This window comes from Aliiroseovarius subalbicans, from assembly GCF_022678625.1.
Classification (GTDB): domain Bacteria; phylum Pseudomonadota; class Alphaproteobacteria; order Rhodobacterales; family Rhodobacteraceae; genus Aliiroseovarius_A; species Aliiroseovarius_A subalbicans.
In genome coordinates this window covers 393356-450332 of the sequence record NZ_JALBYQ010000002.1, presented here as the reverse complement: position 1 = coordinate 450332, position 56977 = coordinate 393356, and the positions used below count along the sequence as shown (strand labels likewise).

55 protein-coding genes and 1 tRNA gene (2 of these 56 cut by a window edge) are annotated in these 56977 nt (G+C 61.5%); 40 read left to right on the top strand and 16 right to left on the bottom strand.

What is annotated here, in order from left to right:
- The 6 genes in view from MN188_RS09970 to MN188_RS09945 are tightly spaced (at most 22 nt apart) and all read left to right on the top strand, a layout consistent with a single transcriptional unit that may run on beyond the window.
- Positions 1-812, top strand: the 3' end of a protein-coding gene (locus tag MN188_RS09970) for a sensor histidine kinase (protein ID WP_242108762.1). The gene continues 874 nt to the left of window position 1, outside the view; the window shows 812 of its 1686 coding nt (coding positions 875-1686); its start codon lies beyond the left edge, outside the window; its stop codon occupies positions 810-812.
- Positions 809-1240: an HPr kinase/phosphorylase gene (locus MN188_RS09965; protein ID WP_242108760.1), complete on the top strand. Its 432-nt coding sequence runs from the start codon at positions 809-811 to the stop codon at positions 1238-1240. Before MN188_RS09970 ends, MN188_RS09965 begins: the two co-directional genes overlap by 4 nt.
- Positions 1237-2151, top strand: coding sequence for an RNase adapter RapZ (rapZ, locus tag MN188_RS09960; RefSeq protein WP_242108759.1), 915 nt, complete (start codon positions 1237-1239; stop codon positions 2149-2151). Before MN188_RS09965 ends, rapZ begins: the two co-directional genes overlap by 4 nt.
- Before the next feature lie 6 nt (positions 2152-2157).
- Positions 2158-2550: a PTS sugar transporter subunit IIA gene (locus MN188_RS09955; RefSeq protein WP_242108757.1), complete on the top strand. Its 393-nt coding sequence runs from the start codon at positions 2158-2160 to the stop codon at positions 2548-2550.
- A gap of 6 nt (positions 2551-2556) precedes the next feature.
- The gene (locus MN188_RS09950) at positions 2557-2835 is read left to right on the top strand and encodes an HPr family phosphocarrier protein (protein ID WP_242108755.1); all 279 of its coding nucleotides are present in this window, start codon (positions 2557-2559) and stop codon (positions 2833-2835) included.
- Positions 2836-2857: 22 nt separating this feature from the next.
- On the top strand, positions 2858-3739 hold the full coding sequence (locus tag MN188_RS09945; protein WP_242108753.1) for a lysophospholipid acyltransferase family protein: 882 nt from the start codon (positions 2858-2860) through the stop codon (positions 3737-3739).
- Positions 3740-3805: 66 nt separating this feature from the next.
- Here MN188_RS09945 and MN188_RS09940 read toward each other — a convergent pair whose 3' ends face one another.
- Positions 3806-4681: a 3-hydroxybutyryl-CoA dehydrogenase gene (locus MN188_RS09940; RefSeq protein WP_242108751.1), complete on the bottom strand. Its 876-nt coding sequence runs from the start codon at positions 4679-4681 to the stop codon at positions 3806-3808.
- Positions 4682-4828: 147 nt separating this feature from the next.
- Between MN188_RS09940 and MN188_RS09935 the strand changes: the two genes are divergently transcribed.
- Positions 4829-5671 (top strand): DUF6473 family protein, encoded by an 843-nt coding sequence (locus MN188_RS09935; RefSeq protein WP_242108749.1) that lies wholly within the window; start codon positions 4829-4831, stop codon positions 5669-5671.
- Positions 5672-5756: 85 nt separating this feature from the next.
- Here the strand turns inward: MN188_RS09935 and MN188_RS09930 are convergent, their stop codons facing one another.
- Positions 5757-6683 carry an electron transfer flavoprotein subunit alpha/FixB family protein gene (locus MN188_RS09930; protein WP_242108747.1) on the bottom strand — a complete coding sequence of 309 codons (927 nt, stop codon included), beginning with the start codon at positions 6681-6683 and terminating at the stop codon, positions 5757-5759.
- Complete coding sequence (locus MN188_RS09925; RefSeq protein WP_242108951.1) at positions 6683-7441, bottom strand: electron transfer flavoprotein subunit beta/FixA family protein; 759 nt, start codon at positions 7439-7441, stop codon at positions 6683-6685. Before MN188_RS09925 ends, MN188_RS09930 begins: the two co-directional genes overlap by 1 nt.
- Before the next feature lie 163 nt (positions 7442-7604).
- On the opposite strand from MN188_RS09925, the gene MN188_RS09920 reads away from it, so the two are divergent.
- Positions 7605-7970, top strand: coding sequence for a VOC family protein (locus tag MN188_RS09920; protein ID WP_242108745.1), 366 nt, complete (start codon positions 7605-7607; stop codon positions 7968-7970).
- 10 nt (positions 7971-7980) lie between these two features.
- Positions 7981-8448: a GyrI-like domain-containing protein gene (locus MN188_RS09915; RefSeq protein WP_242108743.1), complete on the top strand. Its 468-nt coding sequence runs from the start codon at positions 7981-7983 to the stop codon at positions 8446-8448.
- A gap of 3 nt (positions 8449-8451) precedes the next feature.
- On the opposite strand, the gene MN188_RS09910 is transcribed toward MN188_RS09915, so the two are convergent.
- From MN188_RS09910 to MN188_RS09895, 4 genes are all read right to left on the bottom strand, one after another.
- Positions 8452-9036, bottom strand: a complete 585-nt coding sequence (locus MN188_RS09910) for a cob(I)yrinic acid a,c-diamide adenosyltransferase (RefSeq protein ID WP_242108741.1) — start codon at positions 9034-9036, stop codon at positions 8452-8454.
- Positions 9036-9239: a twin transmembrane helix small protein gene (locus MN188_RS09905; RefSeq protein WP_242108739.1), complete on the bottom strand. Its 204-nt coding sequence runs from the start codon at positions 9237-9239 to the stop codon at positions 9036-9038. The genes MN188_RS09910 and MN188_RS09905 overlap by 1 nt, the downstream gene beginning before the upstream one ends.
- Positions 9240-9308: 69 nt before the next feature.
- Positions 9309-10142 (bottom strand): SDR family NAD(P)-dependent oxidoreductase, encoded by an 834-nt coding sequence (locus MN188_RS09900; RefSeq protein ID WP_242108737.1) that lies wholly within the window; start codon positions 10140-10142, stop codon positions 9309-9311.
- Positions 10143-10179: 37 nt separating this feature from the next.
- On the bottom strand, positions 10180-10689 hold the full coding sequence (locus MN188_RS09895) for an SH3 domain-containing protein (RefSeq protein WP_242108735.1): 510 nt from the start codon (positions 10687-10689) through the stop codon (positions 10180-10182).
- Between the two features lie 131 nt (positions 10690-10820).
- Here MN188_RS09895 and MN188_RS09890 point away from each other — a divergent pair, with 131 nt between their 5' ends.
- Genes MN188_RS09890 through MN188_RS09880 form a run of 3 tightly spaced genes read left to right on the top strand, consistent with a single transcriptional unit; the run spans position 10821 to position 15553 of the window.
- Positions 10821-13148, top strand: coding sequence for a DNA topoisomerase IV subunit A (locus MN188_RS09890; RefSeq protein ID WP_242108733.1), 2328 nt, complete (start codon positions 10821-10823; stop codon positions 13146-13148).
- Positions 13149-13151: 3 nt separating this feature from the next.
- Complete coding sequence (locus MN188_RS09885) at positions 13152-14339, top strand: DUF898 family protein (protein WP_242108731.1); 1188 nt, start codon at positions 13152-13154, stop codon at positions 14337-14339.
- Positions 14340-14347: 8 nt separating this feature from the next.
- A complete protein-coding gene (locus MN188_RS09880; RefSeq protein ID WP_242108729.1) occupies positions 14348-15553 on the top strand; it encodes a M48 family metallopeptidase in 1206 nt (401 codons plus the stop codon).
- Here MN188_RS09880 and MN188_RS09875 read toward each other — a convergent pair.
- The gene (locus MN188_RS09875; protein WP_242108728.1) at positions 15550-16905 is read right to left on the bottom strand and encodes a cytochrome P450; all 1356 of its coding nucleotides are present in this window, start codon (positions 16903-16905) and stop codon (positions 15550-15552) included. The genes MN188_RS09880 and MN188_RS09875 overlap by 4 nt on opposite strands.
- A gap of 113 nt (positions 16906-17018) precedes the next feature.
- Between MN188_RS09875 and MN188_RS09870 the strand changes: the two genes are divergently transcribed.
- Together MN188_RS09870 and tuf (MN188_RS09865) are read left to right on the top strand one after the other, a co-directional pair.
- A complete protein-coding gene (locus MN188_RS09870) occupies positions 17019-17612 on the top strand; it encodes a hypothetical protein (protein WP_242108725.1) in 594 nt (197 codons plus the stop codon).
- 89 nt (positions 17613-17701) lie between these two features.
- Complete coding sequence (gene tuf / locus MN188_RS09865; RefSeq protein ID WP_242108694.1) at positions 17702-18877, top strand: elongation factor Tu; 1176 nt, start codon at positions 17702-17704, stop codon at positions 18875-18877.
- Positions 18878-18984: 107 nt separating this feature from the next.
- Here the strand turns inward: tuf (MN188_RS09865) and MN188_RS09860 are convergent, their stop codons facing one another.
- Both MN188_RS09860 and MN188_RS09855 read right to left on the bottom strand, forming a co-directional pair.
- Entirely contained in the window at positions 18985-19548 is a 564-nt protein-coding gene (locus tag MN188_RS09860; RefSeq protein WP_242108724.1) for a GIY-YIG nuclease family protein, read from the bottom strand.
- Positions 19549-19660: 112 nt separating this feature from the next.
- Entirely contained in the window at positions 19661-20491 is an 831-nt protein-coding gene (locus MN188_RS09855; protein ID WP_242108721.1) for a class I SAM-dependent methyltransferase, read from the bottom strand.
- A gap of 100 nt (positions 20492-20591) precedes the next feature.
- On the opposite strand from MN188_RS09855, the gene MN188_RS09850 reads away from it, so the two are divergent.
- The 10 genes from MN188_RS09850 to rpoC all read left to right on the top strand — a co-directional run bounded on the left by MN188_RS09850 (position 20592) and on the right by rpoC (position 34439).
- A tRNA-Trp gene (locus tag MN188_RS09850) sits at positions 20592-20667 on the top strand.
- Between the two features lie 107 nt (positions 20668-20774).
- Positions 20775-22088 carry a hypothetical protein gene (locus MN188_RS09845; protein WP_242108719.1) on the top strand — a complete coding sequence of 438 codons (1314 nt, stop codon included), beginning with the start codon at positions 20775-20777 and terminating at the stop codon, positions 22086-22088.
- 99 nt (positions 22089-22187) lie between these two features.
- Positions 22188-22385, top strand: a complete 198-nt coding sequence (secE, locus tag MN188_RS09840; RefSeq protein ID WP_242108717.1) for a preprotein translocase subunit SecE — start codon at positions 22188-22190, stop codon at positions 22383-22385.
- A 181-nt stretch (positions 22386-22566) separates the two neighbouring features.
- Positions 22567-23100 (top strand): transcription termination/antitermination protein NusG, encoded by a 534-nt coding sequence (nusG, locus tag MN188_RS09835; RefSeq protein ID WP_242108715.1) that lies wholly within the window; start codon positions 22567-22569, stop codon positions 23098-23100.
- Positions 23101-23264: 164 nt separating this feature from the next.
- On the top strand, positions 23265-23690 hold the full coding sequence (rplK, locus tag MN188_RS09830; protein ID WP_242108714.1) for a 50S ribosomal protein L11: 426 nt from the start codon (positions 23265-23267) through the stop codon (positions 23688-23690).
- A 1-nt stretch (position 23691) separates the two neighbouring features.
- On the top strand, positions 23692-24390 hold the full coding sequence (gene rplA, locus MN188_RS09825; RefSeq protein ID WP_242108712.1) for a 50S ribosomal protein L1: 699 nt from the start codon (positions 23692-23694) through the stop codon (positions 24388-24390).
- A gap of 389 nt (positions 24391-24779) precedes the next feature.
- Positions 24780-25295: a 50S ribosomal protein L10 gene (gene rplJ / locus MN188_RS09820; RefSeq protein ID WP_242108710.1), complete on the top strand. Its 516-nt coding sequence runs from the start codon at positions 24780-24782 to the stop codon at positions 25293-25295.
- 71 nt (positions 25296-25366) lie between these two features.
- Positions 25367-25741: a 50S ribosomal protein L7/L12 gene (gene rplL / locus MN188_RS09815; protein WP_242108708.1), complete on the top strand. Its 375-nt coding sequence runs from the start codon at positions 25367-25369 to the stop codon at positions 25739-25741.
- A 244-nt stretch (positions 25742-25985) separates the two neighbouring features.
- Complete coding sequence (gene rpoB / locus MN188_RS09810) at positions 25986-30122, top strand: DNA-directed RNA polymerase subunit beta (protein ID WP_242108706.1); 4137 nt, start codon at positions 25986-25988, stop codon at positions 30120-30122.
- Positions 30123-30170: 48 nt separating this feature from the next.
- Positions 30171-34439 carry a DNA-directed RNA polymerase subunit beta' gene (gene rpoC, locus MN188_RS09805; RefSeq protein ID WP_242108704.1) on the top strand — a complete coding sequence of 1423 codons (4269 nt, stop codon included), beginning with the start codon at positions 30171-30173 and terminating at the stop codon, positions 34437-34439.
- A 39-nt stretch (positions 34440-34478) separates the two neighbouring features.
- On the opposite strand, the gene MN188_RS09800 is transcribed toward rpoC, so the two are convergent.
- Positions 34479-35564: a hypothetical protein gene (locus tag MN188_RS09800; RefSeq protein WP_242108702.1), complete on the bottom strand. Its 1086-nt coding sequence runs from the start codon at positions 35562-35564 to the stop codon at positions 34479-34481.
- Positions 35565-35650: 86 nt separating this feature from the next.
- On the opposite strand from MN188_RS09800, the gene MN188_RS09795 reads away from it, so the two are divergent.
- The 15 genes from MN188_RS09795 (at position 35651) to MN188_RS09725 (ending at position 50039) form a co-directional block, all read left to right on the top strand.
- The gene (locus MN188_RS09795) at positions 35651-36550 is read left to right on the top strand and encodes a DMT family transporter (protein ID WP_242108700.1); all 900 of its coding nucleotides are present in this window, start codon (positions 35651-35653) and stop codon (positions 36548-36550) included.
- A gap of 356 nt (positions 36551-36906) precedes the next feature.
- Positions 36907-37278 (top strand): 30S ribosomal protein S12, encoded by a 372-nt coding sequence (gene rpsL, locus MN188_RS09790; protein WP_049642094.1) that lies wholly within the window; start codon positions 36907-36909, stop codon positions 37276-37278.
- Positions 37279-37290: 12 nt separating this feature from the next.
- The gene (gene rpsG / locus MN188_RS09785) at positions 37291-37761 is read left to right on the top strand and encodes a 30S ribosomal protein S7 (RefSeq protein WP_242108698.1); all 471 of its coding nucleotides are present in this window, start codon (positions 37291-37293) and stop codon (positions 37759-37761) included.
- 20 nt (positions 37762-37781) lie between these two features.
- Positions 37782-39899, top strand: a complete 2118-nt coding sequence (gene fusA / locus MN188_RS09780; RefSeq protein WP_242108696.1) for an elongation factor G — start codon at positions 37782-37784, stop codon at positions 39897-39899.
- A 56-nt stretch (positions 39900-39955) separates the two neighbouring features.
- On the top strand, positions 39956-41131 hold the full coding sequence (tuf, locus tag MN188_RS09775) for an elongation factor Tu (protein ID WP_242108694.1): 1176 nt from the start codon (positions 39956-39958) through the stop codon (positions 41129-41131).
- 298 nt (positions 41132-41429) lie between these two features.
- Positions 41430-41738 carry a 30S ribosomal protein S10 gene (gene rpsJ, locus MN188_RS09770; protein ID WP_091428130.1) on the top strand — a complete coding sequence of 103 codons (309 nt, stop codon included), beginning with the start codon at positions 41430-41432 and terminating at the stop codon, positions 41736-41738.
- 13 nt (positions 41739-41751) lie between these two features.
- A complete protein-coding gene (gene rplC / locus MN188_RS09765) occupies positions 41752-42486 on the top strand; it encodes a 50S ribosomal protein L3 (protein ID WP_242108692.1) in 735 nt (244 codons plus the stop codon).
- Positions 42483-43100, top strand: a complete 618-nt coding sequence (gene rplD, locus MN188_RS09760; protein WP_242108690.1) for a 50S ribosomal protein L4 — start codon at positions 42483-42485, stop codon at positions 43098-43100. Before rplC ends, rplD begins: the two co-directional genes overlap by 4 nt.
- Entirely contained in the window at positions 43097-43393 is a 297-nt protein-coding gene (locus MN188_RS09755; protein WP_242108688.1) for a 50S ribosomal protein L23, read from the top strand. Before rplD ends, MN188_RS09755 begins: the two co-directional genes overlap by 4 nt.
- Positions 43394-43498: 105 nt before the next feature.
- Entirely contained in the window at positions 43499-45715 is a 2217-nt protein-coding gene (gene hypF / locus MN188_RS09750; protein ID WP_242108686.1) for a carbamoyltransferase HypF, read from the top strand.
- Between the two features lie 42 nt (positions 45716-45757).
- The gene (locus MN188_RS09745; RefSeq protein WP_242108683.1) at positions 45758-46129 is read left to right on the top strand and encodes a winged helix-turn-helix domain-containing protein; all 372 of its coding nucleotides are present in this window, start codon (positions 45758-45760) and stop codon (positions 46127-46129) included.
- 60 nt (positions 46130-46189) lie between these two features.
- Positions 46190-46966, top strand: a complete 777-nt coding sequence (gene modA / locus MN188_RS09740) for a molybdate ABC transporter substrate-binding protein (RefSeq protein WP_242108681.1) — start codon at positions 46190-46192, stop codon at positions 46964-46966.
- Positions 46959-47654, top strand: a complete 696-nt coding sequence (gene modB, locus MN188_RS09735; RefSeq protein ID WP_242108679.1) for a molybdate ABC transporter permease subunit — start codon at positions 46959-46961, stop codon at positions 47652-47654. The genes modA and modB overlap by 8 nt, the downstream gene beginning before the upstream one ends.
- Entirely contained in the window at positions 47651-48733 is a 1083-nt protein-coding gene (modC, locus tag MN188_RS09730; RefSeq protein ID WP_242108677.1) for a molybdenum ABC transporter ATP-binding protein, read from the top strand. The genes modB and modC overlap by 4 nt, the downstream gene beginning before the upstream one ends.
- Positions 48734-48815: 82 nt before the next feature.
- Entirely contained in the window at positions 48816-50039 is a 1224-nt protein-coding gene (locus MN188_RS09725) for an NAD(P)/FAD-dependent oxidoreductase (protein ID WP_242108664.1), read from the top strand.
- A gap of 5 nt (positions 50040-50044) precedes the next feature.
- Here MN188_RS09725 and MN188_RS09720 read toward each other — a convergent pair whose 3' ends face one another.
- The 5 genes from MN188_RS09720 to MN188_RS09700 are packed head-to-tail and all read right to left on the bottom strand — an operon-like array spanning position 50045 to position 55873.
- Positions 50045-51736, bottom strand: coding sequence for an FAD-dependent oxidoreductase (locus MN188_RS09720; protein WP_242108662.1), 1692 nt, complete (start codon positions 51734-51736; stop codon positions 50045-50047).
- 1 nt (position 51737) lies between these two features.
- Positions 51738-52799 (bottom strand): thiamine pyrophosphate-dependent enzyme, encoded by a 1062-nt coding sequence (locus tag MN188_RS09715; protein ID WP_242108660.1) that lies wholly within the window; start codon positions 52797-52799, stop codon positions 51738-51740.
- Positions 52799-53974 (bottom strand): transketolase C-terminal domain-containing protein, encoded by a 1176-nt coding sequence (locus MN188_RS09710; protein ID WP_242108658.1) that lies wholly within the window; start codon positions 53972-53974, stop codon positions 52799-52801. The genes MN188_RS09715 and MN188_RS09710 overlap by 1 nt, the downstream gene beginning before the upstream one ends.
- On the bottom strand, positions 53967-54533 hold the full coding sequence (locus MN188_RS09705) for a 2-oxoacid:acceptor oxidoreductase family protein (RefSeq protein ID WP_242108656.1): 567 nt from the start codon (positions 54531-54533) through the stop codon (positions 53967-53969). Before MN188_RS09705 ends, MN188_RS09710 begins: the two co-directional genes overlap by 8 nt.
- Before the next feature lie 44 nt (positions 54534-54577).
- Positions 54578-55873, bottom strand: a complete 1296-nt coding sequence (locus MN188_RS09700; RefSeq protein WP_242108654.1) for a flavin-dependent oxidoreductase — start codon at positions 55871-55873, stop codon at positions 54578-54580.
- A 245-nt stretch (positions 55874-56118) separates the two neighbouring features.
- On the opposite strand from MN188_RS09700, the gene MN188_RS09695 reads away from it, so the two are divergent.
- A protein-coding gene (locus MN188_RS09695) for a fatty acid desaturase (protein WP_242108652.1) crosses the window boundary here: on the top strand, positions 56119-56977 show its 5' portion. 230 nt of this gene lie beyond the right edge of the window; only the first 859 of its 1089 coding nucleotides appear in the window; the start codon lies at positions 56119-56121; its stop codon lies beyond the right edge, outside the window.

Sequence of the window (56977 nt, the reverse complement as noted above, 5' to 3'; positions counted from 1 at the left end):
CCAAGAACGTCAATCCGGGCCGGGTGCGCATTCCTGACCTGACCGGACGCCCGGACGAGATTGGCCGCTTGTCCACCGCCCTGCGCGGCATGGTTGCGGCCCTGTATGACCGGATTGATGCCAACGAACAATTTGCTGCCGACGTGGCGCATGAAATCAAGAACCCGCTGGCCAGTTTGCGATCTGCCATTGGCACGTTGCGCGTGGCCAAGAAAGATGAGCAGCGCAACAAGCTGTTGGATGTGATCGACCACGACGTGCGTCGCCTGGACCGCCTGGTCAGTGATATTTCCAACGCCTCGCGGTTGGACAGCGAGTTGGTGAAGGAAGAGGAAGAAGCCTTCGACATCCTGAAAATGCTTCGCAACCTGACCGAGTATCTGGGCAACGAAGCTTCGATGAAAGGTGTTGATTTCATCACCGACCTGCCGCCCAATCCGATCGTCATCCAGGGCCTTGAGGCGCGTCTTGCTCAGGTGTTTGTGAACCTGATCACCAACGCGTTGAGCTTCTGTGACGATGGCGATGCAATCCGTGTCTGGGCCCGATTCCGGGAAAATCGGGTGCTTGTGGTGGTCGAGGATACCGGCCCAGGCATCCCCGATCAGGCGCTGAACAAGATTTTCAACCGGTTCTATTCTGAACGCCCGGAAACCCAGTTTGGCAATAACTCCGGCCTTGGGCTGGCGATCTCAAAACAGATCGTCGAAGCGCACGGCGGCGTGATCTGGGCGGAAAACATTCGCCCGACCGACGCGGATGTGACCTCGGAACCACTGGGCGCCCGTTTCGTCGTGGGCCTGCCGGTTTGAGCGCTGCGGCGCGACCAGACATCCTTCATGCAACGACAGTAACCATCGGCGCGGTCGGGGTCGTCATCCTTGGCCCATCGGGCGCGGGAAAATCCGCGCTGGCGTTGCAACTGATCGGACTGGGCGCGAAGTTGATTGCCGATGATCGGACCCGGCTGAGCCACGAAGAAGGCGTCCTGACCGCCCATGCTCCCGACCGGTTGCAGGGCGTGATCGAAGCCCGGGGGGTCGGGTTGATCCGTGTGCCGTGGCAGGGGCGGGCATACGTGCACCTTGTGGTTGATCTGGAGCAGGAGGAGCCGGGTCGTCTGCCCTTCCCCACAAGCCGCCAGATAATGGGAACCGAAGTTGAGGTTTTGAAGCGGGTTGACGGTCCCCATTTTCCAAGTGCCATATGGCACCTCGTGACACATGGGCGACACGCATGACGAAGACAAACACAACCGAAAACGGTCAAAAGGTGATCTTGGTAACTGGGCCGTCCGGCGCCGGACGAACGACCGCGATTCGTGTGTTGGAGGATCTGGGGCACGAGGTGATCGACAACCTGCCGCTGTCGCTGATCGACCGACTTCTTGCCGGGCATCCAGTGGACCGGCCAATGGCGCTGGGCGTCGATGTTCGCAACCGGGACTTCTCGGTCGAGGGCTTACTGGAGGTGATCGATACATTGTCGCAAAGCGACTTGTATGATGTCGAGGTTCTGTATCTGGACTGCTCACGCGATGTGCTGATCCGGAGGTATTCAGAAACTCGCCGTCGCCACCCGCTGGCCCCGTCTGAAACGCCGGACAATGGCATTCTGCGTGAGATTGACCTGCTGACCCCGGTGCGGGCGCGGGCGGGGATCCTGATTGACACAAGCGACCTGTCACCGCACGACTTGAAGGACGAAATTACACGCTGGCTAGGGCGCACCGGGCGCGAGATGCTGGCAGTGTCCGTGCATTCCTTCAGCTATAAACGCGGGCTTGCGCGTGGGCTGGACATGGTGTTCGACGCGCGTTTCTTGCGCAACCCACATTGGGACCCGGCCCTGCGTGCGTTGGACGGACGATCCGACGCGGTGGCCGATTATGTCGCCGCCGACCCACGCTTTGACGGCTTTTTCGACCGGGTGCACGACTTGACTGAATTCCTGCTGCCTGCCTATGGCGACGAAGGGAAAAGCCACCTTGCGATCGGCTTTGGCTGCACCGGGGGGCAGCACCGGTCCGTCGCTTTGGCGGAAAAGCTGGCGAATGCGCTTGCGCAGGCGGGCTGGCAGGTGTCAATTAGGCATCGGGAACTGGAGCGCCGCGCTGCAACACAGGGTATGGCGCCAAAAGCATCGGGGTAGAATGGCGTGATCGGCATCGTGATTGTCGCGCATGGAGGACTGGCTGGGGAGTACCTGGCGGCGGTCGAACATGTGGTTGGCGAACAAAAAGGGATGCAAGCGATTTCGACCACGGCTGATTGCGACCGCACAGTCAAACGAGCCGAGATTGCCGCCGCCGCAGATGCAGTGGATACCGGGGATGGCGTTGTTGTCGTGGTGGATATGTTCGGCGGCAGCCCGTCGAACCTGTCCTTGCCCGCCTGCGCCGCCAGGGACCGCAAGATTCTGTATGGCGCGAACCTTCCGATGTTGGTGAAACTGGCAAAGTCCCGCCACCTGACCGTGCCGCGTGCCACCGAAGCGGCGCTGAAGGCGGGGCGCAAGTATATCGACTGCATTGATGGCCCCCCGGAGTGAGCGCGCATGAGTTCTGAAACAAAACGCACCCTGCACATCGTCAACCAAAAGGGGCTGCACGCCCGCGCATCAGCGAAATTCGTCGAGACGGTCGAAGCGCATGACGCCACGGCACGGGTCGAAAAGGATGGAATCGATGCAGAGGGCGACTCGATCATGGGGCTTTTGATGTTGGCAGCATCGAACGGAACCACTATTGACGTCGAGACGTCCGGACCCGAAGCCGCCAAGCTGATGGACGCGCTGGAGGCGTTGGTGGCGGACAAGTTCGGCGAAGGCATGTGACGCGAAAGGCAAGGCTGGGACCGTGGTAGAGAGTGCTGAGAATACCGGTGAAGTGATCGCCCCGGACCGCCAGGATCAGCATTATGATCGGCGCAGCCTGACCTATGCAAATTCGTTCGACAGCCCGCTTCAGGCCACATTCATCCGCGGGGTTGAATGGTTCACGGGCAAAATCAAGATCATTCGCATGGTGCGCAAGCTGGAGCGCCAGGGGGCACCGAAGGGGCAACCCTTCTGGCGCGCCTGTCTGGATGTGATGGGTATCCCACTTCTCACCCCAGATGAGCAGTTGCAGAACATTCCGGAAGACGGACCTGTGGTGGTGGTCGCAAACCATCCGCACGGCATGGTCGACGGCATGATTTTGGCCGATCTGATCGGCCGGCGTCGCGATGATTACCGCATCCTGACCCGCGCGGTCCTGACCGGGATCGACGAAGTCGCTTCAAGCTACATGATCCCAGTGCCATTTCCACACGACACGGATGTGCAGAAGAAGATGGTCGAAATGCGCGCACTCGCGATGGCGCATTTGAAACAGGGTGGGTTGATCACCCTGTTCCCGTCCGGGGTGGTTGCATCGTCAGAAACCCTGTTCGGCCCGGCTCAAGAAGCGGAGTGGAACGTGTTCACCGCGCAGATGATCCGCCGGTCAGGCGCGCGCGTCGTGCCGATCTATTTCCCTGGCTCCAACTCACGTTGGTATCAGATGGCGAACCGGATATCCGCAACCTTGCGCCAGGCTCTGCTGCTTCATGAGATCGTTCACAGCTGCAACAAGCCACAGGCGCCAGTTGTTGGGCCTGCGCTTAGCGATGACGAGATGACGCTTTTACAAACGGACCCCCGCGGGTTCATGGCCTGGCTACGCCAGCACACACTGGACCTTGGAAGCGCGACCTAAGGCAGCGTTGCCAAGCGGAGTGGCTTCGCCACGCATGATGCTATGATTTGGCGCCCGGTGCCGGCGTCAGCGCGTCGGAACCGGCGTTTCCCCCCGGTAATCGTAAAACCCGCGCCCAGTCTTGCGGCCCAGCCAGCCGGCCTCGACATACTTGGTGAGAAGCGGGCAAGGGCGGTATTTGGTATCCGCCAGCCCGTCATGCAGCACATTCATGATCGCCAGGCAGGTATCCAGCCCGATAAAATCGGCCAGTTCCAGCGGCCCCATCGGGTGGTTCGCACCCAGTTTCAGCGACTGGTCGATCGAGTTCACGTTGCCCACGCCTTCGTACAGCGTATAGACCGCTTCGTTAATCATCGGCATCAGGATGCGGTTCACAATGAAGGCGGGGAAATCCTCGGCCGAGGCGGCGGTTTTACCCAGGTTTTCGACAACGGCCAGCAGCGTGTCATAGGTTTCTGCATCGGTGGCGATCCCACGGATCAATTCAACCAGCTGCATCACCGGCACTGGGTTCATGAAATGGAACCCCATGAATTTTTCGGGCCGATCGGTCCGCGAGGCCAGCCGGGTGATCGAGATCGACGAGGTGTTCGAAGTCAGGATCGTGGTCGGTTTCAGGTGCGGCAGGAGGTCTTCAAAAATGGCCTGTTTGACCGTTTCGCGTTCGGTCGCGGCCTCGATGATCAGGTCGGTCGGGCCAAGGTCAGTCAGGGTCAAGGTCGTGCGAATGCGCGCCAGTGCGGCGTCGCGGTCTTCGGCCGAGATTGCCTCGCGGCTGACCTGTCGGTCCAGGTTCTTGGTGACCCGCGTCACGGCGGCGTCCAGCGCATCCTGGCTGATGTCGGTCATCAGCACCTGGTAGCCTGCCAAAGCAAACACATGCGCGATGCCGTTCCCCATCTGCCCCGCACCGACAATTCCGACCGTTTCGATAGCCATGAACAACCCTTTCCTGTTCCTCTCCCAGACTATGCGGCGCTGCGGCGTGGGTGCAAGGGTTAAGGCCGCCTTGAGAAAGCAAGGGGCATTTTAAACTTAGCGGTTTGGCAAGGAATCTCTGCGAATCTCCGTTGTGGGTGAAATGAAATGGAGTGGGTGGATATGGCCTATGAAAACCTGGGCGAGGGTGCCCTTGAATACTACCCGTGTCGGTACGGGAAATCCAAATTGCTGTTTCGGGGTCCAAAGCGCAAGCTTGACACACCTTATGTCGCTGTCCTTGGCGGGACCGAGACCTATGGTAAATTTGTCGAACATCCCTATGCGGAAACGCTTGGGGAAGCGTTGAACCACACTGTGGTAAACTTCGGCTGTATGAATGCCGGGACCGATGTGTTCGTGAACGACCAGACCGTGCTGGATGCCTGTTCCAACGCGGCCGTTACCGTGGTGCAGATGACCGGGGCGCAGAACATGTCGAACCGGTTCTATGCGGTGCATCCGCGGCGCAATGACCGGTTTCTCCGGGCCTCGAACCTGCTCAAAACCATTTACCGCGAGGTCGACTTTACCGAATTCAACTTCACGCGCCATCTGTTGACCACGTTGCGCGATGTGTCGCCGGACAAGTTCGCGATGGTGGAGCAGGAGTTGAAAGAAGCCTGGGTCGCGCGGATGAAGACGCTGATCTCGAAGATTGACGGCAAGATCGTGCTTTTGTGGATGTCCGACCATGCGCCCGGCGCCAGTGACGATGCCGGGATTGACGGCACCGACCCGCTGTTCGTGGGGGAAGAGATGATTGCGGAGTTGAAGCCCTTTGTCGCGGGCGTGGTCGAGGTTGCGGTTGGCGAGGACGAGATCGCGTCTGGCTATGACCAGATGGTATTCACGGACCTTGAGGAACCCGCTGCGCGTGGGATGCTGGGGGTCACCGCGCATGATTTTGTGGCCGAGCATTTGGCCGAGGTACTGTCACCGCACCTGTAAGGTCAGACGGCACAGCAAAAAGGCCCGCCAATTGGCGGGCCTTTTCGTGTCTTGGCTGAAGGTTCGGGCCGGAAGGCCCGTTGCCTTACAGTTTGTCGTTCAGTTCCGGGACAGCGTCGAACAGGTCGGCAACCAGGCCGAAATCCGCGACCTGGAAGATCGGGGCTTCTTCGTCCTTGTTGATCGCGACGATGATCTTCGAGTCCTTCATGCCAGCAAGGTGCTGGATGGCGCCCGAGATGCCGACCGCAACATACAGGTCCGGGGCAACCACCTTGCCGGTCTGGCCCACCTGCCAGTCGTTCGGGGCATAGCCCGAGTCGACAGCGGCACGCGATGCGCCAACAGCGGCACCCAGCTTGTCGGCCAGTTTCTCGATCAGGGCGAAGTCCTCTTCGGACCCGACGCCACGACCACCGGACACAACCACACCGGCCGAGGTCAGCTCGGGCCGGTCACTTTCGGCAACCTTGTCTTCGACCCAGGAGGACAGTGCCGGATCGGCAGCGGCCGACACGGTTTCAACGGCGGCCGAGCCGCCTTCGCCAGCGGCGTCGAAGGTCGAGGTGCGGAAGGTGATGACCTTGGTCGCATCCGACGATTTGACGGTCTGAACGGCGTTACCGGCGTAGATCGGGCGCTCGAACGTGTCGGCATCGACAACACCCGACGCGTCCGAGATCACCATCACGTCCAGCAGCGCTGCGACGCGCGGCATGACGTTCTTGGCGTCAGTCGTGGCGGGGGCGACGATGTGCGAATAATCCCCGGCCAGCGACACGATCAGTGCGGCGGTCGGTTCTGCCAGGCGGTGACCCAATGATGCGTCTTCGGCGACCAGAACCTTGGCCACACCGTCGATTTTCGCGGCGGCGTCGCCTGCGGCGGCGGCGGATGCGCCGGCGCACAGCACGGTCACGTCACCCAGCGATGCAGCAGCGGTGACAGCTTTGGCGGTGGCGTCCATCGCCAGTTCGCCGTCGGTGACTTCTGCGAGAAGAAGAACAGCCATTACACAGCCCCCGCTTCTTTGAGTTTTTCAACAAGCTCGTCGACCGAGCCCACGATGATGCCAGCAGCACGTGCTTCCGGCTCGGCGGTCGAAACGACGGCCAGTCGCGGCGTGGTGTCGACGCCGTAATCGGCGGCGGTTTTCTCGTCCAGCGGCTTTCTCTTCGCCTTCATGATGTTTGGCAGAGACGCATAGCGCGGCTCGTTCAAACGAAGGTCGACGGTGATGATGGCGGGCATCGTCACGTTGATGGTCTGCAGGCCACCGTCCACTTCGCGGGTCACAACGGCCTTGTCGCCGTCGATGTCCAGCTCAGAGGCGAAAGTGCCTTGCGACCAACCCAGCAGGGCCGACAGCATCTGCCCGGTGGCGTTCATGTCGTTGTCGATGGCTTGCTTGCCGGCCAGAACCAGGCCCGGCTGCTCTTCTTCCACGACTTTCGCCAGGATCTTGGCAACGGCCAGCGGTTCGATGTCCTCGTGTACATCATCAGCGGCAACCACCAGGATCGCGCGATCGGCGCCCATGGCCAGCGCGGTGCGCAGGGTTTCCTGGGCCTGCTTGACGCCGATGGACACGGCCACCACTTCGTCAGCCTTGCCGGCCTCTTTCAGGCGAATGGCCTCTTCGACGGCAATCTCGTCGAAAGGGTTCATCGACATTTTCACGTTCGCAAGATCGACACCGCTTCCGTCCGCTTTGACGCGCACTTTCACGTTATAGTCGATCACGCGCTTTACAGGCACGAGTACCTTCATTGCGTGGATCTCCCAGTTACTGCCCGAATGGGCGCTAAGCTCTCGTCCCATCGTTTATCGTTTCATGCGAACGGAAAACAGGGCAAAATCGACAAGAAATGGCCCTGCGACGCCGCGTTCCATACGTCGGTCCGAGGGTGATAGCGCGAACAAGGAGAGTGCGATGCAAAAGGTGCAGGGATTCGGCGGGTTTTTCTTTCGGACGGCAAATCCGGGGCTGTTGGCGGCGTGGTATGAAAAACACCTGGGCATCAACCCGGTGCCAACCGATGCCGATACGCTGCCGTGGATGTCCGAGGGCGGCGCGACAGTGTTCGCCCCTTTCCCGGCCGACACGGATTATTTCGGCGACCCGTCCAAACAATTCATGCTGAATTTCCGGGTGGCCGACCTGGACGGGATGGTCGCGCAGCTGGAGCAAGCCGGTGTCGAGGTCGAGGACCGCGTCGCGATGGAGGGCATCGGTGCCTTTGCCCGCATCCACGATCCCGAAGGCAATCCGATCGAACTGTGGCAACCCGAAAGCTGAAGGAAGTTCAATGACTAACCTCCCTGACCCGCAAATCGTCACCCGGCCTCAACGTCATTTCGTTGGCGCAGCTGATACCTTCACGATGGAAACACGCTACAAGATCCCGGCGCTGTATGAGAGGTTTTTTGGATCTGGATGGCAGATTGAAAACACCGTCACTGGTGCACTCTATGGCCTGTCGTTCGACACTACGCCGGACGGATTCCGTTATGCCGTAGCCGTCGAGGTCGATCCGCTGGGCACCGTGCCCGATGGCGCATGTTCGGTCGAGGCCGCGGCGGGCACATACGCCGTGTTCCGCAACCGCGGCCCGGTGGCGGACCTTCCGGCGATGTTCGATGCGATCTTCAGCACCTGGCTGCCGAATTCGGACCATGAGCAGGCCGAGGGCGTGGTGTTCGAGGCGTATCCAGATGATCCGGACGCCAAGGACGGGGTCATGACCTATGAAATCTGGGTGCCGCTGAAGGGCTGATCCCTAGCGATTCGCGCCCGGCACCCACAACACGTCTCGTTCGCCGTTCCCGTTGGCCACGCGTGAGGCGACGAAGGCCCAGTCGGACAGGCGGTTGAGGTATTTCACCGCCGCCGGGTTGGCGTCTTCGGAGGCCGCCAGTTTCACGGCCATCCGTTCCGCCCGGCGCGACACGGTGCGCACAAGGTGAAGGTGGGCGGCCAGGGGCGACCCGCCGGGCAGGGTGAAACTGCGCAGCGGGGACAGGTTCGCGTTCATCACGTCGATCTCGGCCTCAAGCCGTTCGACCTGTGCGTCGATGATGCGCAGCGGCGTGTATTCGGCCTGGTCGTCCTGGTCCATGTTGGGCCGGGCCAGGTCGGCGCCCAGATCGAACAGGTCGTTCTGGATGCGGCCAAGGGCTGCGTCCATGTCGGATTGGCCTTCGGGGCCGCAATGCAGCCGGGCCAGACCGATCGTCGCGTTGGTTTCATCGACCGAGCCATAGGCATCGACGCGCAGCGAATGCTTTTCCACGCGTGATCCGTCCGACAGGGCAGTCGTGCCCTTGTCACCGGTGCGGGTGTAGATCTTGTTCAGGACGACCATCAATTGCCTCCGCGCAAATAGACGAACAGAAGGATGAGGGCGATGGCGATGGCCTGGGAAATGATCCGGTATCGCATCATCCGGTTGGAGTGCTTGCGCGCCACTTCACCCCCGGCGCCGAAGGTGCCAATGCCCAAAAGCAGGATGATCAGAACCGCCGCAACGGCGACGACGACCAGAAGAAAGAGGGGGTCCTGGAACATGTCCCGGTCCTTTCACGCGTTTCACTGGCGGATCAGATACCCGCTTCGATCCGGTTTGGCGAGGGGGGATCAGCTGCGCGCGATGATCGCATCCATCAGCCGCGTCGGCAAAAGCCGCTTGCCGATGGCGGCGAACCAGGTCGCTTTGGTCACGAAATACCGCGCTTTGGGGCGGGGATGTTCCAACGCCGTGACCAGTTTTGCGGTGACGGCGGCGGGCGGCAGCTCAAACGGGTCCGGCCCGGTGCGGTCGCTGTAAAGCCGCTTCAGCAGGCTGTCTTCGTATTGCGCCCGGCGCGGAGAGGATTTCCAGTCGATCCAGCGTTCGAAATGCGGGATCGAGTTTTCCCGGATGCGGGTCGGGATCGGCCCCGGTTCGATCAGGACCACGTGGATCGGCGTGTCGCGCATTTCGATGCGCAAAGTGTCCGTCAGCGCCTCCAACGCGTATTTCGTCGCGGTATAGGCCGAGCGCCAGGGGTAGGTGGTGAAACCCAGAACGGACGAGTTCTGCACGATCCGCCCGTGTCCCTGCGCCCGCATGATCGGGATCACGCGGCGGGTCAGCTCATGGGTGCCAAAAACGTTGGTCTCGAATATCTCGCGCAAGGCGTCTGTCGGCAGGTCCTCACAAGCGCCGGGCAGGCCGAAAGCACCGTTGTTGAACAGCGCGTCCAGTGTGCCGCCGGTGCGTGCAAGAATGTCCTCAAGCGCACGGGTCATGCTGTCGGGGTCGGTCAGATCCAGCTTTAGCGATTCGAGGCCTTCGCCGGTCAGGCGGGCAACGTCCCTGTCCTGTCGGCAGGTCGCAAAGACTCGCCAGCCGCGGGCGGTAAGCCCAAGGGCGGCGTCGTATCCGATGCCCGAGGAACAGCCGGTGATAAGGATGGATTTCTGGCTCATGCCCAAGGCTTAGGGCAGGGGCGGCGCACGTGCAACGTCAGCGTTTCACCGAGTCCAGGAACCGCGAGGCCATGAAGCCTCGTTCACCGGTTTCGACCACACGGATCTGTGTCCAGCCATCGCCAGCCGCGCCAAGGTCGTCTACAGCAGTGCCGCGTACCAGCGCGGTGACAATACCCTGACCGGTCGACGGACCGGCGCGCATGTTGACTTTCGACCCGGTGACATAAAGCACCGGTATACTTGGCACGACCTCGGCGGTGGCGGGGATGATTTCAGCAGGCTGCAGCTCAGAGACAGGGGCAATAGGGGCCGAGGTGTGTGTGGCGACTTCCAAGATCGGCTTCAGTGCCGGTTCGGGTTCGATGTCTGCGGCGGCCTGAGCGATCAGTGCCGGGGCAGGCTCGGGTGACGGCAGAGCGCTGGTAGCAACTCGGTGGGGTTCGCGACCGATTCGATCCTCGGGCAGGCCGTCTTCGTGCCCGTAGACCACCATCAAAAGCGCCAATGCGCCAACGGTCAAACCAGAAAGCTTCAATACACCCATTGTACCCCCCGTACTCTGGGAAAAACACATACTCCCCGCCACTTTACCCTTTCAGGGGAAAAGGGCGCAAGTTTTCCCTCGTTTGCCGCTCGTCGCTTGTTTGCACCCGCGCGGCTGGGTAAACAGCGGATATGAGTGAGAGCAGCAACGACGATGAAACCCACGAAATCTCGGAGCCCCTTCGCAGGGCGATCGGGGACCGGTACCTGACATACGCCCTGTCGACGATCATGCACCGGGCGCTGCCCGATGCGCGCGACGGGCTGAAACCCGTGCATCGGCGCATCCTGTATGCGATGAACCGGCTGAAGCTGGCGTCAAACGGCAAGTTTTTGAAATCGGCAAAGATTTCCGGCGACACGATGGGGGATTTCCACCCTCACGGCGACGCCGCGATCTATGACGCGATGGCGCGTTTGGCGCAGGATTTCGCGGTGCGCTATCCGCTGGTGGATGGTCAGGGCAATTTCGGCAACATCGACGGGGACAACCCGGCGGCCAGCCGATACACCGAAGCGCGCATGACCTTCGTCGCCGAGGCGATGTTGCAGGGTCTGGACGAAAACGCGGTCGATTTTCGCGACAATTACGATGGTCGCCTGACCGAACCGGTCGTGCTGCCCGCCGAGTTTCCCAGCCTGCTGGCCAACGGCTCCAGCGGCATCGCGGTCGGCATGGCGACCAACATCCCGCCGCACAACATCACCGAGCTGGTCGACGCCTGCCTGCATCTGATCAAGGTGCCGGATGCGCGCGATGACACGCTGCTGAATTATGTGCCTGGTCCGGATTTCCCCACCGGCGGCGTGATCGTCGAACCGAAGGACAACATCGCCAACGCCTATCGCACCGGGCGCGGCAGCTTCCGCCTGCGCTCCAAATGGGAGATCGAGAAGCTTGATCGTGGTCAGTGGCAGATCGTGGTCACGGAAATCCCGTACCAGGTGCAGAAGAGCAAGCTGATCGAAAAGATCGCCGAGGTCATTCAGCTCAAAAAGATCCCGATTCTGGCTGATGTGCGCGACGAAAGCGCCGATGACATTCGTCTGGTGTTGGAGCCGAAGTCGAAGAACGTCGACCCCGAGCTTCTGATGAACATGATGTTCCGCAACTCGGACCTGGAAACGCGGTTCAGCCTGAACATGAACGTGTTGATCGACGGGGTGACGCCCAAGGTCTGTTCGATGAAGGAAGTGCTGCGCGCTTTCCTCGATCATCGACGCGACGTGCTGCAACGCCGCTCGCAGCACCGGTTGGAGAAGATCGACAAGCGGTTGGAAGTCCTTGAGGGCTTTATCATCGCGTTTCTCAATCTCGACCGGGTGATCGACATCATCCGATACGATGACGATCCCAAGGCCGCCCTGATGCGCGAAGATTGGGGCCGCGACCATGCGCGCGCCATGTCCGAGGCGGACTATGTCAGCCCGGCGCCGGGCGACGGCGAACTGACCGAGGCTCAGGTCGAAGCGATCCTGAACATGCGCCTGCGCAGCTTGCGACGCCTGGAAGAGATGGAGCTGAAGCGCGAGCAGGAAGAGCTGATGCGCGAACGCGCCGAGCTTGAAGACCTTCTGGAAGACGAGGGCCTGCAATGGGGTCGGATCAGCGATCAGTTGAAAGAGACCAAGAAGAAGTTCGGCAAAGACTTCGACGGCGGCGCGCGCCGCACTCAGTTCGCCGAGGCGGGCGAGGTCGAAGATGTGCCATTGGAGGCAATGATCGAGCGTGAACCGATCACGGTCGTTTGCTCTCAGATGGGCTGGATCCGTGCCATGTCGGGCCATATCGACCTGAGCCGGGAGCTGAAGTTCAAGGACGGCGACGCCCCGCGTTTCATCTTCCACGCCGAAACCACCGACAAGCTGTTGGTGTTCGGGGCGAACGGGCGGTTCTATACGCTGGGCGCGGCCAACCTGCCGGGCGGGCGTGGCATGGGCGAGCCGATTCGCCTGATCGTGGACCTGCCCAACGATGTGGAAATCGTGGACATGTTCATCCACACGCCGGACCAGAAGATGCTGGTCGCCTCGACCGGTGGCAACGGTTTTGTCGTGAACCAGACCGACGTTGTGGCCCAGACACGTGCGGGCAAACAGGTGCTGAACGTGGGCGACGATGTGGCCAAGATCTGCGTGCCGATCACCGGCGATCATGTTGCGATCATGTCGGAGAACCGCAAGATGCTGGTCTTCCCTGTGACCGACCTGCCCGAAATGGGGCGCGGTAAGGGCGTGCGGCTTCAGAAATACAACTCGGCGCGTGGCAAACAGGGGATTTTGGAGCTGGACGGCGGCCTGTCGGACGTGAAGACCTTCGACCTGGCCGATGGCCTGTCCTGGCCCGCAGCCGGGGATCGCACCCGGACCGAGGTGGACATGTCGCCCTGGATCGGCAAACGTGCTGGAGTGGGCAAGGCCCCGCCCTATGGGTTTCCGCGTAACAACAAGTTCGAGTAAGCCATGACTCTTTCGCCCCTGAAAACCGAATTTGTCGGCGACAAGGGTGCGGTGTTTCGGCTGGCGCTGAAGACAGGGCTCCTGACGGTCGTGACGCTGGGGTTTTACCGGTTCTGGATGAAAACCCGCCTGCGTCGGTATTATTGGAGCGCGGTGCGCCCCGGCGGCGCGCCGTTCGAATACCTGGGCCAGCCCTTGGAAAAGCTGCTGGGATTCCTGGTCGCCGTGGTCTTTATGGCTTTCTATATCGGCGTGGTGAACCTGCTTCTGATGTTTGTCAGCTTCAGCCTGTTTCAGGGCAATTTCGTGGCCTATGGCCTGTCCTTTGTGGGCATATTGCCGATCATCTTCTTCGCGCAATACCGCGCCCGTCGCTACGTGCTGGCGCGCACCCGCTGGCGCGGTATTCGTTTCGGATTGGAGCCCGGCGCCTGGGGCTATGCCTGGCGCGCGGCGCTGTATTGGACGCTCACGATCCTGACCGCGGGGCTGCTGTGGCCGCTCAAGGCTTTCGCGCTTGAAAAATATCGCACCGATCGGACCTATTTCGGCAGTTTGCGCCTGCATCAGGGTGGGCGCTGGACCATGCTTCTGCGCGCCATGCGCCCGCTGTACACTGCGGCGGGGTTGAGCATTTTAGGGGCCGTGATGCTGTATCTGTCCGAAAACCCGGCCTGGATGTTGGTGTTTCTGCTGTCGGTACCCTGGGGGATCTATGGTCTCGCCTTCTGGCGTGCGGACAGCTTCAGGCGTTTGTCTGAGACCAAAGAATTGGGTGGCGCCCGCCTGACCAGCGCACCACGCGCGGGGCGGGTCGTTGGCATCTATGCGGGCGGCTATGGCCTGATCTACCTGTGCATCTCCGGGGTCCTCATGGCCGCGCTCGCCTTGGTCGCCATCATTGCCGCGCTGGGCGTGTCGATGAACCCCGACGCGATTCTCAACGGTGATTTTTCGTCAATTCCCGGCTGGGTCGCGACGATGATCGGTGTCCTGACCTATTTCACCGTATTCGTTTTGTGGGACGTGTTTCACCATGCTTTTGTGAAAGTGCCGATGGTCGAGCATTTCGCGATTGAAACGGCGCTGGTCGATGCCCAGAACCTGAGCGATGTGCACCAGCGCGACCGTGACGAATTTGCCGAGGCCGAAGGTTTCGCCGATGCCTTGGATGTGGGGGCGGCGCTGTGACCGAAGAAATGACACCAGACGCACAAGAGCAGCACCTGTTCGCCCAATTCGTCAACGGCCGCGACGCACGCTGGCAACGGGTGGAGCTGCATGTGACGCCGACCGCCCTGCGCATCACGCGGCCTGATGGCGCGCGGATCGAATGGCCGTTCGATAGCCTGCGCAGGGCGCCGGACCAGGCCGGGCGCGATGGTATCGTGCTGTCTCAGGCCGGGGACAAGCTGGCGCGGTTGGTGCTCAAGGGCAAGGGGCCGGCCGAGCAGATCGCAGGTCTGGCCCCGAACCTGACCCAGCGCCCGCCGTTTGAAAATCTGGGGCGGTTGCTGAAATGGTCCGCGGCGGCGCTGGCCAGCGTCGCAGTGATCATTTTCTTCCTGGTGCCGGTTATGGCCAACCAGCTGGCCGAGTTCCTGCCGCCCGAGGGCGAAAAGGCGCTGGGGGATACGACATTCGAACAGATCCGCGTGGCGCTGGACCAGACCGGTCTGGACCCGGTGCAGGTGTGCGACAGGCCCGAAGGCGCCGCCGCGCTGGCCAAGATGGAGGTCCGCCTGAACCCCTATTCTGACCTGCCCTATCCGATCAGGGTGCAGGTGCTGGATCACCCCATGGTCAACGCCTTCGCCTTGCCGGGAGGACGGGTGATACTGTTCAAAGGGCTGATCCACGCCGCCGAAGCTCCCGAGGAGCTCGCCGCAGTCCTGGCCCACGAAATCGGCCATGTGGTCGCGCGCGATCCGACCCGCGACGCGCTCCGCTCGGCCGGGTCGATCGGAGTTTTGGGCCTTTTGTTCGGCGATTTCGCGGGCGGCACGGTGGTTTTGTTCCTGGCCAATCAACTTATCAACGCGTCTTATTCACAGGACGCCGAGACCGGGGCCGATACCTATGCACACGCGCTGTTGGAGCAGGCCGGGTTGCCGCCCTCAGCGCTGGGCACGATGTTTCAGCGGCTCAAGGACAAACATGGCGATGCGGAAGGCATCATCGCCCATTTCGCATCCCACCCGCAGCTTGAGGACCGGATCAGTGCAGCCTTGGCTGCCGACACTGGTGAGGCCCCGGAACGTCCGGTTCTGGACAGCGACGAATGGGAAGCGCTACGCCAAATCTGTGGCGAGGCTCCGGCCCGCATACCCGAGCCGACACGGGATATTCCGCCGCTGAAAGAGCCGAAGGCCCCTGACGTGGTGCCGTCGGTCAAGAAGGGCTAGATCGGCTCTAGATTCAGCCAGACGCCGCCGCCGGGACGCAGGGATAGAATCAGTACCGGTTCGGGCACCCGTCCGGGGACCGGGGTGAACCGGAACCGGCTGAGCAGCGTCGACAGCACGATCACGGTTTCCTGCATCGCAAAGCTCATACCAAGACAGATGCGCGGCCCGCCCCCGAACGGCAGATAAGCGAACGGATCAATTGCGCGCGGGTCTTCGAACCGGTCTGGGTCAAAGCGGTCCGGGTCCGTCCACCACAGCCGGTTGCGGTGCAGCGCATAGATCGGCAGCATGATCGTATCGCCCGGTAAAACCTCGCGATCCTGCAACATATCGGGCGCTGTGGCGGTGCGCGACAGAAAGCCCGCAGGCGGATAAAGCCGCATCGCCTCTTCCACGATCTGACGGGTATAGGGCAAGTTCACCACGTCGTCGCCGGTGGCAATACGCCCATTCAGCACCTCATGCGCCTCGGCGCGCGCGCGCTCCTGCACATCCGTGTCGAAGGCGCACAGGTAAAACGACCACGACAAGGCCAGCGCGGTCGTTTCGTGCCCAGCCACAAGCATGGTCAGCAGATTGTCGCGCAGCTCGGGCGTGGTCATGCGCCGCCCGGTTTCCGGGTCTTGCGCATCGATCAACAGGTCCAGAAGGTCGGGCACCTCATCCAGTGCGCGGGCCGCATGGGCATCGATCGCATCATCGGCGGCTCGCTTCAGGCGTCGGAGCTCAGAGGCTGGCACCAGCCGATCAGGGCGCGGCACCCAGTCGGGCAATCCAAGGAAGTCGAACAGTGACACGCGCCCGGCGCCGGTCAGATAATTCTCAATCGCGCGGTGGGCCAGGTCGCGCGGGATGCCGGTCTTGTGGCTAAAGGTGACGGCAGCGATCACCTCAAATGCGGTGCGCAGCATTTCGGCCGCCATGTCCACCGGCCCGTCGGCGGCCTGGGCCCCTAACCGGGTCACGGCCGCCTGGGCGGCCTCGGTCATCACCGGCGTCAGCTGTTCGACGTTGCGCCGGGTAAACACCGGCGCCGCCGCGCGCCGTTGCCAGCGCCAGTGCTCGCCAATTGCCGAAAACAGCCCACTGCCAAGGGCCGGACGAAGAATGTTCAGCGCCTCGGGTGATTTCGGATAATCGTCGGCGCGATCCTTCAGGATATTACGCAGGCTTTCCGGGTCCATCACCATGTGAAACCGGCGCACCATCTTGCCAGACACGATCGGTTGTTGCGTGGCGATTTCGGGAATGATGGCAAGGGCATTGCGACGCGCCTGCGCCAGTACATGAAGAAACCCGCGTCGTTCCCGGGCCAGTGGCACACGCACCGGAAGATGGTCTTGGGTCATGACGCCTCCTTTTGCCAACCACATTATACGACCGCAGCGGGGACGGGGGCAATCACGTGGTTTGCACCGGGCCGCCAGTCAAGGTATCGATAGGGCGAACCGAGGGGGACCGCATGAAACGACTGTTTGCCATATTGGCCTTGGCCTTGAGCCTGAGTGCCTGCGACGAATTCAAAGACCTGGCCGAAGCGCCCGCGCCGATGGGCGATTTTCTTCTTGGCCACAACATTGTTGTCGCCCCCGACCCGGAAATCGGCCCGCTGTCACGCAAAGCGGATGAAGAGGAATGGAAGGCCAGCATGAATGCAGCGATCGCCGAGCGCTTCGGGCGCTACGATGGTGATCACTACTACCACATCGCGGTCAAGGTCGAAGGCTATGTCCTGGCGTTCCCTGGTGTGCCCTTCGTGGCCTCGCCGAAATCGGTCCTGATCCTCGGTGTGACCCTGTGGGATGACGCCGAAGGGACCAAGATCAACGCCGAACCGAAGCGTTTCGTCGCCTTCGAGCGTCTGTCGGAAAAAACCTTCCTCAGCTCTGGTCTGTTCCAGAACAAAGAAACCCAGATGAGCAACCTTTCGCGTAGCGCGGCCAAGATGATCCACGACTGGATGCTGGAGCATCCCGAATGGTTCGGAGGAGAGCCGCTAGAGACCGAGGAAACCGAAGCGACAGAGCCACGGAAAGACTGGAGCAAGAGCAACTGATACTTGATTTTCCTTTCGTGACCAAGTAACGAGCGCGCCATATCAATTCGGGTTCATCACGAACCCCTCAGCATGAGGCGCACCGGCACATGGCCAAGGAAAAGTTTGAACGCTCCAAACCGCACGTCAACATCGGCACGATTGGCCACGTTGACCACGGCAAAACCACGCTGACCGCGGCGATCACCAAGTATTTTGGTGATTTCCAGGCTTACGACCAGATCGACGGCGCGCCGGAAGAGAAAGCTCGTGGCATCACGATCTCGACCGCGCACGTGGAATATGAGACCGACGCGCGTCACTATGCCCACGTCGACTGCCCCGGCCACGCTGACTATGTGAAGAACATGATCACCGGTGCGGCGCAGATGGACGGCGCGATCCTGGTGGTGAACGCGGCCGACGGCCCGATGCCCCAGACCCGTGAGCACATCCTGCTGGGTCGCCAGGTCGGCATCCCGACCATGGTTGTCTTCATGAACAAGGTTGACCAGGTCGACGACGAAGAGCTGCTGGAGCTCGTCGAGATGGAAATCCGTGAGCTTCTGAGCGAGTACGGTTACCCGGGCGACGACATTCCGATCATTGCCGGGTCCGCTCTGGCAGCGATGGAAGGCAACAAGCCCGAAATCGGCGAAGAGAAGATCAAGGAGCTGATGGCGGCTGTGGATGAGTACATCCCGACCCCCGCGCGTCCCGTTGACGGCGCCTTCCTGCTGCCGATCGAAGACGTGTTCTCGATCTCGGGTCGCGGCACGGTTGTGACCGGTCGTATCGAACGTGGTGTGGTCAATGTAGGTGACGAGATCGAAATCGTCGGCATCAAAGACACGCAGAAAACCACCTGCACCGGCGTGGAAATGTTCCGCAAGCTGCTGGATCGTGGTGAAGCTGGCGACAACGTCGGCGTGCTGCTGCGCGGCATCGACCGTGACGCGGTTGAGCGTGGCCAGGTTCTGTGTAAGCCGGGCTCGGTGAACCCGCACACGAAGTTCGAAGCCGAGGTCTATATCCTGACCAAGGAAGAGGGTGGGCGTCACACGCCGTTCTTCGCGAACTACCGTCCGCAGTTCTACTTCCGGACCACCGACGTGACCGGCACGGTTGAGCTGCCCGCTGGCACCGAGATGGTGATGCCGGGCGACAACCTGAAGTTCGGCGTTGAGCTGATCGCACCGATCGCGATGGAAGACGGCCTGCGCTTCGCCATCCGCGAAGGCGGCCGCACCGTGGGGTCGGGCGTCGTGTCCAAGATCATCGAGTAATCAGCTCCGCTGATGTTCGAACGAAAAGGCCGCCGCAAGGCGGCCTTTTTTGTGTCCGCGTGGCCCGCCTTCTGAAAAGGAACCTCTGTTCGGCCTTTTGAATGCTGTCAGGGCTTTGTGGGCGGAACGTGCGTTTCTTCAAGAAACTGGGGAAACTCCGCCAAAGCCTCTTCCTTGCTCAAACCGAAGCGGGCGCCAAAGGAGGTAACCGCTGCTCCCCACGCGCCGGGGGGCGAATTGCGCCGCAGGGTGCTCCAATCCTCGGCCGTTAGGAATGCATCAAACCATCGGTCCCGATTGGGCGTGCGTTTCATTTGCTTGAAGCCAGCTAAACCAGGCTTGAGTGCGTTCAGCGATGGGCGCAGCGTTTCCCACCAATGCGTTTCCCGTGCGGTCAGTTGCGCAACGGGGCAGTTTTCCAGAAGTGCGAGGTGAACCGAACCTCCCGCGCGGATCGCGTCGGCCATAGCGCGGTGCACGCGCTGACTTCGATTGGATGTATCGCGGGTCAACAATTGACCTGCGAGCACAAGATGCGCACGGAGGGGTCGGGCTGCATTCACGGATTGACCAATATAGCTGCGCAAGACACCCCCATTGATCACGTCAATTCGATAGATCAACGGCCTCTTGGGATCGATGCCTTCGCTCGAAATGCTGGAATATTCCATGTTTCAACGATGCATCTGTGGGCGGGGTGCTTCAAGGCAAATGAATAACAACCGTTGGAGCATGCCTCTTGTCGCAGGGCTACTCCCGTCATCTAGGAGACACTGTCCAAAGCTAGCGCATCTGGTAGGTAGCCCGCGCGCCCGGGTTGGCCTTGGTGGCGCGGATCAGTTTCTTGACGCCGGGGGCGGCGGCGAAGGGGCGCATGGCGGCGCGCGCCTGGCCCAGCCCGTCGCGCATGTCCGCGTCCGACAGGCCCGAGCAGCGTCCGGCTGCCAATGCCGTCTGATCGACCGCTTTGACGCACAGAAACGCCACCGTGTCCGGGTCGGCCACGGTCACGGGCACGAAATGCTCGGCCATGCGCGCCATTTGCACGGCGATCCAGGGGGTTTTCCAGTGCAGGTAGTCCTGTTGCACCACGACCGATCCGCCGGGGATCAGCGACGGAAAGAAGATTTCCGCCATCCGGTCCATCGACCGGGTGTTTTTCGACGCGTCCATCACCAGGATTTCGATCGGACCTTCGTCCCAGATCTGATCCTCGATCAACCCGGGGTGCAGTTCGATCTGCTCGGTCCAAGGCTCCAACAGGGCGGTTGCAAGCGGCAGGATGTCTTCGCCCTCGAACGGTGCCACGCCCTGCGCGTAGAGAATGCTTTCCTTAACCGGTGCGCTGGCGCCAAAGCGGTCATAGGCATGGATCATCGCGCTGTGCCCGGCCTTGCGGTGCCCTTCGGCCAGCCGCGCGGTCGACCCGCCGGCGAAACAGCCCAGATCCACGGTCGCGCCCGCATCGCGCGACCAATCGTGGGTCAGCCAGTGGTAAAACAGCTGTTCATCTTCGCCCAGCATCGTCGGTACGGGCCGGACGGGGTCCAGCACCCCCGGTCCTTGCGTCCGCCACGGCGTGTTGGCAAAGTCGCTTGCATCTCGTTTCGTCATTTCCAAGGTTTAACAGCATCAAGGTTACTCTTCCATTGACGCGATGTGAAAAGGGCTCTTGAAAACCCCGGCTGCATGCCGTAATTCGGCCCTCGGTCCTAGGGGTATAGCTCAGTTGGTAGAGCGACGGTCTCCAAAACCGTAGGTCGCGGGTTCGAACCCTGCTGCCCCTGCCAGGACCCCCAATTTTTCGCACATTTTGCAAAGTCACGCCACATTGGTGCCCGGTTTTCCCGTTCTGGTTGCTTTCATCCCGATGAATTGTTCGGAGAAGGAGTGCATTTTGAACCGCGTGATTGCCTTTCTGATTATGATGCCCTGGTGGCTGTATTTCCCACTGGCCGGTGGTGTTGGCTATCTGGGTGAGCTCGCGTATCAATCCGCCCTTGAAACCGAGGCTGAACGCGCCACGGCGCTGGAAAGCCCGATGCCGGACGTCGTTGACCTGAGCGATTTCAGTCGCACCCATCACATCAGTGACGCCAAAGAGGTCCACGTTTCGGGGTGGATCAACTATGACTACAACACCAACCTGATCGAGCGCACCAACCTGGTGAAGACCGGCAACCATTATCTGTATGTTCTGTTCGGTTCCGAAGATCAGGCGGCAAGCAAAGTCGCGCGGGCGGCACTGATTCTGACCAAAAGCGAGTGGGAGAATTTCAGCGAGAATCTGTACGACTACGTCGACCTTCCAAAGCTCGAAGTTGAACGACCGTTTTTCCGCTTCAACGGGTTCGCGAAGCACACGCATCCGGCTGATGATCACGCCTATGAGGTGATGGAAAAGAACGGCCTGACGCGGGCCTCCGGCTTTGTCATCCTTGACCCATTCTGGCAGGGGCGCGAGGCCGCGCTTGCCCCCAGGGGCGTGCCAATGCGCGAGCGGATGATCTTTTGGTTGATCGGCGCAGGCATTGCCCTGATTGGTATCGTGAAGCTTGTGTTCAAGCGGGGCATGAACGGCAAGCGCACAAAACCCGACCCCTTTGCCAACGGCCCGATCGCGGGCACGGCGCCTGTAGAATCGGCAGCAAAAGCACAATCGTCTTTTGCGCCGCAAACGCCGACGATGGCAGACTCGATCACCGACGACAGTCCACTGGGTCGGTTGAATCAGCGCCGCTTGCACGATCAACAGGCAGGCGCCGCGGCCCGCAAGCCCAAAGCAGACAGCCCGCTTGAGCGTCTGAAGGCGCATCGTGCGGCCACGGGTGAAGCCCCCAAGCCTGCGCCGCGCCCAAGGGCGACACGTTCCTGGCGCCCAAGTGGCTTCACCCTTGCGGCCTATGGAGTCGTCGCTGCCGCTATTTTCTTCCCCTTCCTGTCGCGCGTCGGGGCGTTCAGCTTTTTGCCGCTGGTATTGTTGGTCGGCTTTTGGGCGAGTGTGTATTGGGGGTTCACCAAGCTCAGGTCTGCTTTTGCACCGGCGCTGGGGGTCAAAGCGAAACCTGACACCGGCCTGAAACTTGGTGGGCTGAACATTGTGGGACTACCAAAGGGATTTGCCGGCAAGGCAAGCAAACCCGGCAAGTCAACGGCGCGTGGCGGCGACCCGTTTGACAAGCTTGCGCGCCAGGCGCGGGGCGAATTGTGAGACGCTGACGCCATTGAAACGCCATGGTGAACCGCGCGGGCTTGAAAACCTTGCGCGGTTTCTCTATTTCACCCCCTGTTCCCCGGGAGAAGCAGAACAATGGCAATGACGAACCCTCTTCAATTCATTCAGCAGGTGCGCGCCGAAGTGTCCAAGGTCGTTTGGCCGACACGACGCGAAGTGCTGCTGACGACCGGTATGGTCTTCGCCATGGCGGCGCTTACCGCGATCTTCTTCTCGCTGGTCGACCTGGGCATCCGCTCGGGCTTGTCCGCAGTGCTGGGGATGTTCGGCTGACGAACAGGCGCGCAGACCCTTGAAATGACGTGATTTCAGGAGTAATGCGGGCAGAACTTTCCAGACTGGCGTGCGGCGATTCGAGTTGCGCGCCGATTTTTTGTTCTGGAACGGGCGGGTAACCGCTTGGATTTTTTGAACCTTTGGCGGTGCGCCGCCATGTGACACGGGACGGAAACAGATGGCCAAACGGTGGTATTCGGTGAGCGTGCTCTCGAACTTCGAGAAAAAGATCGCCGAGCAGATCAAGCTTTCTGTCACGGAAAAGGGTCTTGAGGACGAGATCGACGAAGTTCTGGTCCCGACCGAAGAGGTGATCGAGGTCCGTCGCGGCAAGAAAGTGACCGCCGAGCGTCGCTTCATGCCGGGCTATGTTCTGGTCCACATGGAAATGTCGGACGAAGGTTATCACCTGATCAACTCGATCAACCGCGTCACCGGTTTCCTGGGCCCGCAAGGCCGCCCGATGCCGATGCGTGACGCCGAGGTGCAGGCCATCCTGGGCCGCGTCGAAGAAGGCCAGGAAGCCCCGCGCACCCTGATCAGCTTTGAAATCGGCGAAAAGGTGTCCGTCACCGATGGCCCGTTCGAAGGTTTCGACGGAATGGTCGAAGGTGTGGACGACGACAACCAGCGCCTGAAGGTGACGGTGTCGATCTTTGGCCGGGCAACCCCGGTCGAACTGGAATTCACTCAGGTTACGAAAGAAACCTGAGCGATCGCTCATCCGGCCCTGACAGGCCGTCTTCGCGACGAAGAGCGCCGTAAGGGGCGATGAGTTTCATACGTGGGAGGCGAGGGGCCGCGGCCCGGACCCCGACCACGGCAATCGAAGGCAAAGGGACGCGTCCCCGAGCTATTGTGAGAAGGAGAGGCCACATGGCCAAGAAGATTGCTGGCACGATGAAACTGCAGGTTCCTGCAGGTCAAGCCAACCCCAGCCCGCCCGTGGGTCCCGCCCTGGGTCAGCGCGGCATCAACATCATGGAATTCTGCAAGGCGTTCAACGCCAAGACGCAGGAGCTGGAGCCCGGTGCACCGTGCCCGACCATCATCACCTATTACCAGGACAAGTCGTTCTCGATGGACATCAAGACGCCCCCGGCGTCCTATTTCCTGAAGAAGGCTGCCAAGCTGAAGTCCGGCGCGAACCTGCCGGGCCGCGAAGTCGTCGGCTCCGTGACCTCCAAGCAGGTCAAGGAAATCGCCGAGGCAAAGATGAAGGATCTGAACGCGAACGACATCGAAGCCGCGATGCAGATCATCCTGGGCTCCGCCCGCTCCATGGGCATTGAGGTGAAGTAAGATGGCGAAACTTGGAAAACGCACAACCGCTGCCCGCGAAGCATTCGCCGGCAAGGACAACGTGACCGTCGAAGAAGCTGTTGCACTGGTCAAGGGCAACGCCAAAGCGAAATTTGACGAAACCGTTGAAATCGCCCTGTGCCTGGGTGTTGACCCGCGCCACGCCGACCAGATGGTCCGCGGCGTTGTCTCGCTGCCCAACGGCACCGGCAAAACCATGCGCGTCGCTGTCTTCGCCCGTGGCCCCAAGGCTGACGAAGCCAAGGAAGCCGGCGCAGACGTGATCGGTGCCGAGGATTTGATGGAAGCCGTGCAAGCCGGCAACATCGACTTCGACCGCTGCATCGCGACTCCGGACATGATGCCGATCGTCGGCCGCCTGGGTAAGATCCTGGGCCCGCGCAACCTGATGCCGAACCCGAAAGTGGGCACGGTCACCATGGACGTGAAAGCTGCCGTCGAAGCCGCCAAGGGCGGTGAGGTTCAGTTCAAGGCCGAGAAAGCCGGTGTGGTTCACGCTGGTATCGGCAAGGCGTCGTTCGACGAAGCCAAGCTGATCGAAAACGTGCGCGCCTTCGTGGACGCCGTTCAGAAGGCCAAGCCGGCCGGTGCCAAGGGCGCCTACATGAAGAAAATCGCGCTGTCCTCGACTATGGGTCCGGGCGTGTCGCTGGACATCGAGAACGCGACGGGCAACTAAGCCCTTTCTGTTCGAAGACGTCATAAGGGCGGGGCTTTGGCCTCGCCCTTTTTCGTGCTATCATGCCAAGGCGCACGGGATGGTGACGAAATCTTCATCTTTCCCGCCAGCTGGCCCCGATAGGGGGTTGGAAAATGTGCCAAATACTCCTAGATACGCTCTTGTAGACCAGCGTGCGATTCGTCGTGCGCTGTTTTGCGTTTCGTCCAAGACGGTGGGTGGGGCCAATCTGGGTCTCATAAATCCTGCCTGAGACGGGAAACGACATTCTCGCCGAGGTTCCGACCTCGGGTGATTTTGGCGATGCCCCGTAAACGGACTTCATGCCGGGCCTGGCCCGGTGAATAAGAGCCGGGGGGCCACAAGCCTCCCATACTTGGAGTGAAACTGTGGATAGAGCACAAAAAGAAAAACTGGTCGAGGAACTCGGCCAGATCTTTGAAAGCTCTGGCGTTGTAGTGGTCAGCCACTACGCGGGTCTCACGGTTGCTGAAATGCAGGACCTGCGCGCGCAAATGCGTGAAGCGGGCGGGTCTGTGCGCGTTGCCAAGAACAAGCTCGCCAAGATCGCCCTTGAGGGGAAGCCGAACGCTTCGATTTCCGACCTTCTCAATGGCATGACCGTACTCGCCTATTCCGAAGATCCCGTGGCAGCAGCCAAGGTGGTTCAGGAGTACGCTAAGGGGAACGAGAAACTCGTTATCCTTGGTGGTGCAATGGGCGAAACGGCTCTGGATCCGGCCGGTGTGAAAGCCGTCGCCGCTATGCCGTCGCGTGAGGAGCTTATTGCTTCGATCGTTGGCTGCATCGGCGCACCTGCTTCCAACATCGCTGGGGCCATTGGCGCACCTGCTTCGAACATCGCGTCCATCTTGTCCACTGTCGAGGACAAGGCGGCTGCTTAAGCAATCTTGATACCTGCGTGGGGTGAACACCTACACGTTGGAACACATCTAAAACGAACGGAAACAGTACAATGGCTGATCTGAAGAAAATGGCTGAAGAGATCGTGGGTCTGACCCTTCTCGAAGCACAAGAACTGAAAACCATCCTCAAAGACGAGTATGGCATCGAGCCCGCCGCTGGCGGCGCTGTGATGGTTGCAGGCGGCGGCGACGCCGGCGGCGCAGCTGAAGAAGAGAAAACCGAATTCGACGTCGTTCTGAAGAACGCCGGCGCTTCGAAAATCAACGTGATCAAAGAAGTTCGCGGTCTCACCGGTCTTGGCCTGAAAGAAGCCAAAGAGCTGGTCGAAGCTGGCGGCAAGATCAAAGAAGGCGTGGACAAAGCCGAAGCCGAAGACGTCAAAGCCAAGCTGGAAGCAGCTGGCGCCGAGGTCGAGCTGGCCTAAGCCCCGCTTACGGGCCGCATGAGCCCGCGAAATATTGGCTGGATCCCGAGAAATCGGGGTCCAGCCGAACCTGTCTTGGAAAGGGCCAATCATGGGCCTTTTCCTGGGAAAGGTTCAACGGATCGGGAGGAAGCCCTTGGGAAGGTTTCCGGGAATTGGTCCGAACCCCGCCCGTCTCTGACGAGGTGTCGCCGGTAACCCGACGGCTGGCGCCTCAGTTGAGAAAATGGAAGGTAATTACCTTATGGCGCAGACCTATCTTGGCCAAAAACGCTTGCGTAAGTATTACGGCAAAATCCGCGAAGTGCTGGAGATGCCGAACCTGATCGAGGTTCAGAAGAGCAGCTATGACCTGTTCCTGAATTCCGGCGACCAGCCCGAGCCGATGGACGGCGAAGGCATCAACGCCGTGTTCCAGTCGGTGTTCCCGATCAAGGATTTCAACGAAACCGCCATTCTCGAGTTCGTGAAATACGAGCTGGAGCAGCCGAAGTATGACGTCGAGGAGTGCCAGCAGCGCGACATGACCTATTCGGCGCCGCTGAAGGTCACCCTGCGCCTGATCGTGTTTGATATCGACGAAGATACCGGCGCGAAGTCCGTGAAGGACATCAAGGAACAGGACGTGTTCATGGGCGACATGCCCCTGATGACGCACAACGGCACCTTCATCGTGAACGGCACCGAGCGTGTGATCGTGTCCCAGATGCACCGTTCGCCGGGTGTGTTCTTCGATCATGACAAGGGCAAGACCCACAGCTCGGGCAAGCTTCTGTTCGCCTGCCGCATCATTCCCTATCGCGGCAGCTGGCTGGACTTTGAATTCGACGCCAAGGACATCGTGTTCGCGCGAATCGACCGTCGCCGCAAGCTGCCGGTCACCACGCTGCTCTACGCGCTGGGCTTGGACCAGGAAGGCATCATGGATGCCTATTACGACACGGTTCAGTTCAAATATAAGAAGAACAAAGGTTGGGTTACCAAGTTCTTCCCCGAGCGTGTTGCGGGCACCCGCCCGACGCAGGACCTGATCGACGCCAAAACCGGCAAGGTGATTGCCGAGGCTGGCAAGAAGGTCACCCCGCGCGCGGTCAAGAAGCTGATGGAAGAGGGTAAGGTCACCAACCTTCTGGTGCCCTTCGACGCCATCGTCGGGCGCTTCGTTTCGTGCGATATCATCAACGAAGACACTGGCGCGATCTATGTCGAAGCCGGTGACGAGCTGACGCTGGAGCACGACAAGGAAGGTGAACTGATCGGCGGGTCGCTGAAAGAGCTGATGGATGCGGGGATCACCGACATTCCGGTCCTGGACATCGACAACGTCAACGTCGGCCCCTACATGCGCAACACCATGGCGCTGGATAAGAACACCGGCCGCGACACCGCGCTGATGGACATCTACCGCGTCATGCGCCCAGGCGAGCCGCCCACCGTCGAAGCCGCCTCGGCGCTGTTCGACACGCTGTTCTTCGACAGCGAGCGTTATGACCTGTCCGCTGTTGGCCGCGTGAAGATGAACATGCGCCTGGCCCTGGACGCCGAAGACACGCAGCGCACCTTGCGCAAGGAAGATATCATCGCCTGCATCAAGGCGCTGGTCGAATTGCGCGACGGCAAGGGCGACATCGATGACATCGACCACCTGGGCAACCGCCGGGTGCGCTCGGTCGGCGAACTGATGGAGAACCAGTACCGCGTTGGCCTGCTGCGCATGGAGCGCGCGATCAAGGAACGCATGTCGTCAGTCGAAATCGACACGGTGATGCCGCAGGACCTGATCAACGCGAAACCGGCCGCGGCTGCGGTGCGTGAATTCTTCGGCTCTTCGCAGCTGTCGCAGTTCATGGACCAGACCAACCCGCTGTCGGAAGTCACCCACAAACGCCGCCTGTCGGCGCTTGGCCCGGGTGGTCTGACGCGTGAACGTGCGGGCTTTGAGGTGCGCGACGTGCACCCGACCCACTATGGTCGTATGTGTCCGATTGAAACGCCGGAAGGGCCGAACATTGGTCTGATCAACTCGCTGGCCACCTTTGCCCGCGTGAACAAGTATGGCTTCATCGAAACACCTTACCGCATCGTCAAGGATGCCAAGGTCACGGACGAAGTGCACTACATGTCCGCGACCGAGGAAATGCGTCACACCGTGGCGCAGGCCAACGCGCATCTGGACGCCGACGGCAAGTTCGAGAACGACCTGGTGTCGACCCGTCAGTCGGGCGAATACATGTTGCAGCCACGTGAAAACGTGGACCTGATCGACGTGTCGCCCAAGCAGCTGGTCTCGGTCGCTGCATCGCTGATCCCGTTCCTGGAAAACGACGACGCCAACCGCGCCCTGATGGGCTCGAACATGCAACGTCAGGCGGTTCCGCTTCTGCAAGCCGAGGCGCCGCTGGTCGGCACCGGCATCGAAGAAGTTGTGGCGCAGGACTCTGGTGCTGCCATCATGGCCAAACGTGCCGGCGTGATCGACCAGGTCGACGCGACGCGTATCGTTGTGCGTGCAACGCATGATCTTGCCCCGGGTGATCCCGGCGTCGATATCTACCGCCTGCGCAAGTTCCAGCGGTCGAACCAGAACACCTGCATCAACCAGCGTCCGCTGGTGAAGGTGGGTGATACGGTCGGAAAGAACGAGGTCATCGCGGACGGTCCGTCGACCGACATCGGTGAACTGGCGCTGGGCAAGAACGTGGTCGTCGCCTTCATGCCGTGGAACGGCTACAACTACGAAGACTCGATCCTGATCTCGGAACGCATCGCGCGTGACGACGTCTTCACCTCGATCCACATCGAGGAATTCGAAGTCGCCGCCCGTGACACCAAGCTTGGACCGGAAGAGATCACCCGCGACATTCCGAACGTCGGTGAAGAAGCGCTGCGCAACCTCGACGAGGCCGGCATCGTTTACATCGGTGCGGACGTGGAGCCGGGCGACATCCTGGTCGGCAAGATCACCCCGAAGGGCGAAAGCCCGATGACGCCGGAAGAAAAACTTCTGCGCGCCATCTTCGGTGAAAAGGCCTCGGACGTGCGCGACACCTCGCTGCGCGTGAAGCCGGGTGACTTCGGCACGGTCGTGGAAGTGCGTGTCTTCAACCGCCACGGTGTGGAAAAAGACGAACGTGCCCTGCAGATCGAGCGCGAAGAGGTCGAAAGCCTGGCCCGTGACCGTGATGACGAGCTGCACATTCTTGAGCGCAACATCTATGCCCGTCTGAAGGACATGATCCTGGGCAAGGTCGCCGTGAAAGGTCCGAAAGGCGTCAAGGCCAACACCAAGATCGATCAGGAGCTGCTGGACAGCCTGTCGAAAGGTCAGTGGTGGCAGCTGGCGCTGGAAGACGAAGATGACGCCATCATCGTCGAGGCCCTGAACGAACAGTTCGAGGCGCAGAAACGCGCGCTTGAGCATCGCTTTGAGGACAAGGTCGAGAAGGTCCGTCGTGGCGACGATCTGCCGCCGGGTGTGATGAAGATGGTCAAAGTCTTCGTTGCGGTGAAGCGCAAGCTTCAGCCGGGCGACAAGATGGCCGGACGTCACGGGAACAAGGGTGTCATTTCCAAGGTTGTGCCGATGGAAGACATGCCGTTCCTGGCCGATGGCACCCCCGTCGATTTCTGCCTGAACCCGCTGGGCGTGCCGTCGCGCATGAACGTCGGTCAGATCCTGGAAACCCACATGGGTTGGGCCGCACGCGGTCTGGGTCTGGATATCGACGAAGCGCTGGGCGAATACCGCCGCTCGGGCGACCTGACCCCGGTGCGTGACGCGATGAAAATCGCCTATGGCGACAATGTCTATGAGGAAGGCATTGCCGGTATGGACGAAGATCAGCTGCTGGAAGCCGCTGGCAACGTCACCCGCGGTGTTCCGATCGCCACGCCCGTCTTCGACGGTGCGAAAGAGGCAGACGTGAACGACGCGCTGGTGCGTGCCGGTTTCTCGCAAAGCGGTCAGTCGGTTCTGTATGACGGTCGTACCGGTGAGCAGTTCGCCCGCCCGGTGACGGTCGGCGTGAAGTACCTGCTGAAGCTGCATCACCTTGTGGATGACAAGATCCACGCACGAAGCACCGGGCCCTACTCGCTCGTCACGCAACAGCCGCTGGGTGGTAAAGCCCAGTTCGGTGGTCAGCGTTTCGGTGAGATGGAAGTCTGGGCACTGGAAGCCTACGGCGCTGCTTACACCCTGCAAGAGATGCTGACTGTGAAGTCGGATGACGTTGCGGGCCGGACGAAAGTCTATGAAAGCATCGTCAAAGGCGAGGACAACTTCGAGGCCGGCGTGCCCGAGTCGTTCAACGTGCTGGTGAAAGAAGTCCGGGGCCTCGGCCTCAACATGGAACTCCTGGATGCGGAGGATGAGGAGTAAGGCGCCGCCTTACCCCTTTTCCCCTTCCCCTAGATTAAGGAACGCAAAATGAACCAGGAACTGTCAACCAACCCGTTCAACCCGCTGCAGGCGCCGAAAACCTTTGATGAAATCAAGGTGTCGCTGGCCAGCCCGGAACGGATTCTGTCGTGGTCGTATGGCGAGATCAAGAAGCCCGAGACCATCAACTACCGCACGTTCAAACCCGAGCGTGACGGCCTTTTCTGCGCGCGGATTTTTGGCCCGATCAAGGACTATGAATGCCTGTGCGGCAAATACAAACGCATGAAGTATCGCGGCGTTGTCTGCGAAAAATGCGGTGTGGAAGTCACGCTTCAGAAGGTCCGCCGCGAACGCATGGGCCACATCGAGCTGGCCGCGCCCGTCGCGCATATCTGGTTCCTCAAGTCGCTGCCGTCGCGCATCGGCCTGATGCTGGACATGACCCTGCGCGATCTGGAACGCATCCTGTATTTCGAGAACTACGTGGTGATCGAACCCGGCCTTACCGACCTGACCTATGGTCAGCTGATGTCGGAAGAGGAGTTCATGGACGCCCAGGACACCTATGGCATGGACGCGTTCACCGCGAACATCGGTGCCGAAGCGATCCGCGAAATGCTGGCGGCCATCGACCTGGAAAGCGAAGCGGAAACGCTGCGCGCCGACCTGGCCGAAGCCACCGGTGAGCTGAAGCCCAAGAAGATCATCAAGCGTCTGAAGATCGTCGAGAACTTCATTGAAAGCGGCAACCGTCCGGAATGGATGATCCTGACCGTGATCCCGGTCATCCCGCCCGAGCTGCGCCCGCTGGTGCCGCTGGACGGTGGCCGGTTCGCGACCTCGGACCTGAACGACCTGTATCGCCGCGTGATCAACCGCAACAACCGCCTGAAGCGTCTGATCGAGCTTCGTGCGCCCGACATCATCGTGCGCAACGAAAAGCGGATGCTGCAGGAATCGGTCGACGCTCTGTTCGATAACGGCCGTCGTGGCCGCGTCATCACCGGTGCGAACAAACGCCCGCTGAAGTCGCTGTCTGACATGCTGAAAGGCAAACAGGGCCGCTTCCGTCAGAACCTTTTGGGTAAACGCGTCGACTTCTCGGGTCGTTCGGTCATTGTGACCGGCCCGGAACTGAAGCTGCACCAATGTGGTCTGCCCAAGAAGATGGCGTTGGAGCTGTTCAAGCCCTTCATCTACTCGCGTCTGGAGGCCAAAGGTCTGTCCAGCACCGTGAAGCAGGCGAAGAAGCTGGTCGAGAAAGAGCGCCCCGAAGTCTGGGACATCCTGGATGAGGTCATCCGCGAACACCCGGTGATGTTGAACCGTGCGCCCACGCTGCACCGTCTTGGCATCCAGGCGTTCGAACCGATGCTGATCGAAGGTAAGGCTATTCAGCTGCACCCGCTGGTCTGCTCGGCGTTCAACGCCGACTTCGACGGTGACCAGATGGCCGTTCACGTGCCGCTGTCGCTTGAGGCGCAGCTGGAAGCACGCGTCTTGATGATGTCGACCAACAACGTGCTGTCGCCCGCCAACGGTGCGCCGATCATCGTTCCCTCGCAGGACATGATCCTTGGCCTCTATTACATCTCGATGGAGCGCGAAGGCATGAAGGGCGAAGGCATGGTCTTCTCCGACGTGGATGAAGTGATCCACGCGCTGGATGCAGGCGAGGTTCACCTGCACGCCAAGGTGCAGGCCCGGATCCCGCAGATCGACGAAGAAGGCAACGAGGTCATGGTGCGTTTCGACACCACGCCGGGCCGCATTCGTCTGGGCGCGCTTCTGCCGCTGAACACGAAAGCGCCGTTTGAACTGGTCAACCGCCTTCTGCGCAAGAAGGAAGTTCAGCAGGTCATCGACACCGTCTACCGCTACTGCGGTCAGAAGGAATCGGTCATCTTCTGTGACCAGATCATGTCGGTCGGCTTCAAAGAGGCCTTCAAGGCCGGCATCAGCTTCGGCAAGGATGACATGGTCATCCCGGACGAAAAATGGCCGATCGTGGACGGCGTCCGTGACCAGGTGAAAGAGTTCGAACAGCAGTACATGGACGGTCTCATCACCCTGGGCGAGAAGTACAACAAAGTGGTTGATGCCTGGTCGAAGTGTTCCGACCAGGTGGCAGATGCCATGATGGGCGAAATTTCGGCCGTGCGTCGTGACGATGCCGGTGCCGAAATGGAGCCGAACAGCGTCTACATGATGTCGCACTCTGGTGCCCGTGGTTCGCCCGCGCAGATGAAGCAGCTGGGCGGGATGCGCGGCCTGATGGCCAAGCCGTCGGGCGAGATCATCGAAACGCCGATCATCTCGAACTTCAAGGAAGGTCTGACCGTTCTTGAATACTTCAACTCGACCCACGGCGCCCGTAAGGGTCTGGCCGACACCGCGCTTAAGACGGCAAACTCGGGTTACTTGACCCGTCGTCTGGTGGACGTCGCCCAGGACTGCATCGTGCGTGAGAAAGACTGCGGTACCGAGCGGACGATCAAAGCCGAAGCGGCTGTGAACGACGGTGAAGTCGTCGCCTCGCTGGCCGAACGTATCCTGGGCCGCGTCGCGGGCGAGGATGTCGTGCACCCGGCAACGGGCGAAGTGATCGTCGCCAAGAACGAGCTGATCGACGAACGCAAATCGGACGCGGTGGAAGCGGCCGGTGTGGCAACCATGCAAATGCGCAGCCCGCTGACCTGTGAAGCCGAAGAAGGCGTTTGCGCCGCGTGTTACGGTCGTGACCTGGCCCGCGGTACCCTGGTCAACCAGGGCGAAGCGGTCGGCATCATCGCCGCACAATCGATCGGTGAACCCGGCACACAGCTGACGATGCGGACGTTCCACATCGGCGGCATTGCGCAGGGTGGTCAGCAATCGTTCCAGGAAGCCAGCCACGAGGGCCGCGTCGAATTCCGCAACGACAACATTCTTGAGAATGCGTCGGGCGAAAAAATCGTCATGGGCCGCAACATGGTTCTGGCCATCATGGACGAGAACGACGTCGAGCGGGCCAGCCACAAGATCGGCTATGGTTCCAAGCTGCACGTCGCTGATGGCGATCAGGTGAACCGTGGCGACAAGCTGTTCGAATGGGATCCCTATACGCTTCCGATCATCGCTGAAAAGGCGGCGACCGCGAAGTTCGTGGACCTCGTTTCGGGTATTTCGGTGCGGGACGAAACCGATGATGCAACGGGTATGACGCAGAAGATCGTGACCGACTGGCGCTCGGCGCCGAAAGGCAGCGATCTGAAGCCCGAGGTTATCCTGGTCGACAAAGATGGCGAACCGGTCCGCAACGCTGCGGGCAATCCGGTGACCTATCCGATGTCGGTTGACGCCATTCTGTCGATTGAAGATGGCAGCCAGATCCAGGCCGGTGACGTTGTCGCGCGTATCCCGCGTGAAGGCGCCAAGACCAAGGACATCACCGGTGGTCTGCCGCGTGTGGCCGAATTGTTCGAAGCCCGTCGTCCGAAGGACCACGCGATCATCGCCGAAGTCGATGGCTACGTGCGCTTTGGCCGCGACTACAAGAACAAGCGTCGCATCGCGATCGAACCCGCGGATGAAAGCCTGGAGAACGTGGAATACATGGTTCCCAAGGGCAAACACATCCCGGTGGCCGAAGGCGACTTTGTTCAAAAGGGCGACTACATCATGGACGGCAACCCGGCGCCGCATGACATCCTGTCCATCATGGGTGTCGAAGCGCTGGCTGACTACATGATCGACGAAGTCCAGGACGTGTATCGCCTGCAGGGTGTGAAGATCAACGACAAGCACATCGAGGTGATCGTTCGCCAGATGCTGCAGAAGTGGGAGATCCTCGACTCGGGCGAAACCACCCTTCTTAAGGGCGAACATGTCGACAAGGCCGAGTTCGAAGCCGCGAACGAGAAAGCCGCCGCCGAAGGGCGTCGTCTGGCTTCGGGCGAACCGATCCTGTTGGGTATCACCAAGGCGTCGCTGCAAACCCGCAGCTTCATCTCGGCGGCGTCTTTCCAGGAAACCACCCGCGTGCTGACCGAAGCTTCGGTTCAGGGCAAGAAGGACAAGCTGGTTGGCCTGAAAGAGAACGTGATCGTTGGTCGCCTGATCCCGGCGGGCACCGGTGGGGCCACTCAGGCCGTGCGCCGGGTTGCTCAGGACCGCGACAACGTGGTGATCGAAGAGGCCCGCAAGGAAGCCGAAGCCGCCGCCGCACTGGCTGCACCGGCCGACGAAGCGTCTTCGGTATTCGGTGACGATGTGGCCGAGGAAGATGCAGGTCTGGTCGAGACGCCGGAAACGGCGGGCGACGAACAGCCCTGATCTTCGGATCAACGGTGAAACATGGAAAAGCCCCGCTTCTTAGCGGGGCTTTTTCGTTAGGGCCGCATGGACGCGGCGGATCAGCGTTGCGGGCAGGATTTTCTGCCGCTCCAGCGCGTCTTGTGTCGCGCACATCATCGCGCGCCGTCGGGTCTGGTCGATCTCGCACAGCTCAGCGATATGTGGGCGATACGCGCCATCCGGCGGGCGGGTTGCCGCGATGCTGTAATCCACGTCACCAAAGGACATGCCGTGCTGTTTGCGCAGCCAGTTCAGGTCGATTGTGCGACGGTCGATGTCGGCGCGCGCTGCCGGGGTCAGGCGCGGGCGGCGAAACCCCACAAGGGTTTGATCCAGCCCTTCCACCACCTTGCGCACCGGGTGCCAGGCAAGCCGGCGTTCTTCGGACGTCAGATCAGAGACCAGATCGACATGGTGTTCCAGCACCGCCATCGCCTCGGCTGACAGTGTGGTGTTCAGCGTGCGATCGTCATGTGCTGACACGATGTCCAGCACCTCGGGGCAATAGCGCGTGGTGAAGTCCGTTACCACATCCTGCCCGATCAACGTGTTCCGGTCGAATAGATGCAGGTGCAAAGGGCCGGGCCCGTGGTCCGCAAACGCCTGCAAGGTCCATTGATAGGCGCGGGGCTTCAGGGCCGCCTGACTGCCGGTCATCTTCAGCCCCTGCTGCACTTCAGACAGGTATTTCGCAGCGGGAGAGCGCAGGTAGGCAACCACGCTCACTTTGTCGAATGCGTCGCGCAGCCTGGCGCTCAACTGGGCGACACGGTCGGCATTGCCCAGGCTGAAAAACCCTTCACCACTCATCACCACCAGCGCTGGCATAGTGTCGCGTATCTGGGTCAGGGCGTCGGCCCACATGAGTTCGGATTGTTCCATCACATCACGCCCCGGCCAGCTGTCAGGAAAGGCCACGTCGCCGGTGACGAAAGGCTCGCCCACGAGGGCGGGCAAAAGCGCAGTGTGGCGGTCCAAGGACTTGTGCAGGAACGGATACAAAACCCCGCGCGCCGCCATCTCACGCCGTTTCAAAAGAAAGGTGCGCTGCAGCGACGTCGTGCCTGTTTTCGGCTGACCGATGTGAAGGACCAGATTTACCATGTGGAATACTTACCGCCTGAACCCCTTACAGGCGGTGAAGACGCGTGCCGGATTGCCATTTTGCGCATTTGCGCGGACAAGGGGGGATGCAGGCACAGAATTCCCACAGCAATTTGCGCGGCGCGGCGCTCATGACGGTCTCGATGGCCGGCTATACGTTCAATGATGTCTGCATGAAACTGTTGGCCGGAGATCTGCCTTTGTATCAAGCCGTGTTCCTGCGCGGCATCTTCGCCACCGTGTTTTTGTATCTTCTTGGCCGGTCGATGGGGGCGATCCGGTTTGATCTGCCCCGGCGCGACTGGGGTCTGATCGCGCTGCGCACAATTGGCGAGTTGGGGGCGACCTATTGCTTTTTGACGGCGCTGTTCAACATGCCAATCGCGAATATCACCGCGATCCTGCAGGCGCTGCCGCTGACCGTGGCGCTGGCGGCGGCGCTTTTTCTGAACGAACCGTTGGGCTGGCGCCGGCTTGGGGCGATCCTGATCGGGTTTGTCGGGGTACTTTTGATCGTGCAACCGGGCGGCGACGGGTTCACGACCTGGAGCCTTTACGGCCTGATCGCGGTCGGTTTCATTACCTTGCGTGATCTGGCCGCGCGCCGTCTGAGCCCGGGCACGCCCAGCATGATGGTGTCGCTTGTTGCCGCCGTCGCGATTTGCATCGCCGCCGGGGTCGCGTCCCTATCCGACACCTGGGCCCCGGTTGGTCTGTGGGAGGCCGGGCTTTTGGGGCTGGCAGCGGGGTTCATCCTGATGGGCTATGTCGCATCGGTCGCGGTGATGCGGGTGGGCGAGATCAGCTTTGTCGCGCCGTTCCGTTATACCGGACTTCTGTGGGCGTTGCTGTTGGGCTGGCTGTTCTGGGGCGACTGGCCAGATCTGCTGACCATGATCGGCGCGGGGATCGTGGTGGCGATGGGTGTTTTCACCATCTACCGGGAGCGCTTGAATCGGCGGCGCGCCTTGGCGCAACAACAGTAGCGCACGGCCGGTTTTCGCGGGGCGTTTTCAACTGTGCTCCGCGTGGCTTGAGGCATCGGGTGGCGATTGGTTTCAAGGGGGTGGTTTCCCTGCAGGGCAACGCTGTTGACAAGGTTTCCGACTCCCCCTATACGCCCTCCATCCGGCGAAGGGGCACTCCCCCCAAGCCAATCAGAATCCACTGGTCAAGATCGGTGCTGCTTTAAAGCGCTGGTCCTCTGATAACCAACCGCGTCGTTTGCCTCGGAATGGAAACGATCGCGGGTTTTAGCTTTGCGGACGCGTAGGGCGAAGAAACTTTCACCGCACGGGGACACCCGTGCAGCACATGTGTTGAGAAACGGGAAAAGAGCCCTATGCCAACGATCCAACAGCTGATCCGCAAACCGCGCCAGCCTAAAGTCAAGCGTTCCAAGTCGCTGCACTTGGAAAGCTGCCCCCAGAAGCGCGGCGTTTGCACGCGCGTCTATACCACCACCCCGAAGAAGCCGAACTCGGCTATGCGGAAAGTCGCCAAGGTGCGCCTGACCAATGGCTTCGAGGTCATCAGCTACATCCCCGGTGAAAGCCACAACCTTCAGGAACACTCGGTTGTCCTGATCCGTGGCGGCCGTGTGAAAGACCTTCCGGGTGTCCGTTACCACATTCTGCGCGGTGTTTTGGATACCCAAGGCGTCAAAGACCGTAAACAACGTCGTTCGAAATACGGCGCCAAGCGTCCCAAATAAGGAGAGGCCGAGATGTCACGTCGTCACGCCGCTGAGAAACGCGAGATTCTGCCCGACGCCAAGTTTGGTGATCTCGTTCTGTCCAAGTTCATGAACAACCTGATGATCGACGGTAAAAAGTCGGTCGCAGAAACGATCGTCTACAACGCGCTGGATCGTGTTGAAGACAAGATCAAGCGCGCCCCCGTGGAAGTGTTCCACGAAGCGCTGGACAACATTCAACCCTCCGTCGAAGTGCGTTCGCGCCGCGTCGGTGGTGCCACCTACCAGGTGCCGGTTGAAGTCCGCCCCGAGCGTCGTCAGGCGCTTGCCATCCGCTGGCTGATCAAAGCCGCCCGCGCCCGCAACGAGAACACGATGGAAGAGCGCCTGGCTGGCGAACTTCTGGACGCTGTCAACTCGCGCGGAACCGCCGTGAAGAAACGTGAAGATACCCACAAGATGGCCGACGCGAACAAAGCGTTCAGCCATTACCGCTGGTAAACCCAAGGGAATTCAGACCAATGGCACGCGAATATCCGCTGGAACTCTACCGCAACTTCGGCATCATGGCCCACATCGACGCAGGCAAGACCACCTGCTCGGAGCGGATCCTGTATTACACCGGCAAATCCCACAACATCGGTGAGGTGCACGATGGTGCCGCCACCATGGACTGGATGGAGCAGGAGCAGGAACGCGGGATCACCATCACCTCGGCTGCGACCACCACGTTCTGGGAACGCACCGAAGACGGTGAAACCGCCCAGACGCCCAAGCACCGCATGAACATCATCGACACTCCCGGCCACGTGGACTTCACCATCGAAGTCGAACGTTCGCTGGCCGTGCTCGACGGTGCTGTTTGTGTGCTGGACGCCAACGCCGGTGTTGAGCCGCAGACCGAAACCGTGTGGCGTCAGGCTGACCGCTACAAGGTTCCGCGCATGGTGTTCGTCAACAAGATGGACAAGATCGGCGCCGACTTCTTCAACTGCGTTGAGATGATCGAAGATCGTACCGGCGCGCGTGCCGTTCCTGTTGGTATTCCGATCGGTGCTGAAACCGAGCTGGAAGGCCTGCTTGACCTGGTGAACATGGAAGAATGGCTGTGGCAGGGTGAAGACCTTGGTGCGTCGTGGGTTCGGGTTCCGATCCGCGAAAGCCTGCAGGACATGGCCAACGAGTGGCGCGAGAAGATGATCGAAGCCGCCGTCGAGCAAGACGACGACGCGATGGAAGCTTACCTTGAAGGCAACGAGCCTGACGTGGCGACTCTGCGTGCTCTGCTTCGCAAAGGCACCCTGGCGCTGGACTTCGTTCCGGTTCTGGGTGGCTCCGCCTTCAAGAACAAAGGTGTGCAGCCGCTGCTGAACGCCGTGATCGATTACCTGCCCAGCCCGCTGGACGTTGTCGATTACATGGGCTTCAAACCCGGCGACGAAGACGAAGTTCGTGACATCCCGCGCCGTGCGGACGATGACATGGCCTTCTCGGCGCTGGCGTTCAAGATCATGAACGACCCGTTCGTCGGTTCGCTGACCTTCACCCGCGTTTACTCGGGCGTCCTGAACAAGGGCGACACGATCCTGAACTCAACCAAGGGTAAGAAGGAACGTGTGGGCCGGATGATGATGATGCACTCGAACGACCGTGAGGAAATCACGGAAGCGTTCGCCGGTGACATCATCGCGCTGGCCGGCCTGAAGGACACCACCACGGGTGACACCGTCTGTGCCGTCAACGACCCGGTTGTTCTGGAAACCATGACCTTCCCCGATCCCGTCATCGAGATCGCGGTTGAGCCGAAAACCAAGGCCGACCAAGAGAAGATGTCGCAAGGTCTGGGCCGTCTGGCCGCCGAAGACCCGTCTTTCCGTGTCGAAACCGACATCGAAAGCGGTCAGACCATCATGAAGGGCATGGGCGAACTTCACCTGGACATCCTGGTGGATCGCCTGAAGCGTGAATTCAAGGTCGAGGCCAACATCGGTGCCCCGCAGGTTGCCTACCGTGAGACGATCTCGAAGGCGATCGAGCACACCTACACCCACAAGAAGCAGTCGGGTGGTTCGGGCCAGTACGCCGAGGTCAAGATGGAGATCATGCCGACCGAAGCTGGCGAAGGCTACTCTTTCGAAAGCAAGATTGTTGGTGGTGCGGTTCCCAAGGAATACATCCCCGGTGTTGAAAAGGGCATCAAATCGGTCATGGATAGCGGCCCGCTGGCCGGTTTCCCCGTGATCGACTTCAAGGTTGCCCTGGTCGACGGTAAGTTCCACGACGTGGACTCCAGTGTTCTGGCGTTTGAGATCGCAGGCCGTATGTGCATGCGTGAAGGCATGCGTCTGGCCGGTGCGAAGCTGTTGGAACCGATCATGAAGGTCGAGGTCATCACGCCCGAGGAATACACCGGTGGTATCATCGGCGACCTTACCTCGCGTCGTGGCCAGGTCTCTGGTCAGGAGCCGCGCGGCAACGCCATCGCGATCGATGCGAACGTGCCGCTGGCCAATATGTTCGGCTACATCAACACGCTGCGTTCCATGTCTTCGGGCCGCGCGCAGTTTACGATGCAGTTCTCGCACTATGACCCGGTGCCGAGCAACATCTCGGACGAAATTCAGGCGAAGTTCGCCTAATCAACAATCGCCGGGCGGGCAACCTGCCCGGCACCACAGTTTAAAGGAGGCCTCCCATGGCTAAGGAAAAGTTTGAACGCTCCAAACCGCACGTCAACATCGGCACGATTGGCCACGTTGACCACGGCAAAACCACGCTGACCGCGGCGATCACCAAGTATTTTGGTGATTTCCAGGCTTACGACCAGATCGACGGTGCGCCGGAAGAGAAAGCTCGTGGCATCACGATCTCGACCGCGCACGTGGAATATGAGACCGACGCGCGTCACTATGCCCACGTCGACTGCCCCGGCCACGCTGACTATGTGAAGAACATGATCACCGGTGCGGCGCAGATGGACGGCGCGATCCTGGTGGTGAACGCGGCCGACGGCCCGATGCCCCAGACCCGTGAGCACATCCTGCTGGGTCGCCAGGTCGGCATCCCGACCATGGTTGTCTTCATGAACAAGGTTGACCAGGTCGACGACGAAGAGCTGCTGGAGCTCGTCGAGATGGAAATCCGTGAGCTTCTGAGCGAGTACGGTTACCCGGGCGACGACATTCCGATCATTGCCGGGTCCGCTCTGGCGGCGATGGAAGGCAACAAGCCCGAAATCGGCGAAGAGAAGATCAAGGAACTGATGGCGGCTGTGGATGAGTACATCCCGACCCCCGCGCGTCCCGTTGACGGCGCCTTCCTGCTGCCGATCGAAGACGTGTTCTCGATCTCGGGTCGCGGCACGGTTGTGACCGGCCGTATCGAACGTGGTGTGGTCAATGTTGGTGACGAGATCGAAATCGTCGGCATCAAAGACACGCAGAAAACCACCTGCACGGGCGTGGAAATGTTCCGCAAGCTGCTGGATCGTGGTGAAGCTGGCGACAACGTCGGCGTGCTGCTGCGCGGCATCGACCGTGACGCGGTTGAGCGTGGCCAGGTTCTGTGTAAGCCGGGCTCGGTGAACCCGCACACGAAGTTCGAAGCCGAGGTCTATATCCTGACCAAGGAAGAGGGTGGCCGTCACACGCCGTTCTTCGCGAACTACCGTCCGCAGTTCTACTTCCGGACCACCGACGTGACCGGCACGGTTGAGCTGCCCGCTGGCACCGAGATGGTGATGCCGGGCGACAACCTGAAGTTCGGCGTTGAACTGATCGCACCGATCGCGATGGAAGACGGCCTGCGCTTCGCCATCCGCGAAGGCGGCCGCACCGTGGGGTCGGGCGTCGTGTCCAAGATCATCGAGTAATCAGCTCCGCTGATGCTTGAACGGAAAGGGCCGCTCAATCGAGCGGCCCTTTTGCTTTGGAGAGGTTTGCGCCTCAAAGGAGGGAAAGCGCCCGTTGATGGATGTGTCATTTTCAGTCAAAAACGAGCGTAGATCCCCTTTTTCTATTGCCTCACCTCTCAACCCCCTGTAATGGGCAACGGTTCGCTTTGCGAATAACCATGAGGTGGGATTCGGTCCCGTCTTTTGGGTTCGATGAGGGCGGGTGGAATGAGCCATCTGTCGTCCTATCAACACCAAGCCTGAAAGGGCGAATGCTATGACCAGTCAAAACATTCGTATCCGTCTTAAGGCGTTTGACTATCGTGTGCTGGATGCCTCCACGCAAGAGATCGTCAATACTGCCAAACGTACGGGTGCAAACGTTCGCGGCCCCATTCCGCTGCCGAACAAGATCGAGAAGTTCACGGTTCTCCGTGGCCCTCACGTCGACAAGAAATCCCGCGATCAGTTCGAAATCCGCACGCACAAGCGTCTGCTGGATATCGTTGATCCGACGCCGCAGACCGTGGACGCGCTGATGAAGCTCGACCTGGCCGCTGGCGTTGACGTCCAGATTTCGGTGTAAGGGAGTATCACAGATGCGCTCTGGCATTATCGCACAGAAGATGGGCATGACCCGTCTTTTCATGGAAGACGGCAAGCAGATTCCTGTCACCGTCCTTCAACTGGACACGCTGCAGGTTGTCGCCAACCGCACCGCTGAAACCGACGGGTACACCGCCGTTCAGTTGGGTGCCGGCACCGCCAAGGCAAAACGCACCTCGAAAGCCATGCGCGGCCACTTTGCCGCGGCCAACGTGGCCCCCAAGCGCAAGATTGTCGAATTCCGCGTGTCGGAAGACAATCTGATCGCTGTGGGCGAGGAAATCTCGGCCGAACACTTCGTGGAAGGTCAGAAGGTCGACGTCTCCGGCACGTCCATTGGTAAAGGCTTTGCCGGCGCCATGAAGCGTTGGAACTTCGGCGGTCTGCGCGCCACACACGGTGTGTCGATCTCGCACCGTTCGCACGGTTCGACTGGTCAGTGTCAGGACCCCGGCAAGGTGTTCAAAGGCAAGAAGATGGCTGGTCACATGGGGGCCGCAAAGGTCACCACGCAGAACCTGGAAGTCGTCAAGACCGACGCCGATCGCGGCCTGGTTTACATCAAAGGCGCCGTTCCCGGCTCCAAAGGTGGCTGGGTTACGGTCAAGGACGCCGTGAAAAAGAAACTTCCCGATGGCGTGCCGTTCCCGGCCGCTCTGAAATCGGCTGCTGCACCCGCGGCAGAAGCACCTGCGGAAGAAGCTCCCGCGGAAGGTGGTGAAGCATGAAACTTGATGTGATCAAACTGGACGGCAAAAAAGCCGGCTCCGTCGATCTCGACGAAGCACTTTTCGGTCTGGAGCCGCGCGCGGACATCCTGCACCGTGTGGTCCGTTGGCAGCGCAACAACGCGCAGGCCGGCACCCACAAGGTGAAGACGCGTTCGGAAGTGAACTACTCGACCAAGAAGATCTATCGCCAAAAAGGCACCGGTGGCGCACGCCACGGCGCCCGTTCGGCACCGATCTTCCGCGGTGGTGGTGTTTACAAGGGTCCGGTTGTGCGCTCGCACGGCCACGACCTGACCAAGAAATTCCGCAAACTGGGTCTGAAGCACGCCCTGTCCGCCAAGCTGAAAGCTGGTGAACTGGTCGTGATCGACACCGCAGACGCCGACGGCAAGACCGCCGTTCTGGCCAAAGCGGTCAAGGACCTTGGTTGGAAGCGCGCCCTGGTGATCGACGGTGCCGAGGTGAACGAAAACTTCGCCAAAGCAGCTCGCAACATCGAAGGTCTGGATATCCTGCCGTCGATGGGCGCCAACGTTTATGACATCCTGAAGCGTGACACCCTGGTGCTCACGAAGGCAGGGGTCGAAGCACTGGAGGCTCGTCTGAAATGAGCACGAAGGCAGAACTCTACGACGTGATCCGCAAGCCGATCATCACCGAGAAAGCCACCATGGCGTCCGAAAACGGCGCAGTGGTCTTCGAAGTGTCGATCGATGCGAACAAACCGCAGATCAAGGAAGCCGTTGAAACGCTGTTCGGCGTCAAGGTGAAGGCCGTGAATACGACCATCACCAAAGGCAAGGTCAAGCGGTTCCGCGGCCAACTGGGCAAGCGCAAGGACGTCAAAAAGGCGTATGTGACGCTTGAAGAAGGCAACACGATCGACGTCTCGACCGGTCTGTAAAAGACCCGTCATGTGAAATTGGAAAGCCCCTCGGTGAAAGCCGGGGGGCTTTTTTCTTGTCGGTTTTCCCTTGTGAAGGGGGGCAGCAAGGCGCCAAATTGCGGCATGGCAGAACGCATCATACTTACCGGGCAAGTTCAGGGCGTGGGCTTCCGCCCGCACGTTTTGCTGCAGGCGCGCGCTTTCGGAATTGATGGGTTTGTCCGCAACGATGGCGCTGAGGTGACGATCGTTGCCGCAGGTTCGGACATCGACGCGTTTCTTGCTGCGATTCGGACGAAGGCGCCGCCGTCTGCACGGATTGACACGTTGTGGCGCGAGCCAGTGGCCGAGAGCCCCGCGCCGGGGTTTGAGATACGGCCCAGCACAGGTACGCCATCCGGTCTGGGCGTGGCGCCGGACCTTGCCACCTGCCCCGATTGTCTGGCGGAAATGCGGGACGCGACTGCGCGCAGGCACGGATATGCCTTCACCAATTGCGCCAATTGTGGACCGCGGCTCACGATCCTGGAGAGCATGCCTTATGACCGGTCGGGCACGACAATGGCCGAATTTGAACTCTGTGCTGCGTGCGCGGCAGAGTATCGTGACACATCGGACCGCCGCTTTCATGCGCAGCCGATCGCCTGCCCAGCCTGTGGTCCGCAGCTGAGTTACGAGGGCGTCGATCCTGGTGGCGACGCGGATTGCCCGTTGACCAAGGCTGTCGCCACGCTCCGCAGGGGCGGCATCGTCGCCCTGAAAAGCCTTGGAGGTTTCCATCTGTCCTGCGACGCGCACAACAGCGCCGCGATCGAACGCCTGCGGCATCGAAAGGGCCGCCCGTGCAAGCCGTTTGCGCTTATGGCATCGCTTGATGTCATTCGTGCAAACGGCACGGTTGGAGATGCAGCGGAACAGCTGTTGACCTCGCCGACCGCCCCGGTGGTGCTGTTGCCGCATCACGGCACGCTGCCAGACGCGTTGGCCCCCGGGTTGGACAGGTTGGGCTGGATGCTGCCGTCCGCACCGCTGCATCACCTTCTGTCCCAAGCCTTCGGTGGTGCGTTGGTGATGACGTCAGGCAACGTGACAGGCGCGCCGATGGTGACGGACAATGCCACGGCACGCGCAGCGCTTGGCGCGATCGCGGATGGGTTCCTCATGCACGATCGCCCTATCGCCAGACGGGTTGATGACAGCGTTGCAGCCGTTGGCCCCGCCGGCCCGATGACCTTGCGACGGGCGCGGGGGCTGGTGCCTGCTGGCTTGCCCATGCCACCGGGTCTTGAGGCTGCGCCCAGTGTGCTGGCTTTCGGTGGGCAGATGAAAGCGGCGATCTGCCTGACGCGGGGGGGCATGGCGTTGCTGGGTCACCACATGGGGGACCTAGACCAGTTGGAGTGTCGTCGTGCGTTCGACCAGGGGATAGCGGACTACGAAGACCTGTTTGGGTTCACGCCAGAACTGTTTGCCTGTGATCTGCACCCGGATTTCCACGCCTCCCAAGTGGCAAACCAACGCGGCGGGAAAAACACGGTGACCGTTCAACATCACCACGCGCATTTTGCAGCCTGTCTTGGGGAAAACCTGTGGCCCCGCGACGGGGACCCGGTTGTCGGAATTGTTCTGGACGGTCTGGGTGCCGGGCCGGACGGCACCGTATGGGGCGGTGAGGTTTTGCTTGGACGCTATGAACAGGTCGAGCGTATCGCGAATCTGAGCCCGGCCGCCTTGATCGGTGGAGACGCGGCAAACCGCGAACCCTGGCGCAACCTTCTGGCGCGCCTGGATCAGGCAGGATTGAGTGAGGAGGCCGACCGCCTGTTGTCCACACACCCGCTTCGGACCGCGCGCCAAATTGGCGACGCGGCCCACCTCTCGCCGATGTCTTCGTCGGCGGGGCGGTTGTTTGATGCGGTGGCGGCGGCACTGGGCCTGGTTTCGGGGCGCATGTCCTATGAAGGGGAGGCTGCGATGCGGCTGGAAGCGTTGGCGCGTGCAGCGGGGCCTGAGGCGCCTTATCCAATGGACCAACTGTCTCCGGCCCCCTTGTTCCAAGCCCTGATGCGTGACCTGTCCCAGGGTGTGGCACCAGCGCGCGTAGCGCGGCGGGCGATCGAGGGTGTGGCGCAGGGGTTCGCCGATGCGGCGTGTCAGGCGGTATCGAACGGGGATGCGGTCGCGGTCGCGCTCAGTGGCGGCTGTTTTCAGAACACGCTGCTGTTGGAGCGGGTGATTGCGGCGTTGGACGGCATCCCCGTGCTGACGCACCGACAGGTGCCCTGCAATGACGGCGGGTTGGCCTTCGGTCAGGCAATGGTCGCGGCCGCACAGACGTAACCGACGCTTGAGCTTCCCGGCCATTCGCGCCAGACTTGGCGTATGAGCAACCCTGACAAAATCCCGAAATTCCGCCTGCGGGTCGTGTTTGGCCCCGAGGACTGGATGGGGCCAGGCAAGGCTGAATTGCTGGAGCGGATCGCCGAGACCGGCTCGATTTCCGCAGCCGGGCGCGACATGGGGATGAGCTACAAGCGGGCTTGGCAATTGGTCGAGGCGATGAACGCGATGTTTCGCGAGTCTCTGGTGCACAGTACACGCGGCGGTGCCCGCGGGGGCGGCGCGGTGCTGACCGATGCTGGTCAAAGGGTTTTGGCTGAGTTTCGCGGGTTGGAGGCTGAAGCTGAACAGGCGGGTGCGACCCATATCGCCCGGCTTCAGGACATGCTGCGCGATATTCCCGACGGAAAATAACGCTTGCCTGCACCGCTGAATTTCCGATATTCCCGATGAGACATAACGCTCGGACCCCACATGACCCCTCCCTTCCGACAAGTCCTGATCCTGCTAACCATTTGCATGGCCAGTTTGGGTGCGCGTGCGGCGGTAGCGGATCGGATCACTGTCTTTGCCGCAGCGAGTCTAAAGAATGCGTTGGAACAGGTCGCATCGGAGTTTGAGCGCGCGTCTGGTCATCAGCTGACCTTGTCATTGGCCGGATCTTCGTCTTTGGCGCGCCAGATCGAACTGGGCGCGCCGGCGGACGTGTTCCTGTCCGCCAATGTGGGCTGGATGGATCGGTTATTGCACAACGGGGCCTTGCAGGAGGACAGCCGTTTCGATCTTGCTGGCAACAAACTGGTGCTGGTCGCACCACGGGCAGACGCGGTGCAGATGGACCTGACGTCGCTTGCCGCGACATTGGGCGAGGGGCGCCTGGCGATGGCACTGGTCGATGCGGTGCCCGCCGGGATATATGGCAAAGCGGCGATGGAGCATCTGGGCCTGTGGAAAGGCGTGGCACCACAGGTGGCACAGGCCGACAACGTGCGCGCGGCCCTCGCGCTGGTCGCCCTTGGAGAGGCGCCGTTTGGGATCGTCTATGCCAGCGATGCGATGGCCGAGCCGCGTGTTTCGGTGGTTGCCACCTTCCCGACCGAAACACACCCACCAATTGTCTATCCGGCCGCGATCGTGGCAGGCCGCGACCGCGCGGCGGTGCGGGCCTTCATGTCGTATTTGCGCGGCGATCAGGCTTGGACGGCATTCGCAGCCCAAGGGTTCACCCCCGTAGGGGTCGCACATGAGTGATTGGCTTGGTCCACAGGAATGGATGGCGGTGCAATTGTCGCTACGGGTCGCGTTCTGGGCAACGCTGGTGACGCTGCCCCCCGGGTTGTTCATCGCCCATGTGCTGGCGCGCCATGACTTTCCCGGCAAGCAGATCCTGAACGGGATCGTGCATCTGCCGCTGATCCTGCCGCCGGTTGTGACCGGCTATGTGCTGTTGCTGACCTTCGGCACGCGCGGTCCTGTGGGCGGGTTTCTGCAAGAGTTTGGCATCGTGTTCGCGTTTCGCTGGACCGGGGCGGTGCTGGCGGCGGGCATCATGGCCTTTCCCCTGATGGTGCGCGCCATCCGCCTGTCGATCGAGGCGGTCGATCCGCGGCTGGAGCAGGCCGCGTCGACCCTTGGTGCCTCACGCCTGTGGGTGTTTCTGACTGTTACCCTGCCACTGATCCTGCCGGGCGTGATCGCGGGCGCCATCTTGGCCTTTGCCAAGGCGATGGGCGAATTTGGCGCGACGATCACCTTTGTGTCGAACATTCCAGGACAGACGCAAACCCTGCCCTCGGCGATCTATGCGTTTCTGCAGGTGCCGGGGGGGGAGGACGCAGCACTTCGACTTGTGGCCGTGTCTGTCGTGGTTGCAATGGGGGCGTTGATTCTGTCCGAAGTGCTGGCGCGACGGGTGCAGAAACGGGTGGGAGGCGCATGAGTCTGTCGGTCTCCCTGCAGCACCAGTTCGCCGGGTTGACGCTGGATGTAGCGTTCGACGCCCCGCCAGGCGTGACGGTTCTGTTTGGTAAAAGCGGCACCGGCAAGACCACGATCATCAACGCCGTCGCGGGACTTTTGAAACCGCAAGGGGGGCGGATCTCCTTGGACGACCGGGTTCTGGTCGACACTGCGCAAGGGATTTGGCAGCCGCCTCACAAACGTCGGATCGGCTATATCTTCCAGGAAGATCGGTTGTTTCCACATCTGACTGTGCAGCAGAACCTGACCTATGGGCAGCGCTTTGCCCCCAAGGGCGCCCCGCGCGACGCGTTGGATCAGGTGGTGGACCTGCTTGGTATCGCTCCGCTTTTGTCGCGTCGCCCCAACCTGTTGTCCGGGGGGGAGAAGAGCCGCGTGGCGATCGGCCGCGCGGTGCTGTCCGCGCCGGACCTGATCCTGGCGGATGAGCCTTTGGCGGCCCTTGATGCGGCGCGCAAGGCTGAAATCATGACCTATTTCGAACGGCTGCGGGACGAAATGTCGACGCCGATCCTGTATGTCAGCCATTCGGTGGCCGAGGTTGCGCGGCTGGCCACAACTGTGGTCGCCATCGAAAACGGCAGTGTTGCGCGTTGCGGCCCGGCGGCGGACACGTTCGCCGACCCCGCGTTCTTGCCGCTGGGTGCCCGAGAGGCTGGCGCGCTTCTGGAAGCGCGGGTGATCACTCATCACGACGACGGGTTGAGCGAGCTTGAGGCAGGCGGCGTCCCCCTGTTCCTGCCCCATGTGCCCCAGGCGCCGGGTCGAAGCCTGCGGGTGCGCATCGCGGCACAGGATGTGACGCTGGCGCTGGACGCTCCGACGCGGATTTCGGCGCTGAACGTGCTGTCGGGCCGGATCGACACGATTCACGCCGGGGCTGGGCCGGGGGCCATCGTGTCGGTTCTGACGCCAGCGGGGCCGGTGTTGGCGCGGGTCACGGCTCGGTCGGTTAAGGCGCTTGATCTGCGCCCGGGATTGCCGGTTCATGCCATCGTGAAAACCGTCTCGATCGCACCCGAGGATGTGGGCGGCTGACCCGGTTCGCAGCGATTGATCGCGGCTGAGAGACCTGCCACAAAGAACGCCTGTCGAAACGCGCTTTGAAAAGGATCAGGTGATGTCAGTCTTGGGTTTCAGCACCACCCCCGCGCGCAAATCCTATGATGTGGTGATCGTGGGTGGGGCGATCATGGGCTCGGCGGTGGCCTGGTTTCTGACCAACCTGGCTGATTTTAACGGCTCGGTTTTGGTCATCGATCGCGACCCCAGCTTTGAGCACACGTCGACCGCGCACACCACATCGTGCATGCGACAGCAGTTTTCGACCGCGCTGAACGTGCGGATTTCACAGTATGCCGCCGATTTCGTGAAGAACCTTCGCAGCCATATGGGTGATGATCCCAGGGTGCCGGAATTGGCGATCCGCAACTTTGGCTACATGTATCTGGCCGACAATGACGCCTTTGCCGACACGCTGCGCGAAAACTGGCGGGTGCAGCACGCGGCGGGGGCGGCGACCCGGTTGCTGCGCTCCGATGAGATTGCCGCAGCCTATCCGTTCTACAACCTCGACGACATCGTTCTGGGGTCGATCAATACCGTCGACGAAGGCTATTTCGACGCGGGCGCGCTGTTCGACTGGTATCGGCGGCAGGCGCGTGAACGCGGGGTGGAGTATGTCGCGGGTGAGGTTGTGGCGATGACCCGAAACCCGGCCGGAAACCGGGTGGACAGCGTGACGCTGGCCTCGGGCGAGGTGATCGGTTGCGGCCAGGTCGTGAACGCCTCGGGCCCGCGCGCGGCGGCCACCGCGCGCATGGCGGGGATCACCCTGCCGGTCGAGCCGCGCAAGCGCTTCACCTGGGTGTTCAAGGCCGAACAGCCCTTGGATCGTGACCTGCCGCTGACCATTGATCCCACGGGCATCCATGTGCGTGAAAACGGCGGTGGCACGTATCAGGCGGGTGGGTTCCTAGGCGACGACCCGGCGGTTGATCCGGATGATTTCACAATGAACCACAGCTTGTGGGAAAACGAGGTCTGGCCGATCCTGGCCACGCGTATCCCTCAATTCGAGGCGATCCGAGTCACGGCTGAATGGGCCGGGCATTATGCAATGAACACAATCGACCATAACGCCATCATGGGGCCGCATCCCGAGGTCGGGAACTTCGTGTTCCTGAATGGATTCTCGGGCCACGGGTTGCAGCAGGCGCCCGCGATGGGGCGCGGCACCGCCGAATGGCTGACCTTCGGGGCCTACCGCAGCATGGATCTAAGCGAGTTCCACTTCGACCGTCTGACGCAGCCTGCGCCAAATGTCGAGCTGGCGGTGATCTAGGTCGCTCAGTCCTCCGGCACCATCTGGATATACCCTGTCGGGCATTCGTGCGCGCACAGCCCGCAGCCTTTGCAGTAATCCAGATCGAACAGGTAATGCGATCCGTCCTGCGCCAATTCAACGGTTTTGATCACCGCGTTGTCGGGGCAGAAGGTCCAGCAATTGTCGCAGGCCAGGCAGTTGCCGCAGCTCAGGCAGCGGTTCGCCTCGGCCAAAGCGGCCGCGCGACCCAGGTCGCCTTCGATCTCGGTGTCAAAGCGCCGCTCGGCCACCGGCACTTTCGCAGGCGCGTGGCGCGGGGTCGGCATGTAGTAGGAGAGGTTCAGCCCGCTTGCGCCCATCTCAAGCCTCGTGTCGGCCTCTGGGTCTGGCGCGCCGGCAAGTTTCGCGGCGATCGCTTGTGCTGCCAGCCGGCCGTCACCGATCGCTTCGGCTACGGTGCCGCGATCCCCGCGCGCGTCCCCCAGAACATGCACGTTTTCGGGCTCCAGCCGTCCCCAGGCGTCCTTAGCCCAGACATAGGTTCCGTCGATCAGGCCCTGAAGCCCTTCCGGATCCACCGCCTCGCCAATGCAAGGCACGACCATGTCGACAGAAAGCAGCCGCTCGGTCCCCTCAAAGGCCACGCGGCGTTTGCGGCCGTCCTTGCCGGGTTCCTTCTTCAGGCTGACAACCTCGACGCCGGTCACTTTCGATCCCTTCATGACCAGCCGCGAAACGGTGGCGTGGTCGATGATCTCGATACCTTCTTCCAGCGCTTCGTCCAGCTCGCGCGGGACCACGTTGATGATGTCGTCGGGCGCGGTGTCAGGGCCGGGCAGGCCCGAGGCGGTGACCAGAGTCACCTCGCTGGCACCTGCGCGTTTCATCAGGCGACACAGGTCGATGGCGGTGTTTCCGCCGCCGTGCACGACGACTTTGTCGGCCTTGGGAAACTGGCCATGGTCCATGAATTCCTTGAGCAGGTGCAGGCCTTCGTGCAGGTCCGCAGGCACCGCCCCATCCACGTCCCACGCCTTGGCGCTTTGGCAGCCGGGGGCCAGGATCACCGCCGCGTGGGTGGACAACAGCCCCTCGACCGTCACATCACGACCCAGCCGGGTGCGGGCATTCAGGGTGATGCCGGGCAGCGCCAGCAGGCGGTTCAATTCGCCGTCCAGCGCTTCGCGCGGCAAGCGGGTGCGCGGGATCGCCGAGCGCAAAAGCCCGCCCGCTTCCGGTAGCGCCTCGTACAAGTCGGCGCGCAGGCCGTTGCGCAGGCAGTGATAGGCGGCGGACAGCCCGCCGGGGCCAGCGCCGATGATCGCCACGATCGGCGCGTCGTCGGCAGGGGCGTCCACCGGATAGGCCCAGCCCTTCGCCACCGCTTTGTCGCCCAGCCAGCGTTCCACGTTGTGAATGGCCAGCGCCCCGTCCATCGCCGCACGGTTGCAGGCTGTTTCGCAAGGATGCGGGCAGACCCGACCGGTCACGCCGGGCAGCGGATTGGCCTGAACCAACTCGCGCCAGGCCAGTTTGGGATGGCCCGCCTGAAGGTGGGCAAACCAGGCCTGTTGATCCTCGCCCGCCGGGCAGGCGGCGTGGCAGGGGGCCTTGACGTGGTCATGAACCGGCTTGCCGGTAGATCGCCAATTGCCGGTCTTGAAATCAAGCGTTGTGCCGGGTTCGGCATAGGCGCCGCGTGTGAGAATTGCCATGTCAGCCCCTCCCTGTCACAGGACCGCCCCGGCCCACGGCGGCAATGCCCGACGTGTCTAGAGGGTCGTCACCTTCGCCGTTCAGGCCGAAGGTCTGGATGTTGTGATCTGCCAGCGCCTGCAAGTGGTCGCGTTCTTCCTGCGCGCGCGGGTCTTCGCCGTTGAACAGGTGCGCGAACCGGCCTTGAAGCTCCAGGTAGTCGGTGACCGGGCGTGCATCGCGGATCGGCATTACGTTCGTCACCGCCCCGCGTTCCAGTTCGACCAGCGGGAACAGCCCGCATTCCACCGCGCGGCGTGCCACTTCGATTGTTGCGGCGCTGTCGTGTTTCCAGCCCAGCGGGCAGGGCGAATGAATGACCAGGAAGGTCGGCCCCTCGATCCCCATTGCATAGCGGACCTTGCGTTGCAGGTCCTGCGGATAGGCCACCGAGGCCGCCGCCGCATAGGGGATGTGATGCGCCGCGATGATCGACAGCAGGTCCTTTTTCAGGTGCCGCTTGCCCATCCGTTCCTTACCAGCGGGTGAGGTCGTTGTGGTCGCCGAATGCGGTGTTGAGGACGAGCGCTGGATGCCCGTGTTCATGTAAGCTTCGTTGTCGTAGCAGACGTAAAGGATGTTGTGATACCGCTCCAACATGCCCGACAGCGCCTGGAAGCCGATGTCATAGGTCGCGCCGTCGCCGCCAAAGGCTAACACCTTGGTGTTCTTGCCCTTGGCTTTCATCGCGGCCTCCATGCCGCTGGCGATGGCCGGGGCGTTTTCGAACAGCGAATGCATCCACGGCACGCGCCAGGCCGATTGCGGCCAGGCGGTGGTGAAGACCTCAAGGCAGCCGGTGGCATTGGCCACCATCACGTCGGGGCCGGCGCATTCCATTACCAGCCGGGCGGCCAGGGCTTCGCCGCAGCCCTGACAGGCGCGGTGCCCACTTTCGAGTCCGCGAAACCGCGGCTGTGCCTCGCGCGCGGTGGGGGCGTCGTGCTTGGGTTCATGCGGGGCGGCAGGCGGGCGGCCGTGTTTGGCACGCAGTTCGGCCAGGCGTTCGCTTTTGTCTGACATCACCTGTCCTCCGGCTGCAATTTGTTCAGATCGACATCGAAGACGCTGAAGGCGGGCGCGTCAGGGTTGGCCACCGTCTGCATCAGGTCGCGATAGATCGTTTCGGGAATGTCGCGGCCACCAAGACCCAGCGCATGGTTGTGGATGCGCGGCGCGCCTTCCACGTCGGCAAGCACGGCGGCAACTTCGGTTCCAACCACGCCGCCCAGGCCGGGCGAAATGGCGCGGTCGACAACGATAAGATGGTCCAGCCCTTTCACCGCATCACGAAGTGCGTCCGAGGGGAAGGGGCGGAAGGTGCGCAACTTGATCAGGCGTGCGGCTCCGACCTCATCGCTGAAATGCTCCATGCCGGTGCGCAGGGTGCCGACGGTCGATCCCATCGCCAGGATGCCGACCTTGGCGTCGGGGTCACCTTCGACGGTCAACAACCCACCCGAGGCACGCCCCGTCAGGTCGGCGTAATCCGCGTCGGTCTGTTCGATCACCTCAAGCGCGCGCATCATCGCGGCGTGATGAGAATGGCGCATCTCGGCGAAGAAATCGGGCGTGACCAGTGTGCCGATCGAGGTCGGCGCGGCCGGGTCAAGGTTACGCGAAAATTCATAGGGCGGCAGCCATCCGTCGATCATGTCGGTGTCCGGCATGTCGATGACTTCCATCGTGTGGGTCAGGATGAAGCCGTCCATGCAGACCATGACCGGAATCTCGCAAGTCTCGGCGATGCGGAAGGCCTGGATCGTGGCGTCCACGGCTTCCTGATTGTCGGCGGCGTGGATCTGGATCCAGCCGCTGTCGCGCACGGCCATGCTGTCGCTTTGGTCGTTCCAGATCGACAGTGGCGCACCCACGGCACGGTTGGCAACGGTCATCACTAGCGGCACCCGCAGGCCCGCGATGTTAAACAGCACTTCGGACATGAGCAGCACGCCCTGGCTGGCCGTGGCGGTATAGGCACGCGCGCCGGCGGCAGCGGCGCCCAGCACGACCGAGGCTGCGGAAAACTCGCTTTCCACGCTCACGAATTCCGTGTGCAGGTCGCCCTCGGCCACCAGTTTGGACAGGTTTTCGACGATATGGGTCTGCGGCGTGATCGGATAGGCGGCGACCACGTCAGGGCGGCACAGCGCGACCGCACGGGCGATGGCCTGTGAGCCTTCGAGGGCTTTACGCATCTTCGGCCTCCTTCCAGATGCCGTGGGGCACCGCATCGGCGGCGCGGGCGATCAGCGACAGGTTCTTTTGCAGAACGTCACCCTTGAACCGGTCTTTCAACGCGGCGGCCAGCGCCTCTTGCGGCAACAGGTCGGTCAGGGTCAGGAACCCGGCCAGAAGGGCGGTGTTCGGGATCGGGCGACCGATCTCTTCCATCGCCAATTCCGTGGCAGGCAAGCAGATTGCCTTGCAGCCGAACTCCTTGGCGACGTCTTCGCTGGCGCGGGTCGAGTTGACCAGCATCCCACCACCGTCCTTCAAACCGGCTGTCAGCGCCGGGTCATGCAACAGCGTGGCATCCTGCACGATCAGAAAATCGGGCGAATGCACCTGACTGCGCAGATGGATCGGGGCCTTGTCGATGCGAACAAAGGCGGTGACGGGCGCCCCGCGGCGTTCGGCACCGAAGGCCGGAAACGCCTGACAGGTAAAGCCCGCCTCGAATGCGGCGGCGGCAAGCAGGTAGGCAGCGGCGACGCTGCCCTGCCCCCCGCGACCGTGGATGCGAAACTCTTTCATGCCTCCACGGTATCAGACCCTGACCTTTGTCCAAATGATCAAGATCAACCGGGTGTGCGGGTGACCTTTGCCCCCGGCGCGATGGTCCGGGGGGCCGCATTCAGCGCCTCGATCGCGAAGCCGGCGGCGGACTTGTATCCGGCCAGGAATTCGGCGCGCTCTTGCGGTGAAATCACATCATCGATGTTGTCGAAGACCCCACCGCAGCGTTCCGCAACCATGTTGAGAAGCCCGAACGGCCCCGCGCCGCGATTGCGCAGGATCAGTTCGGACACCGGGGCGCACAGCTGGTCGTCATAAGCCGCCAGTGCGGCCTGGGTCACGCCATGCTGCAACAGGCAGGCGCCCAGCACGCGCGCGTCGATCACCGCCTGGCTGGCGCCGTTCGACCCCGTGGGATACATCGCATGCGCCGCATCGCCCATCAGCGCCACCGCGCCGTCGCGCCAGGTGCTGACCGGGTCGCGGTCGATCATCGGGTTCTCATAGGTCACGTCAGCGCCGCGCAGCAGCGCGGGCACGTCCAGCCAGTCATATTTCCAGTCGTCAAAGTGATGTGCGAAGTCTGACACGTCGACCTGCCGGAACCACCCCACCGCATCGCGCGCATCGGGGTCGTCGTGCACCACCTCGGCGATCCAGTTGATGCGCGCCAGCCCGGTGTCGGGGTCCGGGGGCGAGATCGGATAGATCACCATGCGCTGCTTGTCGGTGCCAAGCCCGACGAAGGACGACCCCGAGCGGATCGGCTTCGCCCGCGTGGTGCCGCGCCACATGACCGCGCCACCCCAGTGGATCGGTGGCTGGTCCGGGTGCATCTGCGCGCGCACCGCCGAATGGATGCCATCGGCGCCGATCAAAAGCGCCCCGTTTTCGCGCGAGGTGGTGCCATCGGCGTGCTGGATCAGCGCTGTGACGCTGCCGTCGTCGCCCGTCTCATAGCCGGTGACGCGTTGGCCCAGCCGCACCGCATCCGCCCCGGCGCGTTCGGTGAAACTGCGATAGAGCAGCATGTGGAAATCACCGCGATGCACCGCGTATTGCGGCCAGTTGTATCCGGCGTCCGTGCCGCGCGGCTCGGCGTGGATGTCGTGGCCGTTCTGCCCCACCAGGGCCCATTCGCGCACCGGCAGACCGACCTGTTCCAACGCGTTTTCGTCCAGCCCCAGGTCGAACAATTCGCGCACCGCGTTGGGTTGCAGGTTGATGCCGACCCCTAGTGGGCGCAATTCGCGCACCGCTTCGAACACCACGCAGGGCACACCGATCTGGTGCAGGGTCAGGGCAAGCGACAGGCCGCCGATGCCCCCGCCAGCGATGAGGATACGAGGGTTGGTCATGGGGCGGCTCCTGTGGGTTTTTCTGTCGGGAACCGGGTCGGTTCCGCTTCGGTGGACGTCGGCATTGTTGTTCAGACGGCAAGGGCGCTCAAGCCCTTCTTTCCCGGATATGACGCAAGGCGAAAAGTCAGATCTCGGTGCCGCAATCGGGCATGCCGAACTTGACACCCGTCATACCCCCGGCACTGTTTCCGCGGTAAAATGTCCCTGACGTTTCAGTTTCACGACCCCGGGGAGGGTGGAACATGCTTGCACAAGGCGCTGACGCTTCGGACCGCGCAGTCCCGTTTGCGCCGGTGAAATACCTTATTTTTCCGGCGCTTCAGTTAGTTGCGCTGGTGACCGTGGGTCTGGGCGAGGCATTTCTGTGGATCAGCCCGGTCCTGTTCGTGGTGCTGGCCGTGATCTGCGACTGGATCCCGGACCGATCCCATGTCACAGACCTGTCCAGCCTTGATCGCTGGGGCGCGCCGATCCTGTATGTTTCGGCTGCGTTGCAGGTTGGTTTGGTCATCGGCGTGCTGGTCCTGTTGGGGCAAACGCCCCTGTCCCTTGGCACTCTGGTCGCGGCGATTGCCACGTTGGGGGTGTTCACCGGGGCCGCTGGCGGGAACCTGTCGCATGAATTCATGCACCGGCTGACTTGGTATGATCTGACCATCTCGCGGCTTCTGAGTGCGCTCAGCCTGCATTCCACGATCACCATCGATCACATGCACACGCACCACCGCGAGGCGACCCGGCGCCACGACCCCGCCTCGGGTACACGCGGTCAGGATTTCTGGAGCTTCGCGGTCAAATCCTTTTGGGCCAGCAACGTGAACGCCGCGCAGGCCGAGGCCACGCGGTTGGGGCGGCGGGGGCAGCTGGTGATCAGCCTGCGCAATCGCGCGCTGCGCGGGCATCTGTTCGAGGCGCTCTATCTGTTCACAGCGCTTGCCCTGGCCGGGCTTCCCGGTCTGGCCGCCGCATTTGTCGGTGGCGTGATCGGGATCTTTCTGATCGAAGGCTTCAACTATGTGGCGCACTATGGGTTGATGCGGTCGGATACCGGACCGTATGAGGCACGCCATGCCTGGTCGTCGCGCCGCGCGATCAGCTCGG

Coding starts and splice junctions, on each gene's coding strand:
- MN188_RS09920 (WP_242108745.1), top strand. CDS start 7,605: ATGCAAAAGGTGCAGGGATTCGGCGGGTTTTTCTTTCGGACGGCAAAT.
- tuf (WP_242108694.1), top strand. CDS start 17,702: ATGGCCAAGGAAAAGTTTGAACGCTCCAAACCGCACGTCAACATCGGC.
- MN188_RS09800 (WP_242108702.1), bottom strand. CDS start 35,564: ATGGTAAATCTGGTCCTTCACATCGGTCAGCCGAAAACAGGCACGACG.
- hypF (WP_242108686.1), top strand. CDS start 43,499: ATGGCAGAACGCATCATACTTACCGGGCAAGTTCAGGGCGTGGGCTTC.
- rplK (WP_242108714.1), top strand. CDS start 23,265: ATGGCCAAGAAGATTGCTGGCACGATGAAACTGCAGGTTCCTGCAGGT.
- MN188_RS09950 (WP_242108755.1), top strand. CDS start 2,557: ATGAGTTCTGAAACAAAACGCACCCTGCACATCGTCAACCAAAAGGGG.
- MN188_RS09910 (WP_242108741.1), bottom strand. CDS start 9,036: ATGGTCGTCCTGAACAAGATCTACACCCGCACCGGTGACAAGGGCACG.
- MN188_RS09720 (WP_242108662.1), bottom strand. CDS start 51,736: ATGGCAATTCTCACACGCGGCGCCTATGCCGAACCCGGCACAACGCTT.
- MN188_RS09725 (WP_242108664.1), top strand. CDS start 48,816: ATGTCAGTCTTGGGTTTCAGCACCACCCCCGCGCGCAAATCCTATGAT.
- nusG (WP_242108715.1), top strand. CDS start 22,567: ATGGCCAAACGGTGGTATTCGGTGAGCGTGCTCTCGAACTTCGAGAAA.
- rpoB (WP_242108706.1), top strand. CDS start 25,986: ATGGCGCAGACCTATCTTGGCCAAAAACGCTTGCGTAAGTATTACGGC.
- rpsG (WP_242108698.1), top strand. CDS start 37,291: ATGTCACGTCGTCACGCCGCTGAGAAACGCGAGATTCTGCCCGACGCC.
- MN188_RS09885 (WP_242108731.1), top strand. CDS start 13,152: ATGACTCTTTCGCCCCTGAAAACCGAATTTGTCGGCGACAAGGGTGCG.
- MN188_RS09745 (WP_242108683.1), top strand. CDS start 45,758: ATGAGCAACCCTGACAAAATCCCGAAATTCCGCCTGCGGGTCGTGTTT.
- MN188_RS09700 (WP_242108654.1), bottom strand. CDS start 55,873: ATGACCAACCCTCGTATCCTCATCGCTGGCGGGGGCATCGGCGGCCTG.
- rpoC (WP_242108704.1), top strand. CDS start 30,171: ATGAACCAGGAACTGTCAACCAACCCGTTCAACCCGCTGCAGGCGCCG.
- rplC (WP_242108692.1), top strand. CDS start 41,752: ATGCGCTCTGGCATTATCGCACAGAAGATGGGCATGACCCGTCTTTTC.
- rplL (WP_242108708.1), top strand. CDS start 25,367: ATGGCTGATCTGAAGAAAATGGCTGAAGAGATCGTGGGTCTGACCCTT.
- rpsL (WP_049642094.1), top strand. CDS start 36,907: ATGCCAACGATCCAACAGCTGATCCGCAAACCGCGCCAGCCTAAAGTC.
- MN188_RS09755 (WP_242108688.1), top strand. CDS start 43,097: ATGAGCACGAAGGCAGAACTCTACGACGTGATCCGCAAGCCGATCATC.
- MN188_RS09715 (WP_242108660.1), bottom strand. CDS start 52,799: ATGTCAGACAAAAGCGAACGCCTGGCCGAACTGCGTGCCAAACACGGC.
- MN188_RS09940 (WP_242108751.1), bottom strand. CDS start 4,681: ATGGCTATCGAAACGGTCGGAATTGTCGGTGCGGGGCAGATGGGGAAC.
- MN188_RS09880 (WP_242108729.1), top strand. CDS start 14,348: ATGACACCAGACGCACAAGAGCAGCACCTGTTCGCCCAATTCGTCAAC.
- modA (WP_242108681.1), top strand. CDS start 46,190: ATGACCCCTCCCTTCCGACAAGTCCTGATCCTGCTAACCATTTGCATG.
- MN188_RS09705 (WP_242108656.1), bottom strand. CDS start 54,533: ATGAAAGAGTTTCGCATCCACGGTCGCGGGGGGCAGGGCAGCGTCGCC.
- MN188_RS09890 (WP_242108733.1), top strand. CDS start 10,821: ATGAGTGAGAGCAGCAACGACGATGAAACCCACGAAATCTCGGAGCCC.
- MN188_RS09710 (WP_242108658.1), bottom strand. CDS start 53,974: ATGCGTAAAGCCCTCGAAGGCTCACAGGCCATCGCCCGTGCGGTCGCG.
- MN188_RS09925 (WP_242108951.1), bottom strand. CDS start 7,441: ATGAAGGTACTCGTGCCTGTAAAGCGCGTGATCGACTATAACGTGAAA.
- MN188_RS09855 (WP_242108721.1), bottom strand. CDS start 20,491: ATGACGAAACGAGATGCAAGCGACTTTGCCAACACGCCGTGGCGGACG.
- MN188_RS09895 (WP_242108735.1), bottom strand. CDS start 10,689: ATGGGTGTATTGAAGCTTTCTGGTTTGACCGTTGGCGCATTGGCGCTT.
- MN188_RS09860 (WP_242108724.1), bottom strand. CDS start 19,548: ATGGAATATTCCAGCATTTCGAGCGAAGGCATCGATCCCAAGAGGCCG.
- MN188_RS09875 (WP_242108728.1), bottom strand. CDS start 16,905: ATGACCCAAGACCATCTTCCGGTGCGTGTGCCACTGGCCCGGGAACGA.
- MN188_RS09870 (WP_242108725.1), top strand. CDS start 17,019: ATGAAACGACTGTTTGCCATATTGGCCTTGGCCTTGAGCCTGAGTGCC.
- MN188_RS09900 (WP_242108737.1), bottom strand. CDS start 10,142: ATGAGCCAGAAATCCATCCTTATCACCGGCTGTTCCTCGGGCATCGGA.
- tuf (WP_242108694.1), top strand. CDS start 39,956: ATGGCTAAGGAAAAGTTTGAACGCTCCAAACCGCACGTCAACATCGGC.
- MN188_RS09935 (WP_242108749.1), top strand. CDS start 4,829: ATGGAGTGGGTGGATATGGCCTATGAAAACCTGGGCGAGGGTGCCCTT.
- rplD (WP_242108690.1), top strand. CDS start 42,483: ATGAAACTTGATGTGATCAAACTGGACGGCAAAAAAGCCGGCTCCGTC.
- modB (WP_242108679.1), top strand. CDS start 46,959: ATGAGTGATTGGCTTGGTCCACAGGAATGGATGGCGGTGCAATTGTCG.
- rplA (WP_242108712.1), top strand. CDS start 23,692: ATGGCGAAACTTGGAAAACGCACAACCGCTGCCCGCGAAGCATTCGCC.
- secE (WP_242108717.1), top strand. CDS start 22,188: ATGGCAATGACGAACCCTCTTCAATTCATTCAGCAGGTGCGCGCCGAA.
- rapZ (WP_242108759.1), top strand. CDS start 1,237: ATGACGAAGACAAACACAACCGAAAACGGTCAAAAGGTGATCTTGGTA.
- MN188_RS09915 (WP_242108743.1), top strand. CDS start 7,981: ATGACTAACCTCCCTGACCCGCAAATCGTCACCCGGCCTCAACGTCAT.
- modC (WP_242108677.1), top strand. CDS start 47,651: ATGAGTCTGTCGGTCTCCCTGCAGCACCAGTTCGCCGGGTTGACGCTG.
- rpsJ (WP_091428130.1), top strand. CDS start 41,430: ATGACCAGTCAAAACATTCGTATCCGTCTTAAGGCGTTTGACTATCGT.
- fusA (WP_242108696.1), top strand. CDS start 37,782: ATGGCACGCGAATATCCGCTGGAACTCTACCGCAACTTCGGCATCATG.
- MN188_RS09905 (WP_242108739.1), bottom strand. CDS start 9,239: ATGTTCCAGGACCCCCTCTTTCTTCTGGTCGTCGTCGCCGTTGCGGCG.
- MN188_RS09930 (WP_242108747.1), bottom strand. CDS start 6,683: ATGGCTGTTCTTCTTCTCGCAGAAGTCACCGACGGCGAACTGGCGATG.
- MN188_RS09795 (WP_242108700.1), top strand. CDS start 35,651: ATGCAGGCACAGAATTCCCACAGCAATTTGCGCGGCGCGGCGCTCATG.